The 52369-nt window shown below is 68.7% G+C and carries 46 protein-coding genes and 2 pseudogenes; 23 read left to right on the forward strand and 25 right to left on the reverse strand.

All coding sequences use genetic code 11. The features are described 5' to 3' along the window. The coding region (locus SPR02S_RS56785; protein WP_019061306.1) for an FMN reductase at positions 1 to 606 on the reverse strand (606 nt) is incomplete at its 3' end. After that, positions 603 to 1715 (reverse strand): LLM class flavin-dependent oxidoreductase, encoded by a 1113-nt coding sequence (locus tag SPR02S_RS33010; protein ID WP_019061307.1) that lies wholly within the window; start codon positions 1713 to 1715, stop codon positions 603 to 605. The genes SPR02S_RS56785 and SPR02S_RS33010, both read right to left, overlap by 4 nt. A gap of 104 nt (positions 1716 to 1819) precedes the next feature. On the opposite strand from SPR02S_RS33010, the gene SPR02S_RS56790 reads away from it, so the two are divergent. From SPR02S_RS56790 to SPR02S_RS33025, 3 genes are all read left to right on the forward strand, one after another. Next, on the forward strand, positions 1820 to 2680 hold the full coding sequence (locus tag SPR02S_RS56790; RefSeq protein WP_019061308.1) for a helix-turn-helix domain-containing protein: 861 nt from the start codon (positions 1820 to 1822) through the stop codon (positions 2678 to 2680). A 116-nt stretch (positions 2681 to 2796) separates the two neighbouring features. Then, positions 2797 to 3957: a sensor histidine kinase gene (locus tag SPR02S_RS33020; protein ID WP_019061309.1), complete on the forward strand. Its 1161-nt coding sequence runs from the start codon at positions 2797 to 2799 to the stop codon at positions 3955 to 3957. Then, complete coding sequence (locus tag SPR02S_RS33025; protein ID WP_019061310.1) at positions 3954 to 4676, forward strand: response regulator transcription factor; 723 nt, start codon at positions 3954 to 3956, stop codon at positions 4674 to 4676. The genes SPR02S_RS33020 and SPR02S_RS33025 overlap by 4 nt, the downstream gene beginning before the upstream one ends. Here the strand turns inward: SPR02S_RS33025 and SPR02S_RS33030 are convergent. From SPR02S_RS33030 to SPR02S_RS33040, 3 genes are all read right to left on the reverse strand, one after another. After that, entirely contained in the window at positions 4645 to 5199 is a 555-nt protein-coding gene (locus tag SPR02S_RS33030) for a hypothetical protein (protein ID WP_019061311.1), read from the reverse strand. The genes SPR02S_RS33025 and SPR02S_RS33030 overlap by 32 nt on opposite strands. Positions 5200 to 5363: 164 nt before the next feature. Next, positions 5364 to 5837: a MarR family winged helix-turn-helix transcriptional regulator gene (locus tag SPR02S_RS33035; RefSeq protein WP_019061312.1), complete on the reverse strand. Its 474-nt coding sequence runs from the start codon at positions 5835 to 5837 to the stop codon at positions 5364 to 5366. 110 nt (positions 5838 to 5947) lie between these two features. Next, positions 5948 to 6433: a hypothetical protein gene (locus SPR02S_RS33040; RefSeq protein WP_026151076.1), complete on the reverse strand. Its 486-nt coding sequence runs from the start codon at positions 6431 to 6433 to the stop codon at positions 5948 to 5950. Between the two features lie 128 nt (positions 6434 to 6561). Between SPR02S_RS33040 and SPR02S_RS33045 the strand changes: the two genes are divergently transcribed. From SPR02S_RS33045 to SPR02S_RS33055, 3 genes are all read left to right on the forward strand, one after another. Beyond that, entirely contained in the window at positions 6562 to 6897 is a 336-nt protein-coding gene (locus tag SPR02S_RS33045; protein ID WP_026151077.1) for a YnfA family protein, read from the forward strand. Between the two features lie 115 nt (positions 6898 to 7012). Continuing rightward, positions 7013 to 7789 carry an SDR family NAD(P)-dependent oxidoreductase gene (locus SPR02S_RS33050; protein WP_019061315.1) on the forward strand — a complete coding sequence of 259 codons (777 nt, stop codon included), beginning with the start codon at positions 7013 to 7015 and terminating at the stop codon, positions 7787 to 7789. Beyond that, positions 7789 to 7983, forward strand: coding sequence for a hypothetical protein (locus tag SPR02S_RS33055; RefSeq protein WP_019061316.1), 195 nt, complete (start codon positions 7789 to 7791; stop codon positions 7981 to 7983). The genes SPR02S_RS33050 and SPR02S_RS33055 overlap by 1 nt, the downstream gene beginning before the upstream one ends. A 28-nt stretch (positions 7984 to 8011) precedes the next feature. Here the strand turns inward: SPR02S_RS33055 and SPR02S_RS33060 are convergent, their stop codons facing one another. From SPR02S_RS33060 to SPR02S_RS33070, 3 genes are all read right to left on the reverse strand, one after another. After that, positions 8012 to 9385: an alpha/beta hydrolase-fold protein gene (locus SPR02S_RS33060; RefSeq protein ID WP_020684236.1), complete on the reverse strand. Its 1374-nt coding sequence runs from the start codon at positions 9383 to 9385 to the stop codon at positions 8012 to 8014. Positions 9386 to 9449: 64 nt separating this feature from the next. Further along, positions 9450 to 10817, reverse strand: coding sequence for a hypothetical protein (locus SPR02S_RS33065; RefSeq protein WP_019061318.1), 1368 nt, complete (start codon positions 10815 to 10817; stop codon positions 9450 to 9452). Positions 10818 to 11034: 217 nt separating this feature from the next. After that, positions 11035 to 12228, reverse strand: a complete 1194-nt coding sequence (locus tag SPR02S_RS33070) for an RtcB family protein (RefSeq protein WP_019061319.1) — start codon at positions 12226 to 12228, stop codon at positions 11035 to 11037. 282 nt (positions 12229 to 12510) lie between these two features. Here SPR02S_RS33070 and SPR02S_RS64460 point away from each other — a divergent pair, with 282 nt between their 5' ends. The 3 genes from SPR02S_RS64460 (at position 12511) to SPR02S_RS33085 (ending at position 15941) form a co-directional block, all read left to right on the forward strand. Then, entirely contained in the window at positions 12511 to 13413 is a 903-nt protein-coding gene (locus tag SPR02S_RS64460; protein WP_019061320.1) for a hypothetical protein, read from the forward strand. A gap of 118 nt (positions 13414 to 13531) precedes the next feature. Continuing rightward, positions 13532 to 14401, forward strand: coding sequence for a DUF3558 family protein (locus SPR02S_RS33080; protein ID WP_019061321.1), 870 nt, complete (start codon positions 13532 to 13534; stop codon positions 14399 to 14401). A 193-nt stretch (positions 14402 to 14594) separates the two neighbouring features. Continuing rightward, positions 14595 to 15941 carry a DUF2637 domain-containing protein gene (locus SPR02S_RS33085; RefSeq protein ID WP_019061322.1) on the forward strand — a complete coding sequence of 449 codons (1347 nt, stop codon included), beginning with the start codon at positions 14595 to 14597 and terminating at the stop codon, positions 15939 to 15941. Between the two features lie 48 nt (positions 15942 to 15989). Here SPR02S_RS33085 and lysS read toward each other — a convergent pair whose 3' ends face one another. Next, positions 15990 to 17732: a lysine--tRNA ligase gene (gene lysS, locus SPR02S_RS33090; protein WP_026151079.1), complete on the reverse strand. Its 1743-nt coding sequence runs from the start codon at positions 17730 to 17732 to the stop codon at positions 15990 to 15992. A 255-nt stretch (positions 17733 to 17987) separates the two neighbouring features. On the opposite strand from lysS, the gene argS reads away from it, so the two are divergent. Next, positions 17988 to 19757, forward strand: a complete 1770-nt coding sequence (gene argS, locus SPR02S_RS33095; RefSeq protein ID WP_019061324.1) for an arginine--tRNA ligase — start codon at positions 17988 to 17990, stop codon at positions 19755 to 19757. 39 nt (positions 19758 to 19796) lie between these two features. Here the strand turns inward: argS and SPR02S_RS33100 are convergent, their stop codons facing one another. Both SPR02S_RS33100 and SPR02S_RS33105 read right to left on the reverse strand, forming a co-directional pair. After that, a complete protein-coding gene (locus SPR02S_RS33100; RefSeq protein ID WP_019061325.1) occupies positions 19797 to 20252 on the reverse strand; it encodes a hypothetical protein in 456 nt (151 codons plus the stop codon). Between the two features lie 82 nt (positions 20253 to 20334). Further along, positions 20335 to 20805 carry a peptidoglycan-binding domain-containing protein gene (locus SPR02S_RS33105; protein ID WP_019061326.1) on the reverse strand — a complete coding sequence of 157 codons (471 nt, stop codon included), beginning with the start codon at positions 20803 to 20805 and terminating at the stop codon, positions 20335 to 20337. A 313-nt stretch (positions 20806 to 21118) separates the two neighbouring features. Here SPR02S_RS33105 and SPR02S_RS33110 point away from each other — a divergent pair, with 313 nt between their 5' ends. Both SPR02S_RS33110 and SPR02S_RS33115 read left to right on the forward strand, forming a co-directional pair. Continuing rightward, positions 21119 to 21943, forward strand: a complete 825-nt coding sequence (locus tag SPR02S_RS33110) for a helix-turn-helix domain-containing protein (RefSeq protein WP_026151080.1) — start codon at positions 21119 to 21121, stop codon at positions 21941 to 21943. Beyond that, positions 21940 to 22767 (forward strand): helix-turn-helix domain-containing protein, encoded by an 828-nt coding sequence (locus tag SPR02S_RS33115; protein ID WP_019061328.1) that lies wholly within the window; start codon positions 21940 to 21942, stop codon positions 22765 to 22767. The genes SPR02S_RS33110 and SPR02S_RS33115 overlap by 4 nt, the downstream gene beginning before the upstream one ends. Here SPR02S_RS33115 and SPR02S_RS63355 read toward each other — a convergent pair. Continuing rightward, the gene (locus tag SPR02S_RS63355; protein WP_158697905.1) at positions 22764 to 22955 is read right to left on the reverse strand and encodes a hypothetical protein; all 192 of its coding nucleotides are present in this window, start codon (positions 22953 to 22955) and stop codon (positions 22764 to 22766) included. The genes SPR02S_RS33115 and SPR02S_RS63355 overlap by 4 nt on opposite strands. Positions 22956 to 23341: 386 nt before the next feature. On the opposite strand from SPR02S_RS63355, the pseudogene SPR02S_RS66240 reads away from it, so the two are divergent. Next, positions 23342 to 23431 (forward strand): annotated as a pseudogene (locus SPR02S_RS66240) (IS5 family transposase); the annotation flags it as partial. Between the two features lie 752 nt (positions 23432 to 24183). Here SPR02S_RS66240 and SPR02S_RS63365 read toward each other — a convergent pair. The 4 genes from SPR02S_RS63365 to SPR02S_RS33135 all read right to left on the reverse strand — a co-directional run bounded on the left by SPR02S_RS63365 (position 24184) and on the right by SPR02S_RS33135 (position 36756). Then, a complete protein-coding gene (locus tag SPR02S_RS63365; RefSeq protein ID WP_158697907.1) occupies positions 24184 to 24597 on the reverse strand; it encodes a hypothetical protein in 414 nt (137 codons plus the stop codon). Beyond that, a complete protein-coding gene (locus tag SPR02S_RS33125; RefSeq protein ID WP_019061330.1) occupies positions 24594 to 31472 on the reverse strand; it encodes an RHS repeat-associated core domain-containing protein in 6879 nt (2292 codons plus the stop codon). The genes SPR02S_RS63365 and SPR02S_RS33125 overlap by 4 nt, the downstream gene beginning before the upstream one ends. 77 nt (positions 31473 to 31549) lie before the next feature. Beyond that, positions 31550 to 35167 carry a LamG-like jellyroll fold domain-containing protein gene (locus SPR02S_RS33130; RefSeq protein ID WP_019061331.1) on the reverse strand — a complete coding sequence of 1206 codons (3618 nt, stop codon included), beginning with the start codon at positions 35165 to 35167 and terminating at the stop codon, positions 31550 to 31552. A 32-nt stretch (positions 35168 to 35199) separates the two neighbouring features. Continuing rightward, a complete protein-coding gene (locus SPR02S_RS33135) occupies positions 35200 to 36756 on the reverse strand; it encodes an integrin alpha (RefSeq protein WP_019061332.1) in 1557 nt (518 codons plus the stop codon). Between the two features lie 245 nt (positions 36757 to 37001). Between SPR02S_RS33135 and SPR02S_RS33140 the strand changes: the two genes are divergently transcribed. The 3 genes from SPR02S_RS33140 (at position 37002) to SPR02S_RS33150 (ending at position 40289) form a co-directional block, all read left to right on the forward strand. Further along, positions 37002 to 38936, forward strand: a complete 1935-nt coding sequence (locus SPR02S_RS33140) for a glycosyltransferase family 2 protein (RefSeq protein ID WP_019061333.1) — start codon at positions 37002 to 37004, stop codon at positions 38934 to 38936. A gap of 106 nt (positions 38937 to 39042) precedes the next feature. Beyond that, positions 39043 to 39591 carry a SigE family RNA polymerase sigma factor gene (locus tag SPR02S_RS33145; protein ID WP_019061334.1) on the forward strand — a complete coding sequence of 183 codons (549 nt, stop codon included), beginning with the start codon at positions 39043 to 39045 and terminating at the stop codon, positions 39589 to 39591. After that, positions 39588 to 40289: a SecDF P1 head subdomain-containing protein gene (locus SPR02S_RS33150; RefSeq protein ID WP_026151082.1), complete on the forward strand. Its 702-nt coding sequence runs from the start codon at positions 39588 to 39590 to the stop codon at positions 40287 to 40289. The genes SPR02S_RS33145 and SPR02S_RS33150 overlap by 4 nt, the downstream gene beginning before the upstream one ends. A 60-nt stretch (positions 40290 to 40349) precedes the next feature. Here the strand turns inward: SPR02S_RS33150 and SPR02S_RS60690 are convergent. Next, positions 40350 to 40726: pseudogene (locus SPR02S_RS60690) on the reverse strand (ATP-binding protein); the annotation flags it as partial. A gap of 122 nt (positions 40727 to 40848) precedes the next feature. Here SPR02S_RS60690 and SPR02S_RS33155 point away from each other — a divergent pair. Genes SPR02S_RS33155 through SPR02S_RS33165 form a run of 3 tightly spaced genes read left to right on the forward strand, consistent with a single transcriptional unit; the run spans position 40849 to position 42153 of the window. After that, positions 40849 to 41661 carry a helix-turn-helix domain-containing protein gene (locus tag SPR02S_RS33155; protein ID WP_026151083.1) on the forward strand — a complete coding sequence of 271 codons (813 nt, stop codon included), beginning with the start codon at positions 40849 to 40851 and terminating at the stop codon, positions 41659 to 41661. Next, positions 41658 to 41906, forward strand: a complete 249-nt coding sequence (locus SPR02S_RS33160) for a DUF397 domain-containing protein (RefSeq protein WP_019061336.1) — start codon at positions 41658 to 41660, stop codon at positions 41904 to 41906. The genes SPR02S_RS33155 and SPR02S_RS33160 overlap by 4 nt, the downstream gene beginning before the upstream one ends. 7 nt (positions 41907 to 41913) lie before the next feature. Next, entirely contained in the window at positions 41914 to 42153 is a 240-nt protein-coding gene (locus tag SPR02S_RS33165) for a DUF397 domain-containing protein (protein ID WP_019061337.1), read from the forward strand. A 79-nt stretch (positions 42154 to 42232) separates the two neighbouring features. On the opposite strand, the gene SPR02S_RS63370 is transcribed toward SPR02S_RS33165, so the two are convergent. Further along, positions 42233 to 42406: a hypothetical protein gene (locus SPR02S_RS63370; RefSeq protein ID WP_019061338.1), complete on the reverse strand. Its 174-nt coding sequence runs from the start codon at positions 42404 to 42406 to the stop codon at positions 42233 to 42235. A 75-nt stretch (positions 42407 to 42481) separates the two neighbouring features. Between SPR02S_RS63370 and SPR02S_RS33175 the strand changes: the two genes are divergently transcribed. The 3 genes from SPR02S_RS33175 to SPR02S_RS33185 all read left to right on the forward strand — a co-directional run bounded on the left by SPR02S_RS33175 (position 42482) and on the right by SPR02S_RS33185 (position 45143). After that, the gene (locus tag SPR02S_RS33175; protein WP_019061339.1) at positions 42482 to 43384 is read left to right on the forward strand and encodes a DUF4253 domain-containing protein; all 903 of its coding nucleotides are present in this window, start codon (positions 42482 to 42484) and stop codon (positions 43382 to 43384) included. A gap of 184 nt (positions 43385 to 43568) precedes the next feature. Continuing rightward, entirely contained in the window at positions 43569 to 44288 is a 720-nt protein-coding gene (locus SPR02S_RS33180; RefSeq protein WP_019061340.1) for an SDR family oxidoreductase, read from the forward strand. 75 nt (positions 44289 to 44363) lie between these two features. Further along, complete coding sequence (locus SPR02S_RS33185) at positions 44364 to 45143, forward strand: SDR family oxidoreductase (RefSeq protein ID WP_019061341.1); 780 nt, start codon at positions 44364 to 44366, stop codon at positions 45141 to 45143. Here SPR02S_RS33185 and SPR02S_RS63375 read toward each other — a convergent pair whose 3' ends face one another. From SPR02S_RS63375 to SPR02S_RS33205, 4 genes are all read right to left on the reverse strand, one after another. After that, a complete protein-coding gene (locus SPR02S_RS63375) occupies positions 45144 to 46289 on the reverse strand; it encodes an FAD-dependent monooxygenase family protein (protein ID WP_019061342.1) in 1146 nt (381 codons plus the stop codon). Beyond that, positions 46273 to 46752 (reverse strand): FAD/NAD(P)-binding protein, encoded by a 480-nt coding sequence (locus SPR02S_RS65100; protein ID WP_019061343.1) that lies wholly within the window; start codon positions 46750 to 46752, stop codon positions 46273 to 46275. Before SPR02S_RS65100 ends, SPR02S_RS63375 begins: the two co-directional genes overlap by 17 nt. Positions 46753 to 46909: 157 nt before the next feature. Next, positions 46910 to 48142, reverse strand: coding sequence for an aminotransferase-like domain-containing protein (locus tag SPR02S_RS33200; protein WP_019061344.1), 1233 nt, complete (start codon positions 48140 to 48142; stop codon positions 46910 to 46912). Positions 48143 to 48219: 77 nt separating this feature from the next. Continuing rightward, entirely contained in the window at positions 48220 to 49122 is a 903-nt protein-coding gene (locus tag SPR02S_RS33205) for an SAM-dependent methyltransferase (RefSeq protein WP_026151084.1), read from the reverse strand. 291 nt (positions 49123 to 49413) lie between these two features. Between SPR02S_RS33205 and SPR02S_RS64085 the strand changes: the two genes are divergently transcribed. Then, entirely contained in the window at positions 49414 to 49584 is a 171-nt protein-coding gene (locus SPR02S_RS64085) for a hypothetical protein (protein WP_019061346.1), read from the forward strand. A gap of 26 nt (positions 49585 to 49610) precedes the next feature. Here SPR02S_RS64085 and SPR02S_RS33215 read toward each other — a convergent pair whose 3' ends face one another. The 3 genes from SPR02S_RS33215 to SPR02S_RS56805 form a co-directional block, all read right to left on the reverse strand. After that, positions 49611 to 49976 carry a DUF805 domain-containing protein gene (locus tag SPR02S_RS33215; protein ID WP_019061347.1) on the reverse strand — a complete coding sequence of 122 codons (366 nt, stop codon included), beginning with the start codon at positions 49974 to 49976 and terminating at the stop codon, positions 49611 to 49613. 255 nt (positions 49977 to 50231) lie between these two features. Next, a complete protein-coding gene (gene hemB, locus SPR02S_RS33220) occupies positions 50232 to 51224 on the reverse strand; it encodes a porphobilinogen synthase (RefSeq protein WP_019061348.1) in 993 nt (330 codons plus the stop codon). Between the two features lie 78 nt (positions 51225 to 51302). After that, positions 51303 to 52157, reverse strand: coding sequence for an SEL1-like repeat protein (locus SPR02S_RS56805; RefSeq protein WP_019061349.1), 855 nt, complete (start codon positions 52155 to 52157; stop codon positions 51303 to 51305). Between the last annotated feature and the right edge of the window lie 212 nt (positions 52158 to 52369).

Consider the following 52369-nt stretch of genomic DNA (forward strand, 5'->3'; position numbering starts at 1 on the left):
TTGTGCCGGCCTGCGCTGAGAAGCCGAAGGAGAAAGCGCCGCCAGTTGTTCCGCGAACGGTACGACTGTCGGCTGCTTCGCCGGGCTCGCTGTCGACAGACCCTTCATCAGCGCCCCCAGCTCCCCCGCCGCCCGTTCGATCCGCTCCGGCAGGCCCTCCGCGCCCCAGTCCTCCGAGGCCGCGTAGACCCCGGTCGGGACGACCACTGCGCGCAGGTAGGCGAACAGCGGGCGCAGGGCGTGGTCCAGTACCAGGGAGTGCCTCGCGCTGCCGCCCGTCGCCGCGATCAGCACCGGCTTTCCGGCCAGCGCGTCCTTCTCCAGTACGTCGAAGAAGGACTTGAACAGTCCGCTGTACGACGCCGAGAACACCGGTGTCACCACGATCAGCCCGTCCGCCTCCGTCACCGCGTCCAGCGCGGCGGCGAGCGAACGGCCGGCGAAGCCGTTGGTGAAGTTGTGCGCTATCTCGACCGCGAGGTCACGCAGCTCCACGACCTGTATGTCGACGGGGGTCCGCCCGTCCACCGCCGCCGCCAGCCGGTCGGCCAGCAGACGGGTGGACGAGGGAACACTCAGCCCCGCCGAGACGACTACGAGCTTCATGCGACGGTCACCCCTTCCGAAGCCTTTTCCGATGCGGCTGTCTTGGCGGACTTCAGCGACTCGTGCGTCGGGGCCTCCGGTGCGTCCGCCGGGCGGTTCGCCGCGAACTCCTTGCGCAGGACCGGTACGACCTCCTCGCCCAGCAGGTCGAGCTGCTCCAGGACCGTCTTGAGCGGCAGCCCGGCGTGGTCCAGCAGGAACAGCTGGCGCTGGTAGTCACCGGCGTAGTCCCGGAACGCGAGGGTCTTCTCGATGACCTCCTGCGGGGAACCGACGGTCAGCGGGGTCTGGTCGGTGAAGTCCTCCAGGGAGGGCCCGTGGCCGTAGACCGGCGCGTTGTCGAAGTACGGGCGGAACTCCCGGATCGCGTCCTGCGAGTTCTTGCGCATGAAGACCTGGCCGCCGAGCCCGACGATCGCCTGCTCCGGCGTGCCGTGGCCGTAGTGCGCGTACCGCTCCCGGTACAGCTCGACCATGCGCTTGGTGTGGTCGGCCGGCCAGAAGATGTTGTTGTGGAAGAAGCCGTCGCCGTAGAAGGCGGCCTGCTCGGCGATCTCGGGGCTGCGGATCGAGCCGTGCCAGACGAACGGCGGTACGTCGTCCAGCGGGCGCGGCGTCGAGGTGAAGCCCTGGAGCGGGGAGCGGAACTTGCCCTCCCAGTTCACGACGTCCTCGCGCCACAGGCGGCGCAGGAGAGCGTAGTTCTCGATCGCCAGGTTGATGCCCTGGCGGATGTCCTGGCCGAACCACGGATACACCGGGCCGGTGTTGCCGCGGCCCATCATCAGGTCCACCCGGCCGTCGGCCAGGTGCTGGAGCATCGCGAAGTCCTCCGCGATCTTCACCGGGTCGTTGGTGGTGATGAGGGTGGTGGAGGTGGAGAGGATCAGCTTCTCGGTCTGGGCCGCGATGAAGCCGAGCATCGTGGTGGGCGACGAGGGCACGAACGGCGGGTTGTGGTGCTCACCGGTCGCGAAGACGTCGAGCCCGACCTCCTCGGCCTTCAGCGCGATGGCGACCATGGCCTTGATGCGCTCACGCTCGGTCGGCGTCCGTCCGGTGGTCGGGTCCGGTGTGACATCGCCGACGCTGAAGATCCCGAACTGCATGGTCGTTCACCCTCCAGGTTGTTGATTATTCAACTATACCCTGCAACGGCCGCCCCCTCACACATATTCCGCGCGCTGTCAGTGGGCGGACCTACGATCCGTACATGGCCGCCCCGCACCGCGACACCCGGAGGACAGCCGACGACACCCGCGGAATCGTCGACCCCACCGAGCTCCTCACCCGCGTGCACTTCCGCCGCCCCGAACCCGCCGAGCCCCTCCGCCCGTACATCGAGCACTACTGGCTCATCGACTGGGACCTGACCGAGCCCTACGTCTCGCACGTCGTCCCGCACCCGGCCGTGCACATCGTCTTCCAGCGGCTCGCCGGCGAGGACGCCTTCGTCGAGATCGCGGGCATCCCGCACGGTCTCTTCGCGCAGAAGCTGGAGGGGAAGGGGCGGGTCTGCGGGATCAAGTTCCGGCCCGGCGCCTTCCGTGCCGTCGCCCCCGACCGGCCCGTGTCGGAGTGGACCGGGCTACGGGTCCGGCAACCCGACGTGCTCCCGGACATCGACCCCGGCACGATCCTCGACCCCGCCGACGACACCGCCCGCGTCACCGCCCTGGACTCCTTCCTCCTCGCCCTCGATCTCCGCCCCGATCCGCAGGCCGAGCTCGCGACCACCCTGGTCGACCGCATCCGCGCCGACCGCACCATCCGCCGCGTGACCGACTTCGCCCACGCCGAAGGCCTCTCCGTACGACTGCTGCAACGCCTCTTCGCCGCGTACGTCGGTGTCGGCCCCAAGTGGGTCATCCTGCGGTACCGCATCCACGAGGCCCTGGAGCGGGCGGGCGCCGAGGAGCCCGTGGACTGGGCGGGACTGGCCGCCGACCTCGGCTATGCCGACCAGGCCCACCTGGTCCGGGACTTCACGGCGACGGTCGGGGTGACACCGACGGCGTACGCGCAGGGCGTGCAGGGTGTGCAGGGCGTGCAAGGAGCGCCGGGCGCGCGCTGACCACCGCCGACGGGCCCACACCCGCACGCTGGTAGCTTTCGCAGCGCCCGGACGACAGTGGACAGCGCCCGGAGGACAGTGGGCAGCGGCCGGACGACAGTGGAGACTGGGACCTGATGAACCGAGCTCAGGCCGCGATCCGGTGGTTCACGGCGGACAACAACCCCATCCAGGTCCTCGGCACCGTCGTCGGTATCACCGTGGCCGCGCTCGTGGTGCGGCCGATCGGCCTGTCCGGGACCGGGCTCGCGGTGCTGTGTCTGCTCGTCCTGGTCTCACTGATGATGTGCACGCGGCTGATCCCCGAGGGACGGCTGGGGCCCGGCCCGCAGCTCGCGGTGCTGTGCGTCTGGTCGGCCGGGGCGGCGGCGCTGATGGGTCTTGACCGCTCCGGTGCGGCGGCCCTGTTCGCGTACTTCGTCACCGGGCACGCCGGATACCGGCTCGACAGCCGCCGCTCGCTGCCCTTCGCGGCGGCCACCAGCGCCGTGTGCGCCGGGGTGCTGCTCCTGCCGTGGGGCGGCCACGGCACCTCGTGGATGGTGGGCGCCTTCAGCGGGATCACGGTGCTGGTCGGCCTCTCCAACCGCGCCCACACCGAGGCGTTGCGCTCCGCGCGGGCCGCCGCCGAGCAGGCCGAGCTGGCCTCGCGGGCCGAGGCACGGGCCGAGGCGCTCGCCGAACGGGCCCGGATCGCCCGGGACGTGCACGACGTACTGGCCCACTCGCTGGCCGGGGTGAACATGCAACTGGAGGTCACCGACGCCCTGTTGGAGTCCGGTGACATCGAACGGGCCCGGCAGGCCGCCCAGCGGGCACAGAGCCTGGTGCGCTCGGGGCTCACCGAGGTGCAGCGCACGGTCGGGGACCTGCGGGAGGACGCGCTGCCGCTGGTGGAGACGCTGCGGTCCATGCTCGGCTCCGTCTCCGACGCCGGTACCCTGACCGTCGACGGGCCGCCGCGTGAACTGCCCGTCCGCCTCGCCCAGGTGATCGTGCGCTGCGCCCAGGAGGCGCTGACCAACGCGCACAAGTACGCACCCGGCGCCCAGGTCCGCATGCGCCTGGAGCACCGCCCGGACGAGACCGTCTTCGAGGTGGTCAACTCCGCGCCGCCGACGGAGGGTTCGCGGCCACTGGCCGGTGCGGGGAGCGGAATGGGGTTGGTCGGGATGCGCGAGCGCCTCGACCTGGTGGGCGGCACGGTCACGGCCGGGCCGATCGTGGACGGCGACGACGCAGGAGGATGGCAGGTGCGCGTGGTGATCCCCGGATGAGCGACGAGCGACAGGAACCGGGACAGGGCCAAGGACAGGGACCGGGCGAGCAACAGCCCACGGTGCGGGTGGTGGTGGCCGACGACCAGACCGCCGTCCGCGAGGCGCTGGCGACCGTACTGGATCTGCAGCCCGGCGTGGAGGTCGTGGCGACGGCGAAGGACGGCCGGGAGGCCGTGCTGGCCGCCGAGGCGTACTCGCCCGATGTGATCCTGATGGATCTCAACATGCCGCGGATGGACGGGGTCGAGGCCACCCGGCTGGTCACCGAGCGGTTCCCGCAGGTCGCCGTCGTCGTGCTCACCACCTTCGCCGACGAGGAGTACATCCTCGCCGCGCTCGGTGCCGGTGCCCGCGGCTACCTCACCAAGGAATCCGGCCGGCAGGACATCACCCGCGCGGTGCGGGTCGCGGCGGCCGGGCAGTCCGTGCTCGACCCCGCCGTACGGGACCGGCTCGTCGCCGCCGCCGCGCGGGGCGGTGCCCCCGTCGAACGCACGGGCACGGGACTCGCCCCGGATCTCACCCCCCGGGAGATCGAGGTGCTCACGCTGATCGGTGAGGGCCTCACCAACCGGGGGATCGCCGGGCGGCTGGTGGTGAGCGAGGCCACGGTGAAGACGCATATCAACAACCTCTTCTCCAAAGCGCATCTGCGGGACCGGGCGCATGCCGTGAAGTACGCGTTCATCCACGGACTGGTGAAGACCCCTGGGTGAGAGCCGCCCCCTGGACCCCGGCCGGCAGCAGCCGCACACGGGCCAGCAGCAGGAACACCCGGGTGAGGACCATGGCCAGCGCCATGATGACGAAGAACGGTGCGATGGCGTCCTGCACTATCTGGTGCTCCACCATGAACGTGCCGAGGTGGTCGCGGAACCAGGTGTTGTGCTCGGCCAGGTAGATGAACGCGACGCGCAGGGCGACCACCGCCGTCCAGATCGCCACGAACCCCGCACCGCACCGGGTGTGCACATGCCCCGAGGCCGGGTCGCGCTCCACGCCGGTGGTGAAGGTGGCGACAACCCCGCAGGCCAGCCCGATCGCGGCACCCACCAGATAGACGACCAAGTCGACGTGCTGGGTGGGCATCCCCCGCAGATAGAAGTACCCGACCGCCGACACCGTGCCGATCGGCATCAGCACTTTGTGCAGGTCGTACTTCCGGCGCCCGTACTGCGTCAGCATCATCACCGCGAAGATGCCCCCGCTGATCGTCAGCGCCTGCTCCATGTCCGTCATGACGTCCCACTCCTCGGTCTCCGGCGGTGAGCCCGCCGCGCGTTTTCCTGAGACCGACTCTCCCGCCGAAGCCGAAAAAGCTCCCGGACCCACGGGTGGAAATCCGGGTGGAGACGAAGGGTGGAGCCTCCCCCTAGGGGCACGTCAGGGCGCTGGACCTCCCGCTAGACCTCGCCCGCCCGCAACCGCGCGATCTGCCGCCCGCTGAACTCCACCGTCCGCCTCATGTGCCCGACGATCACGGCGAGTTCGGTGTCGTCCAGTTCGTCGAAGAGGGTGAACCAGCCGCCGCCCAACCGGTTCCACATGCGTCCGAACTCGGTGATCTTCTCCGGCACCGTCGCCACCAGGACCCGTCGCCGGTCCTCCCCGTCCCGCTCCCGGACGACGTACCCGGCCCGCTCCAGCCGGTCCACGAGCCGGGTCGCCGACCCCGTCGTCAGGCCGGTCAGCTCGGCGACCCGGCCCGTGGTCACGGGCCCGGCCTCCAGCGCGAGCAGGTTCAGGCACTGCAGATCGGTGGGGTGCAGCCCCAGCCGGTCGGCGACGGCCTGGTTGAACAGGGCGTACGACGCCATGTACCGGCGCGATACGGAGGACAACTCGTCCAGCAGCCGCGCCCGCGCGTTCCCGGACATGTCGTACCCCTCGTCGCCTGTGCCGTTCCGTACGTGCCGTGGGTGCCGTGCGGAGATCGAGATCGTACGACGCGCTCGCGGGCCTGGCTCCGCCGTACTAGGGGTGGGGCTCAGAAGTAGTACGTGTCACCGGTGTCCAGGACCAGCACCCGCTGCTGGTCGTTGGCCCGGTTCCCGTCCACCGCGCCCCCGCCCCACACCGTGTCCAGCTCCAGCAGCACCTCGGAGGACGCGTCCCGCAGCCGTACCCGCAGCTCGATCCGCTCGCCCACCGCGTCCGCGGCCAGCGCGCCCGTCCGGCACACCACCACCCGCTCCCCCGACCGCGCGCACCCCGCCGGCAGCGTCTGCGCGTCCGCGAGCGGCTTCGACCAGCGCAGCCGTACGGTCGCGTCGGGCACCGCGGACGGGCCGTGGTTGCGCGGGGTGAACCGCACGTCGACCCGGCCGCCGGTCATGGACGCGGAGCCGTGATAGGCGAGATCCGCCTCCGGGCCCGGGACATCCGGGTGACCCGCCGGCCCGGGGGCCGCGCCCGTCACCGCCAGCGCGGCAGCCCCTACCGCAAGAATCCGTAGTACCCGTAGTACCCGCATGCCATCCGCTCCTCAGTAGTACGCCGCGCCCTTGCACCACGCCACCGTGGTCGTACGGATGTATCCCACGCGGAGCGTGCGACAGGCGCCGTCCATCAGGTGACAGGCCGCGTGATTCGATGGCGACCATGCTCGTCCTCCGCTCCGCAGCCCTCTTCGTCGTCGCCGCCGTCTTCGAGATCGGCGGCGCCTGGCTGGTCTGGCAGGGGGTGCGCGAGCACCGCGGCTGGCTCTGGATCGGCGGCGGGATCATGGCCCTCGGCGTCTACGGCTTCGTCGCCACCTTCCAGCCCGACGCCCACTTCGGCCGCATCCTCGCGGCCTACGGCGGGATCTTCGTCGCCGGCTCGCTGGCCTGGGGCGCGGTCGCGGACGGCTACCGGCCCGACCGCTGGGACATCACCGGCGCCCTGATCTGCCTGGCCGGGATGGCCGTGATCATGTGGGCGCCCAGGGGGAACTGACCCGGCCCCCGGAACCGGCCCCCCTATCCTGGACGGAGTCGTACACACGAACTCGTTCACACGATCTCGTTGATCCATACGATCGATCTCGTTGATCCGTCCCGAGGAGCAGCTCATGGCCACCGCCGCACCGTCCGCCGCCTCCCGTATCGCGGTCGTCACCGGGGCGAGCGGTGGAATCGGCGCCGCCACCGCCCGGCAGCTCGCCTCGGCCGGTTACCGCGTCGTCGTCACCGCCCGCCGCAAGGACCGCATCGAAGCGCTCGCCGAGGAGATCAACGCGACCGGCGGCCAGGCCACGGCGTACGCCCTGGACATCACCGACCGCGCTGCCGTCGACGAGTTCGCGACCGCCTTCAAGACCATCGGCGTCCTGATCAACAACGCGGGCGGTGCACTCGGCGCCGACCCCGTCGCGACCGGCGACCCCGCCGACTGGCGCACGATGTACGAGACGAACGTCCTCGGCACCCTGAACATCACCCAGGCCCTCCTCCCCGCCCTCACCGCGAGCGGCGACGGCACGGTCGTGGTCGTCTCCTCCACGGCGGGACACGGCACGTACGAGGGCGGCGCGGGCTATGTCGCCGCCAAGCACGGCGCGCACGTCCTCGCCGAGACCCTGCGCCTGGAGATCGTCGGCACCCCGGTGCGGGTCATCGAGGTCGCGCCCGGCATGGTCAAGACGGACGAGTTCGCGCTGACCCGCTTCGGCGGCGACGCGGAGAAGGCGGCGAAGGTCTACGCGGGCGTCGCCGAGCCCCTCACCGCCGACGACGTGGCCGACACCATCACCTGGGCGGTCACCCGCCCCAGCCACGTCAACATCGACCTCCTCGTGGTCCGCCCCCGCGCCCAGGCCTCGAACACCAAGGTCCACAGGGAGCTGTGATGCCCGACGAAGCGGGCGGCCCGGCCAGTCCAGTTGGCCCGGACAACTCCCAAGAGGCCCTGGACAAGCGCCGGTTGGCCGAGGAGACCAGGAACGAGCGCAAGGTCTGGTACTTCCTCGGCTACTTCCTCTTCGGCATCCACCTCATCGCCTTCGTGATGATCTACGCGGTGACGCACGCCCCGAACAAGTAGGCGCGGCCCGCCAGTTGTCGCTCCACTACTACTTGGCCCTCCGCTGCTGGAAGATCCACGCCCTGATGTCCTCGATGGTGTAGGCGATCGGCCACGTCGAGTTGTGCTCGACGCCGTGGGCATTGGCCTTCCCTCCGGCCAGGGTCGAACCCTTCTTGAACGTGGCGTAGTTGACCGTCGTGCCCTTGGCCGCCATGGCCCTGACGTCCGCGGCGAACTCCGCCGCCGTCGACCGGCCGTCCCAAACCGCGCGGCCGACCTTCGTCCCGGCCTTCTCGACGACAGCCATGATGGCGTTCTCTCCGGGACAGGCCTTGGTGTCGCCCTGCGAGACGGTGACCCAGAGGTTCTTCTTCGCCGGCGGCGCGGCCTGGGCGGCGGGCCACTGGCCGGCGACGACCCATGAGGCCGCGAAGAGGTCGGGGTACTTGATGTTCAGGCCGAGGGTCATCATCGCGCCCATGGACTGACCTGTGGAGTACAGGCGATCGGTGTCGATGCTGTACTTCGCGGTCAGTGACCTGACCAGGTCGACCGTGGTGTCGAAGAGCGTCGTCGGCTTGTAGTCGTCGCCGACGACCACCTCCGGGTACTGGGGCGCCAGCACGAACGCCGGGCGCTCGGCCTGGTCCTCGGGGGCTGCCCAGCACACCGCGCCCAGGCCCTGCACCAGCGTCGCCCGCACCGTGGTGGTGATCAGGCTCGCGTCGTGCATGAAGAGGACGAGCGGATAGGACTTGGTCCGGTCGTAGTCCTTGGGGATGTAGAGGTTGCAGGGCAGCGACCTGCCGGTCCTCGAGTCCTTGTACGTGAACTGCTCGAAGTCGTCGACGATCAGGTTCACCGTCCTGCTGGTGGTGACCTTGGTGTCACCCGCGGCGTAGCCGGTGCCGCCGGTGGTCGTGACGGTGCCGGCCTGGGTGACAGTGCCCTTAGCCGCCTTGATGGTGGCCGGTCCGCCCGTCGAGCCCACCTGCGGACCGGGGATGACGTAGGGGCTGCTCGAAGAGGACGCCGAGGGCTCGCTCGACTCCGAGACCGAGACCGAGACCGACGGCTGAGCGGTCCCCGGCGCGCCCCCGCCGCCCGACCCCACGCCTCCCCACAGCAGGGCGCTGTCGTCGTCGGGAGACAGTTCGACGATGACGTACGTGCCGTCGGTGCCCCGATCGGCCGTCGCCGCGCGGGAGTTGGCGTAGACCTTGGTGACCGTACGACCCTCGACCTCGAAGGAGGACACCGAGAGCTTGGACGTGTCGATCTCGGTGTCGTACTCGACGGCCACCGCGATGAACTTCTGGCCGTCGCCGTAGACCTTGGTGATCGCGGTGGCACCTTTGACATGGCCGCTGCCGCTCCCGGAGTCGTCCGAACCCGAGTCACAGGCCGCCAGCCCCGACACAACCACTGCCGACGAACCCAGAACCCGCGCTAAGAAAGCGCGCCTTGTCGTCATTTTCCACACCTCAGTTCAGGGACTTGATAATGCGCCCGATTCGGGAGGCCGCCTTCTCCGCGGTGCCCTCGATATAGAAGCCGTCGACCGCCGCATAGGTGACGTGGTCGAAATTCCATTTGTCGGGCATGTTCTTGGCGCCGCCCTCGAACATCGACATGACGAACGTGCTGGAAAAGGACGAGTTCTCACGGATCGAGGTCGCGGTCGTGGTGGACAACTCCGGCTCCACACCCGCGAAGACACCCTTGCCGACCTGGAAGACCCAGAGCGGCACCTGGGCGGTGCCGGTGGGCGTGAAGGTGACGGCCTTGGTGGGCGCGCCGGCCTGCGGGCCGGTGACCTGGGTGGTGGTGATGTCGTCGGTGACCAGCCGCACCACGACCTGCTTGCCGCTCTCGTACTTGCCGATCCCCTGCGCCACCCGCACGATCTCGTTCCCGAGCCGCTCGCCCTGCGCGGTCAGCAGCGCGAACCCGGCGTCGTGCAGATCGACGCCGTAGGTCCAGCCCTTGTCCTTGTCGATCGTGTACCGCTTCGAGCGGTACGCCGGGAACTGGTCACCGCACGCGCCCACCAGCCAGAACCCGACGGCACCGGGGTACTGCGCCTCGACGTGCGTCATGGCCGCACCGGCGAGGTCGGCGGAGATCGGCAGGGTGCCGTCGGCCATGACGGAGTCCTGCATCACGCACGACTGCACGTTGTAGTTGGCCAGGATGGCGATCGGGTTGCCGTCGAGGTCGTTGAACCGGGCGACGTACACGCCCTTGTCCGAGGGCAGTTGCTCGTTCACACCGAGCCAATAGCCGTCGGCGGTGAGGACGTTGCGGTTCACGTTGACGTCAACTCGACCGGAGCCGTAGCCGACCTCGGCGTCCTGGAGGTTCTTCACGGCGTCGGCGACGGCGGACTTGGTGGCGCCGACGATGTTCTGCACATACGCGGCGGCCCCGGCCGAGGACGAACTCGCCTGCACATGCGGCGCGGAGAAGCAGTGCGTGACGGTGACCATGATGTTCGCGGCGGCGATACCGGTCGCCGCGGTGATGGCGTCCCGCATCAGCGCGATCGCCTCCGCGCTGATCGAGGTCAGGTCCAGCACGGCCAGCGCGATACTCCGGGACCCGGACTCCACCAGCAGGACACGGACGTTCAGGTCGTCGTGCACGGCGGTGAAGTTGTCCAGCGGCAACAGCGAGGCGGCGGGCGTGAACGCGGCCTTGCCGACACCGACCTTCAGCCCGCCGGAAGCCTTCGTGGCGGCCTGGGCCGAGGTGACACTGCCGAGGGCGGTCGCCGCAAGGACGCCGACCGCCCCGGCGGCCACCACGGTCCGCCGGCTCAACTCACTCTGATTCTGCTGCCGCTCAAGCATGTGCTGTCCTCCGAGACGCTGCGGGTGGGGGTTGGATGAACTCCCGGGCAGCATCACAGCGAATTTCGAGGCCAGCAATGAGGGGCGCGTGCAACCAATGCTTTCGCTGATCGAGCGCGTGAATGGAGAACGCATTTGACGTGCGACGGCGACGGAAATCCACAGCAATAGGCCGCGAATTCACAGCGATCTCAGAGGAGTTGCGGAGCTGCGGAGCTCAGCCCTTCACGCACACGACCTGCTTCAGCTTCGCCACGACCTCGACAAGGTCCCGCTGCTGATCGATGACCTGCTCGATCGGCTTGTACGCGCCCGGGATCTCGTCCACGACGCCGGAGTCCTTACGGCACTCCACACCCCGTGTCTGCTCCTCCAGGTCCTTCACCGAGAAGCGACGCTTGGCCGCGTTACGGCTCATGCGCCGACCGGCGCCGTGCGAGGCCGAGTTGAAGGACTTCTCGTTGCCGAGGCCCTTCACGATGTACGAGCCGGTGCCCATCGAGCCCGGGATGATCCCGTACTCGCCGGAGCCGGCGCGGATCGCTCCCTTACGGGTGACCAGCAGGTCGACGCCCTCGTACCGCTCCTCGCTCACGTAGTTGTGGTGGCACGAGATCTCGGCGTCGAAGGTCGGCTTCGCCTTCTTGAACTCCTTGCGGATCACGTCCTTCAGGAGCGCCATCATGATCGTGCGGTTGTACTTCGCGTACTCCTGCGCCCAGAACAGGTCGTTGCGGTACGCCGCCATCTGCGGGGTGTCCGCGATGAAGACGGCGAGATCACGGTCGACCAGGCCCTGGTTGTGCGGGAGCTTCTGGGCCGTACCGATGTGATGCTCGGCCAGTTCCTTGCCGATGTTCCGGGATCCGGAGTGGAGCATGAGCCAGACCGAACCGTCGCCATCTATGCACACTTCTGTGAAGTGGTTTCCGGATCCGAGCGTTCCCATCTGCTTTTGTGCACGTTCCTGACGGAATTTGACCGCTTCGGCAACCCCGTCGAACCGCCCCCAGAAGTCGTCCCACCCCCCAGTAGCCAGCCCGTAGAACCGCCCCGGCTCCACCGGGCTGTCATGCATCCCCCGCCCCACCGGAATCGCCTGCTCGATCTTCGACCGCAGCCGCGACAGATCGCCGGGAAGATCGTTCGCCGTGAGTGACGTCTTCACCGCGGACATTCCGCAGCCGATGTCGACCCCCACCGCCGCCGGGCACACCGCGCCCTGCATCGCGATGACCGAACCGACCGTCGCACCCTTGCCGTAGTGCACGTCCGGCATGACTGCCAGGCCCTTGATCCACGGCAGGGTCGCGACGTTGCGCAGCTGCTGGAGCGCGCCCTCCTCGACCGACGCCGGGTCGGCCCACATGCGGATCGGGACCTTCGCGCCCGGCATTTCCACGTACGACATATCGTCCTCATTCCCCCGTGGGTAATCAAAAAAGCTCAAAAGCCATACATCGCAAAACCGGCGCCAAGGTCAACGAAAGGGACAGCGGACCGGCGTCAACAGCTGTACGTGCGATAGACATTGTCTCCAGGGGGTCCCCCGGTGCGGCAAGCGATTAACCAGCGGGGACACTGGCAGACCCTGGATCGTTGAAGGGGTCGAGGGGCGCGGAACACAGCCGACACCCCCCACCCCGCAACCGTCCGAACACTCACCCGACACCCCGTCGAGAGGAGCCCGACCGTGCAGCGGAAGGCCTACGTACCCGGCACCGCCGCGCTCCTCGTGGCGCTGCTGGCCGGCTGCACGAGCGGCTCGGCCGACAGCGGTACGACGGACGACGCGAACCCGGGCGAGGCCGGTACGGCGACGGCGGTGGCCCAGCCCGGCAAGTACCGCACGCTTCCGGAGCCCTGCGGCGTGGTCGGCCACGGCACGCTGGACTCCCTGCTCCCCGGTATCAAGCAGATCACGGACGCGGAGCAGCGCGAGACGGCGTACGCGGGCGAGGCGACGCTGACGTACGACACGGACCGCAAGGTGGGCTGCCGGTGGAAGGTGGAGTCCACGGACGCGACCGACCATCTGCTGGTCGACTTCGAGCGGGTGGTGTCCTACGAGAACGCCGTGAGCGACGACAACCAGGCGCAGACGATCTTCGCGACGAAGCAGACGGCGGCGGATCTCCCGGAGCCGACGGCGAGCGCCACGGCGTCGGACTCCGCGTCGGGGTCGGACTCGGCATCGGCGTCCGGGGCCGGGGCCGGATCGGCGTCGGATTCCGCGACGCCCTCCAGTTCCGCCTCCGCCACCCCATCGTCCTCCGCCACCTCCTCGACCTCGTCCTCCACGTCCGCCTCCGGCTCGACCTCCGCCTCCTCTTCCGTCTCCGCCTCCCCCACCGGACTCCAGCCCCGCACCCTCTCCGATCTCGGCGACGAGGCGTTCCTCGACGACGCGTTGAGCAGTTCGGGTTCGACGGCGCGGCAGCGCACGGTGACTGTGGTGTTTCGCACGTCCAACGTGATTGTGACCATCGAGTACGAGGAGCAGCCGGCGACCGTCGGTGTCGTGCCGGACAGCCAGAAGATGCAGGACAGGGCGCGGAAACTGGCCGCGCAGCTGGCCGACTCGCTCAACGGTTAGGGCGTTCGGGAGGGCCGTTCGCGGGGTCCCGCAAAGCCCGTGAACGGAGACCGCACAGCTGACTCACCGCGTACCGTGGCCCCTCGGACCCGATCCGACGGCAGGAACCACGAGCGTCATGAGTGAAGGAACCATGCATCAACCAGCACAGCGAGAGCACAGTGACCAGCAGCGGGCGAAGCGTCTGAGCCGCCTCCTTGTCTGCGCGGCCGCCGTCCCGGTGATGCTGATCGCGGCCGGCTGCTCCTCGGACTCCGGCTCCGGCGACGGCGCGGGCAAGGAGACGGCGGGCCTCGGTGCGACGACTTCCGCCGACGCCACCGCCGCTCCGACGGTGCAGGCGGCGGCGTACAAGAAGCTGCCCGAGCCGTGTGCGGTGCTGTCGAAGAAGACGTTGACCGAACTGGTGCCGAAGGGCGCCAAGTCCGGCAAGGAGGGCACGTCCAGCGACGTTGCGTCGCGCGGCAGTTGCTCCTGGACGAGCCTGGACAACAACGGGGTCAAGGGTTCGCAGTTCCGCTGGCTGAACGTGTCGTTGCTGCGCTTCGACTCCTCGCAGACGCAGGGCGAGGGCGACAAGCTGGCCGCCGCGTACTACGCGAAGCAGGTGCAGGAGGCGCAGGCCGTCACCGGCGCGAAGAACGCCAAGTCGGCGCCGGTCGCGGGTGCGGGCGACGAGGCCACGGCGGTGCGCTACGACCTGAAGAAGAAGGAAGGCGCCTTCAAGCAGCAGACGGTGGTGGCGCGGGTCGAGAACGTGGTCGTCACGATCGACTACAACGGCGCGGGCCTCGCGGGCGAGAAGACGCCGAGCGCGGACACGCTGACGAAGGCGGCGGAGAAGGCCGTGAAGGAGGCGGTGGCGGCGGTCACGTCGGCCAACGGCACCGGAAGCGACACCGGCGCCTCCCCCTCTTCCCCGTCCTCCTCCTCGCCCTCCAAGACCGCGAGCGCCTCTCCTTCCCCGTCGGCCACGAAGAAGAGCTGACCGTCACATCCACATCACGTTCGGGCCTCAACTCGCAGGTCAATGAAGCGTTTTGACGGAGCCCGGCCCCTTCGCGGGCCGGGCTCCTGACAGACCGGCACCCAGGACGCCGCACACATGTGCCACCCTGTTGCGCGCAACAACATGTAAGGGGAGGGGAGTCCGGGTGTCCGCGCCCATTCAGCTCACACGTATGCACCGGGTGCTCATCGGCGTGGTGGTCTCCGGTGCGGTCGTCATCGCCGGTATCGGCTTCGCCGGTTCGTACGCCGCCGTGCGCGAACTCGCCCTGAAAAAGGGCTTCGGGAACTTCGCGTACGTCTTCCCGATCGGCATCGACGCGGGTATCTGCGTCCTGCTCGCCCTCGATCTGCTTCTGACCTGGATCAGGATCCCCTTCCCGCTGTTGCGTCAGACGGCGTGGCTGCTGACGGTCGCGACGATCGCGTTCAACGGCGCGGCGGCCTGGCCGGACCCGCTGGGTGTCGGCATGCACGCGGTGATCCCGATCCTGTTCGTGGTCTCCGTCGAGGCGGCCCGGCACGCGATCGGCCGGATCGCCGACATCACGGCCGACAAGCACATGGAGGGCGTCCGCCTCACCCGCTGGCTGCTCTCGCCCATCCCGACGTTCCTGCTCTGGCGCCGCATGAAGCTGTGGGAGCTGCGCTCCTACGAGCAGGTCATCAAGCTGGAGCAGGACCGCCTCGTCTACCAGGCCCGCCTGCACTCCCGCTTCGGCCGCGCCTGGCGCCGCAAGGCCCCGGTGGAGTCGATGATGCCGCTGCGCCTGGCCCGCTACGGCGTCCCCCTCGCGGAGACGGCCCCCTCGGGCCTGGCCGCGGCGGGCATCGAACCCGTACTGCTGCCCCCCGCCCCGCAGTTGGAGCCGGCTCGCGAGCCGGAGCAGCCGGCGGCACCGGCCGTCCAGAACGCCCCGGCACCGGTCCGCGAGCAGCTCCCCGCCGTCGAGGCGCACCAGCAGCCCGAGCAGCCGGCGGACCGCCCCGAGCCGCAGAGCCAGTGGCTCCAGGCGCGGGACCCGCAGACGGTGGCGTACCAGGGCGGCTACGACCCGACGTACGACCCGGACTCGGCCTACCGCCAGTGGTACGCGGAGCAGCAGCAGGCCGAGCAGTTCCAGCAGTACGAGGAGGAGCAGCAGCGGTTCGAACGGCAACAGCAGCCGTTCCCGCAGCAGCAGGCATTCCGGCAGGAGGAGGCGTTCCAGCAGCAGGAGGAGGAGCCCGCTCCGGCCCCTGAGCCCTCCATGGAGGACACCGGTACCTTCCAGATCCCGGCAGGTCCCGGTCGTATGCGGGAGATGGGAGCGGGGGGTGGCACGGAGCCGACCGACGAAGACTTCTTTCTCGTCTTCAAGAAGTCGATAAACGGCAGCGGCTACCCCACCTCGGGCCAGTTCAGGGACGACGTGGAAGCGACCTACGGCATCACGATCCCGTCACGCGACGCCGACCGGATGGTCAGCCGCTTCACCACCCGTCACGCAGCACAACTCGAAGAAGAACACATCGCCTGAAACGACCGAAGGGCCCTCGCAAGAGGGCCCTTCGTCGTTGCGGTGTTCCTACTCCCCCAGCAGCCTCCGCACCCGCTCCTGGCCCACCGCGAGCAGCAGCGTGGGCAGACGCGGCCCGGTGTCGCGACCGACCAGCAGGTGGTAGAGGAGGGCGAAGAACGTCCGCTGGGCGGTCTTGATCTCCGGCGGGAGTTCCTTGGCGGTCGCGTCGGCGGAGAAGCCGGCCTGGACCTTGGGGACGCCGTAGACGAGGTGGCTCAGGCCGTCCAGGGACCAGTGGTCGGCGAGGCCGTCGCGCAGCAGTCGTAGGGACTGCTGGGAGGGCTCGTCGAGGGACTTGAGGAGTTCCGTGTCGGGTTCCTCGCGTACGACGGTCCGCTGGTCGGCGGGGACGTGCGTGTTGATCCAGGCCTCGGCCTTGTCGAGCCGGGGGCGGACCTCGTCGAGGTTGGACAGCGGGTCGGCGGGGTCGAGTTCGCTGAGGATGCGCAGTGTCTGGTCCTCGGCTCCGGCGGTGATGTCGGCGACGGACGCGAGGGTCCGGTACGGCATCGGCCGGGGCGTGCGCGGGAGTTCACCGGCGGCGGTACGCACGGCACGGGAGTGCGCGGCGAGGTCGGCGGGCAGGGCTGCGCCCTCCGCGACCTTCCCGTCCAGCTTGTCCCACTCGTCGTAGAGGCGCTGGATCTCCTGGTCGAAGGCGATCTTGAAGGACTGGTTGGGGCGGCGGCGGGCGTAGAGCCAGCGCAGCAGCTGCGGTTCCATGATCTGGAGCGCGTCGGCCGGGGTGGGGACCCCGCCCTTGCTGCTGGACATCTTGGCCATGCCGCTGATCCCGACGAAGGCGTACATGGGCCCGATGGGCCGCTCGCCGCCGAAGATCCCGACGATCTGCCCGCCGACCTGGAACGAGGACCCCGGAGACGAGTGGTCGACACCGCTCGGCTCGAAGATGACGCCCTCGTAGGCCCAGCGCATCGGCCAGTCGACCTTCCAGACCAGCTTGCCGCGGTTGAACTCGCTGAGCAGGACGGTCTCGGTGAAGCCGTCCTCGGTGCAGACGTACGTCAGCTCGGTGGTGTCGTCGTCGTACGCCGTGACGGTGGTGAGGTCCTTGCCGCAGCTGCCGCAGAAGGGCTTGTACGGGAAGTACCCGGCGGAACCGGAGCTGCCGTCGTCCTCCTCGGCCGCGCCGGACCCCTCCTCGGCCTCCAACTCGGCGGCATCGACGGCCTTCTGCTGCTGCTTCTTCGGCGGGGCCTTCTTGGTGCGGTACTGCTCGAGGATCGCGTCGATGTCGCCGCGGTGCTTCATGGCGTGCAGGATCTGCTCGCGGTACACGCCGGAGGTGTACTGCGCGGTCTGGCTGATCCCGTCGAACTCCACGCCCAGCTCGGCGAGGGAGGCGACCATCGCGGCCTTGAAGTGCTCGGCCCAGTTCGGGTACGGCGATCCGGCCGGGGCGGGTACGGAGGTCAGCGGCTTCCCGATGTGCTCGGCCCAGCTGGCGTCCGTCCCCTCGACCCCGTTGGGCACCTTGCGGTAGCGGTCGTAGTCGTCCCAGGAGATGAGGTGCCGGACCTCGTGACCCCGGCGGCGGATCTCGTCGGCGACGAGGTGCGGGGTCATGACCTCGCGCAGATTGCCGAGGTGGATGGGGCCGGACGGGGACAGCCCGGACGCGACGACGACAGGTTTGCCGGGGGCCCGACGCTCCGACTCCTCGATGACCTCATCCGCGAAACGGGAGACCCAGTCGGTGGTCTCGGTGCTCTGAGCCACGATCGGCACGTCCTTCTTTCTGGCACGGGGCAGCCGGTACGGTCGCACGACTGACCGTTTCATTGTCCCAGCCAAGCCCACATCCACGAAAACGCCTTTTCCAAGCCCGTGACTGTGAGGCACCCCGGGGGCGGAGGCGTCTTTTAGGGGCGCGGGGAACTGCGCGACCAGCCCCCACCGGGCCCGCACCCGAAAAACTCGCTTTACCCCCCGTGGGATACTGACCGTGTCTACCAAACCCACGAGGAGAACGGCTCCCACCCCATGACCTCGGTCACGTCACTCACCGACCAAGTCCACCAGCACCTCGCGACCGCCCTCACGGCAACCCTGCCGGAGGCCGACGCGGACCCCCTGCTGCGACGGAGTGACCGTGCCGACTTCCAGGCGAACGGCATCCTCGCCCTCGCCAAGAAGGCCAAGGCCAACCCCCGGGACCTGGCGACCCAGGTCGTGGCGAACGTGGTCACCGGCGACGTGATCAAGGACATCGAGGTCTCCGGCCCCGGCTTCCTGAACGTGACGATCACCGACCGGGCGATCACCCGGAACCTCGCGGAGCGCTACGCCGACGACACGGATCGCCTCGGTGTCCCCCTCGCCGAACACCCCGGCACGACGGTCATCGACTACGCCCAGCCGAACGTGGCGAAGGAGATGCACGTCGGCCACCTCCGTTCCGCGGTGATCGGCGACGCCCTCGTCCAACTCCTGGAGTTCACCGGCGAGTCGGTGGTCCGGCGGCATCACATCGGCGACTGGGGAACGCAGTTCGGCATGCTGATCCAGTATCTGGACGAGCACCCGGGCGAGTTGGACCACGCCGACGCGGAGATCTCCGGCGAGGAGGCGATGTCGAACCTCGACCGCCTCTACAAGGCCGCGCGCAAACTCTTCGACTCCGACGAGGAGTTCAAGACGCGGGCCCGGCGCAGGGTCGTAGACCTCCAGGCCGGCGAACCCCAAACCCTCGCCGCCTGGCAGAAGTTCGTGGACGAGTCGAAGATCTACTTCTTCTCCGTCTTCGAGAAGCTGGACATGGAGATCCGGGACGCGGACATCGTCGGCGAGTCGGGTTACAACGACATGCTGGACGAGACGTGCCGCCTCCTGGAGGAGTCCGGGGTGGCGGAGATCTCGGAGGGCGCGCTGTGCGTGTTCTTCGACGAGATCAAGGGCCCGGACGGCAAGCGGACCCCGCTGATCGTCCGCAAGTCCGACGGCGGCTACGGCTACGCGGCGACGGACCTGTCGGCGATCAGGGACCGGGTCTTCAACCTGAAGGCGACGAGCCTCCTCTACGTCGTCGACGTGCGCCAGTCCCTGCACTTCAAGATGGTCTTCGAGACCGCGAAGCGGGCCGGCTGGCTCAACGACGACGTGACGGCGTACCAGTTGGCGTTCGGCACGATCCTCGGCAAGGACGGCAAGCCGTTCAAGACGCGTGAGGGTGTGTCGGTGAAGCTGGAGGACCTCCTCGACGAGGCGGTCCAGCGCGCCACCGCGGTCGTCCGGGACAAGGCCGAGAAGGTGGGCCTGACCGAGCAGGAGATCGTCGACAACGGCCGTGACGTCGGCATCGGCGCGGTGAAGTACGCCGACCTGTCGACGTCCGCCGTGCGGGACTACAAGTTCGACCTGGACCAGATGGTGTCGCTGAGCGGTGACACGTCGGTGTACCTCCAGTACGCGTACGCCCGGATCCAGTCGATCCTCCGAAAGGCGGGCGAGGCTCGGCCCTCAGCCCACCCGGAGCTCGAACTGGCCCCGGCGGAGCGGGCGTTGGGCCTGCACCTGGACCAGTTCAGCGAGGTGGTGGCGGAGGCGGCCAAGGAGTACGCCCCGCACAAGCTGACGGCGTACCTGTACCAACTGGCGTCCACGCTCACGACGTTCTACGACCAGTGCCACGTGCTGTCGCCCGACAACGCCCCGGAGGTCGTCGAGAACCGCCTGTTCCTGGTGGACTTGACGGCGCGGACGTTGCAGCGGGGGATGGCCCTGCTGGGCATCAGGACGCCCGAGCGCCTCTGAGACCGGTAACCGGCCCGTACCGTCCCGTGTCGAGCCGGATCAGCAGCCGGTGGAGTTGAGGTCCGAGAACGCTGCCTGGAACCGCAGTCCGGCGTCCCCGTCGACAGTGAGGCCGTAGCCGAAGAGGTTCAGGTAGCGCTGCAGCGGAACGAGCGTGTTGGTTGCGGGGTCTCCGTAGACGGGGCCGGCGCGGAGGCCCAGGTCGTTGAACATGGTCTGCGCCGCCCGCCAGCTCTCGGAGCCGAGAATCCCGTTGATCGGGCCGGGGTCGTAGCCGTTGTCGCGCAGTCGGCACTGCCAGTCCTTCGCCCGTTCCGTGCTCAGGCCAAAGTTGTTCGGCGGGATCGGGATGCCGATGGTCGGTGCGTTCACCGCCGGCTTGGCAGCGGGCGGGGATGCCGCGAAGCTCGTGCCCGCGGTCGCCAGGCTTCCCACGGAGAGCCCCACGACGGCGGTGACGCCCACCAGGGTCCGGGCCAGAACATTCGATCGCATGCGGGTGCCCTTTCGAGTCGCTGTTTCGACTGACGCGGCCGTGGCCCGTCCTCCCCGGGGAGGACGGGCCACGGTCTGTCGGTCAGCTTCCGTAGACGCTCACGCACCAGTTGGCGAAGGTCGCGAACGCCGCCTGGGTGCCGGAGCCCGCGATGCCATCGATCTTGCCCGTGTAGCCCCAGCCGTTGTCGCGCAGGAAGCGCTGGAGCGCGGATACCGTGCCGCCACCGACGATGCCGTCGATGTTGCCGGTGTAGCCGTGGTGCGCCTTCAGGAAACGCTGCATGGCCTGCCAGCTGTGGGTGCCGAGCTGCCCGTCGATCGTGTCGGTGTATTGGTAGTACTGCGCCAGCCAGTGCTGAACGCCCTTGGCCTGAGCGGTGCTCAGGCCAAGGTTGACCGTGTCCAGGATCTGGACAGGCTGCGTGACCGCGGCCGGCTTCGCGGTGTGCGTGGCCGCGAAGGCCCCGCTCGCGCCGGCCAGGCTGCCGGCGGCGAGGCCGACGACGGCGGTGACGCTGACGAGCGCCTTCGCCACAGTGTTGGATCGCATTGCTCCCCCTCGGGTCGCGATTCGGCGCCTGATGGTGTCGGCGCCGGGTGACGACACGACAATGCGGGCCAGACAACGAGGGCGGCCACAGTTGCCGCGAAAGTGACGGCCTCGCGGGACGTCACCTCCCAGGGCCTGCGGGGACGCGGTCCGCCGGGACGGCACGGCGGGACGGCTGTGGCGCGCGGTGGCCGGTTCCCGACCCGCGCGGGAACCTTTTGCCGCTGCACTCCGTGGACCCTCATGCACAATGCCACCGGGGACAGGGGCCGTTGACCGCGGATCCCCTGAAGTGAACGCGAGTGGGGGACACATGTCGCGTTGGAAGAAGCTGCCTGCACAACTCGACCCGTGTGCAAGACAGTTGGTGATCCGACTACGTCGGCTGAAGGACCACAGCGGGCTGAGCATCCGTCAGCTCGCGGCGAGAACGGGGTACAGCCCGAAGTCCTGGGAGCGCTACCTGGGCGGCCGGACTCTGCCGCCCCGAGAGGCCGTCGAGGCCCTGGCCCGGATCGCGGGCGACGACGATCCGACCCGGCTGCTCGCACTCCACGAGGTCGCGGCGGAGGGCTGGGGGTCCCCACAACACCGGGAGCCGGAGCCGGAGCCGGAGTCGGAGCCGGGCATGGAAGTCCTCTCGGCCGGAGCCGAGAACCCGGCCGCCCCGCACGGGCGTTCCCTGCTCATCGCCCTCGTGGCAGGCGCGGTGACCCTGGTGCTGGCCGTCTCCTCGGCGGTGCTCATCACCGTACGGATCATGAACGACAACAACGACGGCGACCACGACAACAACAGCGGCAGCGCTACGGCGGCCATGGCCCCGCTCGCCGCCCCGCCGGCGAGCCCCTCGCCGGCGCCGACGCAGCCGCCGTACACCTGCCGTCTGAAGCGTGTCGACGGTCTCTGGTACGCGGGCAACAGCCGCACCCGGGAGGACACCGTGGTGTACGGCAACGTCGGGGTGGAGGTGGCCGAGGCGCAGTGTCTGCTGCGTCGGGCGGGTTTCTCGCCGGGGGGCATCGACGGGGAGTTCGGTCCGCTGACCTTGGGCGCGGTCAAGACGCTCCAGAAGCACGCGGGGCTGCACGTGGACGGGATGGTCGGGCCGCACACCTGGAAAGTCCTCCGAGGATGAACCAACTGGACTCCTCTTTGCGGGAGTTGAAGACGCGCACCGGCCTGAGCCTGGCGGGCCTCGCCGCGAAGACGCCGTACAGCAAGTCGTCCTGGGAGCGCTACCTCAACGGCAAGACCCTGCCCCCGAGGGAGGCGGTGGAGGAGCTGTGCCGGCTCGCGGGGGAGCCGGAGGGCCGGTGCGTCGCGCTGTGGGAGATCGCGGAGGCGGAGACGAGCGGACGCGGCGTGTGGGAGGAGACACCACCGCCGCCACCGCCCGCTCCGGTACGGGTGCCGGTACCGGTGCCAGTACCGACGCCGAAGGTCACGGAATCCGGTCACCGGGGCGTGGCCGCGCTGGCCGCGCTCGGGTCCGTGTGTGCGGTGGCAGTGGCCGGTGTGGTGGTCGCCCTGCTGTTGCTCCCCCACCACCGCGAACCGCGCGCGTCCTCGACCACCGCCGTCGGGCAGTGGTGCCCCGGGTCGACCTGCTCGGGCAGAGACCCGCAGGCCATGCACTGCGCCGCCCAGGCGGACTCCCTGGGCATGTACGGGACGGCCACCGGGGCCTGGCTGCAACTGCGGCACAGCAGGGAGTGCAGGACGAGCTGGGTGCGGATGTGGGGCGCCCGGATCGGCGACCGCATCGAACTGACCGTGACCGGCCGGGCGGGCTCCGTCCGCCGCGCGGAGGTCACGACCTCCGAGGAGGCGAACACGTACATCTACACCCTCATGGCCGTGACCCGCCCCGGAACCGTCGTCCGGGCCTGCTTCCAGCCAGCGGCGAAAACGGGGGCGGCGGCGGGGAAGAGGGAGTGCTTTGACGGACGGGTGAACTAGCCTGGCAGGCCGAACCAAGAAGGGGCGAGGAGTTCCGCCGCCATCCTCGCCCAGTCGTCCTCGTCGTCCCACCAGCGACGATCCTCATACGAGGCACCGTCCCAGTCGAGAGCCGCGCTGAAGGTTGCGGCCAACCTGTTCAAGGTCACCGCTTCCAGTTCACGACTCGCGGCGAGATCCAGCCTCATGACCTGGTCCGTCTCGTCGGCATGCCGAGCAGTTGCGAATCCAGGGAGGAGGTCCGGGCGACTCCCGTAGGGATTTTCGACCATCATGTGTTCCGCCTCAACCACGGAGTGACGCTCGTACCGGGCCACCTGATAGCCCACTTGCGAACCGAAGCGCCCTTTCCTGTCATGACATTGATGTGCGTCCCCTTGGCGTCATCGACATCCAGCCGGAATTCCCTGTACTCTCCGCCGCTCTTTCCCGTGAACCCGGTCTTTCTTCCATAGATTTCCGTCGCAGCCTCAAAGCGGCCGATCATCGGCGACCTCGTCCCGGCGTCAAGACTACCCATTCCAAGGCGCCGGTTACGCACCGTGTGCTTCGAGCGCCGGCACGAGCGCCGTGGCCCGGCGGGCCTGAAGCCATGATCCACCTCCCAATGATCAACCTCATGATCCGCCGCCTCACCGCGGAATCCACCCCAAGCCGGCGCGGCGCACAAAACGCCCTCAACCCTGCAATCCGGGATGAAACAACGGGAGAAAACGACCTCGCAGAAGAGCTTCCGCTGCCCGCTGCGCCAAGCGCGAAATGGATCCAGCGTGGAAATCTCCGAAGAAGCCGCCTCCAAGCCGGACAAGAATTTCGAAATCAATTCTGTCAGCATGATTTCCATCCTGGAAGAATCGACGTATTCAACCTCAGGAGAGGGTTTCTAGGCAGTCGATGCCAGCCCGTCCAGCAGCTCCGGCAACTGCTCCATCAAGGTCGACATGTCATATGACACATCAAATCCCCCAGTCCTCACTGCCAAACCCTGCAATGTGGAACCTGCAGCCAATTTCCGACAAGATTCCACAGGCTCGCATCACAAGGTACTCGTACCCATCACTCTCCTCCAGAGGTTCGGAGGCCAGACTTGAAGCAGTGACTTCAGACGGACACGACAAGCTGAATTCGAAGGTCATTCCACATCGCTTTCAAACTTCACGAGATTTCACTTGCTTCCGGTTACGACGCCCGCCCGAACACTAGGTAGGCCGTCTTATATAGGCCACCGAGGCGGCACGCTCCGACGGCTATGAACCGCCACCCCGCGCCGCCTCCGTCCGCTGACGTTGCCGTCAACTACTGCCGTCACCCCACGCAGAAGCCCCGCCAGGGCGCACCCGGCAGGGCTTCCAATTTGCTGCACTACATAGCGCGGCATCTGCGTATCAGCCGGAAGGGCAGCGCGAAATCGGAATTCTATTCGATCTCGATCAAGTCGATGTGATATTCACGCCGCACGTCCTCTACAAAACGCCTCGCTCCACCCTTCACCATGCCCCGAGCCCACCAGAGTTCTTCTGGGATCCCAGGGAAAACGTCTGGAATCAGAAGTGCGCGAAACCTTGAATCGATCCCCTCTACGCTTGCACGCAGTTGGGACATCTCAGGGAATACCTGTAGCTCTACAGAAGTCAGAGCCCGCTCCAACGAATCCCTTGAGGTGAGGTCGTTGAAGTAATCTTCAGCATCATGCGGGTAACCCTGCTCGCAATCAACAACGAACCTCGACCACCGCCCCAGGAGCGCTTCAGGGGTGGTGTCCCGCCAGCGGCCCGACGCCTTGATGAAGCTGGAGAATGCCTCTCCGAAGTCGGCGATGTTTCGAGTCACCTGGCTGCTTCCCTTGCAAAATAGGCAGCTGGGTCATCTGGTCGGAAATAGGTCGTAATAATGTTCCCGTTCCTCATTCCAACTTTCCCGCTCGAGTCCATTCGGATAATTACTCCGTCAGTTCGAATAGCCTCACGGGCACCGGCCGGGCAAGTCTCCGAACACATCAGAGATTTCGCGTCGCCCACATAGTTGTCAAAACCCTTGTCGAGATCCTTGATGTCGTACTCGGGCATGTCTGGCGTACGCGTCGCCTGGCCGGCATCGTCAAGCCCCAGCACGTGCTTGTCGAAATGCTCGTCCGCCTTACCGGGCGCGAAGTTGCAGTTATGAACAAGTACCGGCGTGGCCCCCGCCACCACATAGTACGTGTGGAGTTCACCGACGGTGAGGTTGTGCACGGTGGCCGTCAGTACCGTCCACCGCTTGACCTCGGTGATCTCGACCCGCGTTCCCGCACTGGTGCTCAGCCAGGCACCGGACTCAAGGCCGGTTGCCTTAACCCACTTATGCAGTTCGGGAACCCAGAAGGGATGTCCATCGGTCGCGGTGACCGATGCCGTCTTGGCACCCTTCTTGCCGTCAGTGTCGATGGTGACCTTGACGAGGCGCTTGAGTCCCGTGCCCTTGATCTCAGCCGTGACAGTCTCGGCTTTGGTCTTGCCGGTATCCGGATCGGCGGCAAGGACCTTGTCGCCGATGTCGACGTCCTCGATCTTCTTCGTCGAGCCGTCGCCCATCAACACCTGCGTGTCAGGCGTGAAGCTGTTGCACTCCTTGACTGCGGCCTCGGCCGCTTCCGCCGCCTTCTTGCTCTTCTTCCAGTCCTTGAAGTCGTCCCAGAGCTTGTTGCCCAGCCCGACGATCCGCTTACCCAGCGCAAGCGCCTTGTCGGCGCGCCAGAAGTACTTCGCGAACAGCTTGCCCATCGGGCCGCCGCCGATCAGGGAACCCACCACGTTCGCCGCGGTCGCCCCGCAAGACCCCAGGCTCCCCGTGGTGAAGCAGTCCAGCGCGTCCGTGATCCCCAGCTCGTCGGCGATGATCTTGCCGAGTTCCTTGGCGATGGCGATCGCCTTCGCCTTGGCCGCGTCCTCCTTCTCGCGGGCCTCGTCCGCCTTCGCCTTGGCCGGCGTGTAGGTGGTTGTCGAGCCGGTGGTGCCCTGGTTCTTGGTGGACCCCTTGCTGGACGACCCCGCACTCCCGTACGCCGTGTCCCCGGTGTTCTGGCCGTAGCCGTCGCAGATGTCCTTCGGGCACAAGCCGCTCGGGTCGCTCAGGGTGACCGGGCTGTTGCTGGCGTACGCGTACCCGTTGATCTGCTGCGGGTCCGTGTAGTCGACCACCGGGTCCGCCGAGATGAACCGGCCGGTGTCCGCGTCGTACTCCCGCGCACCCAGTGTCGTCAGGCCCGTGGATGCCTGGATCGTGCCGCCCACGAAGCCCTTGTCGTTCACCCAACCCGTCGAGGAGGACGAAGAAGAGGACGACGACTCGTCCCTCGCGTTGCCGAACGGGTCCGTACGCCGCCGCGTCGTCGTGCCCGTCTTCGCGTCGACCGCCAGCTCCGCCGTGCCCTGGTGGTCCGAGGCGAGGAAGTGGACGCCGTCCGCCTCCCGCATCGCGACCGTCGCGCCGCCGAAGCTGTAGTACCGGGTGGCCGTGACCTTCGCGGTGGACTTGTCGTAGTGGAGTTCCATGCCGGGCAGGTAGAACGTCTTCTCCGTCGGCGCGTCCTGGAGAAGCCGCGCACCGGACGCGTCGTACTTGTACGACGTCACCGTCCCGTCGGCGTTCGTGACCGTGGTCAGCTCGCCCTGCTTGTCCCAGGCCAGCGACTGGGTGTCGCCGGACAGGACCCGCGTCGCCGTGTTGCCCGACGCGTCGTAGGTGTAGGTGTCCTGGGAGGTGACCTGCGGCGTCGTGGCCGTCGCGTCGGTCTTCGTCGTCACCGACGACACCGTGTGCGGGCCCGAGTCCGTGCCGTTGGGGCCGGAGCCGTCGCCGTAGATGTACGAACGGGTCGACGTCGCCGCGCCGTTGAGGCCGTGGCGGGTCTCGCTCTTGCGGTTGCCGAGCGGGTCGTAGCCGTACTCCGTCCAGAACGGCGAGACACCGCCGACCGTCGAGGAGGACGCGCCCGAGGAGCAGGCCGCTTCCGAACTGCCCGTGCCGCTCGCGCCGTTGGGCGTCACCGACGACGTCCAGGTGTCGGACAGCCGCTGGAGGCCGTCGTACGTGAAGCACTGCACGTCGCTCGTGCCGCCGGTCGGGGTGTCCGCGATCGAGAGGACGTTGCCGGAGGCGTCGTACGTGTAGTCGGCGTCGTAGGCGACGCTCGACGCGCCCTCCACGTCCACCCGCGAGTTGGTCAGGCGGTCCGTGCCCTGCTCGAAGGTGTTGGTGATCCACGTCTTCTTCGCCGTGGACTCACCGGTGTACAGCTCCAGTTGCTCCAGGTTCGACGTCGGCGAGTACGACGCGTCCGTTACGTAACTCAGGCCTCCCAGCGATGAGTTGAGACCCACCGGGCGCTGCAGGTCGTCGTAGACGTATCCCAGCGCCTCACCGGACAGGTCGGCCGCCGCGGGCAGGCCCTCGCCCTGGACCGAACCGTCGCGGTTGTACTGCGTCGTGTACTCGTAGGTGCCGCCGAGCTGCGGCTCGGCCGTCTTCGACAGGAAGTACTTCGTCGAGGTCGGCTTGAAGTCGTTCGTCTCGTCGAGGACCGGATAGGTCACCGACGAGTAGACCGCGCCGTCCTTGTACGTGTAGACGCCGTACAACTCGCCCTTGGCGACGGTGTCGTACTTGGTCACCGAGAGCTTGGTGCCGGTCGTCGCCTCGCCCTGCCAGGTCGAGACCGCGCGGCCCAGCTCGTCGTAGACCGTCGACGTCTTGTCGCCGTTGACCGTGACCGACGTCTGGCGGTCCAGATCGTCGTACGTGTACGACGACGCGCCCGTGTCGGGGTCGACCGCACTCTTCTTGCGGCCCAACTGGTCGTATTCGTAGGACCAGTTGTTGCCCTGGTCGTCCGTGACCTTCTTCAACTGGCCGGCCGCGTTGTAGCCGTACGACGTGGTGACCGCGTCGCCGTCCGTAGGGTACGCGATCTGAGTCGTCGTCAGATCCCGGCCGTTCGTGACCACCGTCGTCTTCGTGCCGCCCGCCGGCGGGGTCGTCGTGACCCGGTCGCCGCCGTACGCGTACGTCGTGCGGTACTTCTCCGTGCCCTGGACCTTGAAGATGGAGGCCGTGGCGCGGCCCGCGCCGTCGTACTGCGTGACCGTCGTCGCGTCCAGGTCGGCGAGGATCGGATCGAAGAGGGTGGAGGACGGAGCGCCCGACGTGTAGTAGGTGTCGTTCACCTGCACCACGCGGCCGGAGCCGTCGTAGAGCGTGTCGGCGACCATACGTCCGCCGCCCGCACCCTGCGTCTGCACCTGACGGGGCCTCAAGTAGCCGTCGTACAGCGACCATTCACTGCCGTACGTCGTTCCGTCGGCCTGGATCTTCTGCGTCTGAACCGCGGTCGGGCCGTCGTCACCGCGGACCAGGTACGCGTACTTGAGGGAGGCGGTGAAGCTCGACGCCTTGGGGCGGTCCGGGAGCCAGACCGACACCAGGCGGCCGAGACCGTCGTAGGCGAGGTCCGTGCGCTTGCCGTTCATGTCGACCTTGGCGGTCGCCAGGCCCCACTGCGGCGCGTACTCGGTCGAGGTGGTCCAGCCGTCGATGTTGGTGACCGCCGACTTGGTGGCCAGGCCGTAGGTGTCCGTGTAGGCGGTGGAGGACGTGTACTGCGTCGACGAGGACGCGGTGGTCGCGTCCTTCGCCACCAGCGGACGGCCGTAGTCGTCGTACGTCGTCACGGCGGTCGTCTGGTACGTCGCCGTCGTGCCGCTGTACGCCGAGAGCCGCTTCGTCGTGGTCACGTCGCCCTTGGTGGGGGCCGCGCCCAGCGTCGTCGAACCGTCGTAGTACGTCAGGTCGTCGGAGATGACGTCCTTGGTGCGGTCGGGGGTCGAGGAGCAGTCGACGCCGACCTTCTCCACCCGCGACACGTACGCGTACAGGTGCAGGCTCGCGCTGTCGGCGTACTCGGTGCGGGTGCACTGGTTGTCGGCGACACCGACCTCACCGTCGTCGTCGACCTGGGTCGCCCGGCCGGTCACGGTGTCGTACGACGTCGTCGACTTGGTGTGGCGCCAGCCGCCCACCGCGAGGGCCGTGTACGTGTCCGTCGAACTCGTCGCGACATAGCGGGACTTGCGGGCGCCCCAGCTCTCCGTCTGGGTGCCGGTCACGCTCGTCCACGGCACCGTCACCGACTTCTCGGTGACCGCGGAGCCGTTGTAGGTGATCGTCTCCAGTTCCTGGCCGGACTTCCAGTCGGAGTCGTCGTAGGAGACGCCGTTGGAGTCGGTGACCGTCGCCGAGCGGGCGTCGCCGTCCTTGTCGACGTCACCGTCGAGGCCGCGGAAGAAGACGTGCTCGGTCTTGGTGTTGGCGGCGGAGTTGGTGCCGTCGGAGGTGACGACGGTGACCTTGCCGTAGCCGCGCCAGTCGCTCCAGGTGCGGTCCTCGTCCTTGGTGATGCCGTCGGCCGGGTTCTTGCGCCAGCCCGCGTCACCGCCGTAGGTGTACGAGGTGACCTGGTCGGCGGTGTCGCCGGTGAGGTCGGTCTGGACGACCGAGGCGACCACGTACTTGTGGAACCAGTCGACGATCGTGTCCGTCGCGCCCGGCGGAACCCACTTCACCGGGAAACAGCGCTTGGTGGAGGAGTCCTCGGCCGGGACATTGCTCGTCGTGCACTGGCTGTCGGCGTAGTTGACGCTGAGCGCGCCGCCCGTCTCGTTGACCACGCCGGAGAGGCGGAAGCGGTAGAAGGGCTGGAGGTTGTCGCCGGTCGTGTCCACCCGGTTGGCGAGCTGGCTGCCGTACAACTCCACGGAGGGCACGGACACAGCGGTGCCGACCTTGCCCGTGTGGTCGATCTTGCTCAGCCACAGGGACTTGGAGCCGTCGCCGTTGTCGGTGAAGACGTGGGTGAGGCTCCACTCGTCGACCGGGGTGTAGGTCGCGTCACCGGTACGGATCTGCGTCGTGACCTTCGTCAGTTCCTTGCGGGTCCAGAACGTCGGGGAGTTCTGGCCGGGGCACTTCGTGTCGACCTTGCAGTTCTGGTCCCAGGGGACGTCCGGCCAGTCGGCGGCCGTGGAGTCCGTGAGCGCAGCTGCGGAGCAGTCCGTCAGGGAGCCGATGCAGCGCTCGGCCGTGGTGAAAACGACCTGCGCGGCCGGCTTGGTGGAGTACACCTTGCCCGCGCGCTGGCCGTAGTCGATGCGCTTGAGGTAGCCGCCGCGGATGTAGGCCTTGCCGTTCTCGGTGGTCTTCAGGCCCTGCGTGTAGTAGTTCGTCTCGGTGCCGTAGTAGTACGACATGACGTCACCGTGCGGGTCCACGACGTAGTCGAGGTTCCAACGCCAGGCCTGGGTGCAGTAGGCGTCGGCGAACGTCGCGTTGTAGCAGGGCTCGCCCGAGTCGTCGCCGTAGACGGGGGTCGTCCAGGTGGAGGCCGTCTTCTCGTTGCCGCTCGCGTAGCCGGGCAGTTGGTCGAGGCCGAAGAAGTACTGGGTGCCGTCGCCGGTGGTGATCTTCCAGTACTCGCCGTTGTTGTCGCCGTTGGTGGCGCCGGTCAGGTGCTCGACCTTGGAGTTGTCGTCGGAGCTGATCCGCCACGCGCCGGTCGTGTCGTCCTTGATCAGCTGGCCCGAGGTGCCGCCGGCGAGGGCGATCGTGGCGTTGTCGTACGCCCAGCACTGGTCGCCGTTGGTGTCGTCGTGGCCGTCGTCGGCGCAGGCCTTGTAGCTGCGCTCGATGTAGCCGGGGTCGTAGGTGAAGCCCTGGCCGATCCACGAGCCCTGGTTGTTCGTGGTCGCCGTCTGGCCGTCTATGGACTGGGAGTTGTAGCTCAGTCCGACGGTCGGCTGGAGGCCGCCGGGCACCGGAGGCGTCGTCAGCGGATAGCTCCACGTGAACGCGCCCGACGAGGTGTCCACACCCCACTGCGAGGACGCGGCCAGGCTCGTCGCCTTGTAGTCGCCGCCCCCGCCGCCGCTGCTCGCGGTGGCCGCGAGGACGGTGGCGGAGGAGTCGGCGGACGCCTCCAGCAGTTGGCTGGAGGGACCCGAGGTGTCGCCCGCCGCTTGGACCGTCGCCGAAAGCGTCTGCCGCGCCGCGTTGTTGCTGCTCTGCAGATACGTCGGGGTCGAGCACGCCTTCTTCTCGGGCGTGGTCAGGACGCACTCGGGATACTGGACGAGCTGGAGGCGTGAGCCGTAGCCGCCGCCGTAGGCGTCCGCGAAGTCCGAGTAGTCCAGGGCGACTTGGGCCGCACCCTGCGCCGCGTCCCCGTCGCTGCGGGCCACGGTGAACAGGACGCCGTCGACGCCCGCCGCCTCGGTCGCCTTACGGCCGAGGACCTGGACGCGGACGGAGTCGGCCGCCTTCGTGCCGCCGGCCGCCTTCGCGGTGAGCGGCAGCCCCTTGGCCTTGGCCGCCTTGCCGGACAGGGTGAGGTCCGCGCTGCCCGCTGCCGGCCAGTGCGTGGTGTCGGCCTTCTTGACGGCCGCCTTCTTCGCCTGGTCGGTCTTCTTGAAGGTCTTGGCCGTGGCGTTCTCGCCCCGGACCGGGTCGTCGAGGTTCGTCTGGGTCTTCGGCTTGGTCAGGCCCGTGTCGGCCGTGGCCTCGGGCACGTACTGCGGGAGCAGACCGATGGACAGCGCCAGTCCGAGGACCAGCGCCGCCCGTCTGCGACCGCTCCGCCAGACCGGTCGCGTGGACCGGTACCAGGGAGACTGGGACATCAACTCTCCTAGTTGATAAAGGGGAACGGCCGGTCAGGCCAAAGGCTTTGTCGGTTCAGGCCGAGGTCAAGGTCGGTTCAGGACGAGGACTCGTCGATGCTGTCGCCGCCCGGCAGCACCGCCACGAGCGCAACCAGCGAGGCGTCCAACGGCCCCTGGTACATGCGGACTTCGTCGACCGCGCCGGAGAAGTACTCGCTCGCCGTCGTCCCGGTCAGCGTCCGGCCGACCTGGAGGCTCGTCGTGCTGAAGTCCCAGGTGTTGTCCCAGGAGGCGTCGGCCACGGCGGTGCCGTTGACGTACAGGAGCGCGTCCCCGAAGACCGCGTTGTAGACCAGCGAGAGGTGGTCGCCGTCGCCCTCCGAACTCGGCGGGTCGACGTTGTCGAGCAGCGACGTGGTCACCGGGGTCGCCGAGTCGGCGGAGGTCACCACGAGCTGCCAACGGGCGCTGGCGGCAACATACTTGACCTTGATCGCACTGCCGTTGACACCGGTCAGTGACAGCACCGTCTCGTCCGCCGTCGGGCTGGCCGAGGCGAGCCGGGCGCGGGCGGTCACGGTGAAGCTGTCCTGCGCGGCGAACGGTCCGGTCGCCGCGCGGGTGGCGTAGGCGGAGGTGCCGTTGAGGGCCAAGTGCCCGTCGCCCCACAGGGGTTCGGCCGGCGGCAGGCAGTCGGGGTCGGCCTCCGGGTCGCAGGAGTCGTCGGGCTGGTAGACGGAGGCGCCGCCGCCCAGTGTCAGTCCGGTACCGCCGGCCGTCTCCGGCGAGACTCCTGCGGTGGCCGAGTCGAGCTGCCAGTAGGCGAGTTGGTGCGGCTGGATGCCGCCGAGCGCCTGGCCCTCGGTGGGCGGGATGACCCGGTCGTGCAGCTTGACGTCGGCGACGCTGCCCTTGAGCTGGTTGGTGTAGCCGTCGAGGGCGAGCTTGCGGCCGATCTGCACACCGCCGGTCGCGCTCCACGTGGTGTGGCGGGCCTGCACGTCGTCGGCGACGAGGACGCCGTTGACGTACAGCATCATCTTGCCGAGTTCGGCGTCGTACACCCCGATGAGATGGGTCCAACTCCCGGCGACGGCCGCGGCCCCCGAGACCTTCCAGGTGCCGAGCGACTCCATGTCGCTGACGGGGATGCGGAAGGTCCAGGACGCGGTATCGACGTCGTAGCCGAGGTCGAAGCCGGGCTCGGCGGTGCCGTCCTGGCTGACCACGGTGGCGTTCGAGGTGGGCAGCGTGGGCAGCATGACCCAGGCGCTCACGGAGAAGGTCTTGCCGGTGTCGACGCCGGCCGTGCCGGAGTCCAGGTAGGCGTTCTCGGTGCCGTCGAAGGAGGCGGCGGTGTCGGTGGAGCCGAGCGGGCCCGCCGCGCCGAAGGTCACTCCGGAGCCGGCACTCGCGTCCGGGGTGTCGCTGCTGCCCGCCGCCTTCGTCGACCCCTTGGCGTCGCCGAGGGTCCAGCCGGCCACGGGCGCGCGGCCGTCACTGACCAGGAAGATATGGACAGTTGGCGTCTTCTGCGCGTTGCCCGCGCCGTCGACCGCGGTCACGTGCAGGGCGTACGTGCCCTCGCTCGGCGGCATCCAGCGGACGGTCGCCGGACCGCCGGTGGACTCGGCGGCCACCGTCTTCTTCGTGTTGTCGGCCTTCGGTCCGGTGAAGTAGTACGAGTACGCCGTCACGTCGGTCGACGGCGAGTCCATGGTGAAGTTCCCGTAGTCGCCGACGCCCGCGTGCCAGGCCTCGTCGTCCGGGTACGCGGCCGAGGTGATCGCGGCCGAGGCGGGCTTGCTGGTGTCGTAGATGAACTCGCAGCGGGTCTGGTCCCCGTCGGTGGACCAGGCGCCGTACGACTGCTGGTCGTAACCGCGCACCGCCCAGGCGATGGTGGTGTTCGCCGGAATGGTGAAGCCCGCCTCGCCGTCGCCCGAGACATCGCTGCCGATGGTGTAGAAGAACGTGGCCACGCCGGTCTGTTCACTCCAACTGGAGTCCACCGTGGTCTTCTTGGCCGTCATCGCGTAGTGCGTGACCGTGGTGGAGCCCACTGTCCAGGTGACCTTGAACTGGGCTTGCAGGGTCTCCGAGTTGGAGCCGGTGTCGCCGTGGTCGTAGTCCCGGATCACCGCGGTGACCCGCGGGGCCTGGGTCACGTAGTGCTCGGTGGCACTGCCGTACTCGCACGAACCGCCCGGCTTCATCTGCAGGTCGTCCTGGGCAGGCTCCAACGGCGGCCGGTTGTACGTGACTTCGAGGTGCGCGTTGCCGCAGAAGCGGCGCCAGTACGAGGTGTCGGACTCGACTCCGGCCTTGAGACGGAACGTGGTGGTGTCCCAGCCCTTGTCGGCCGCGGTCTGTACGGTGCTCGTCGCGTCGAAGCGGACGTTCTGGTTGGTCGAGGTGCAGGAGCCGGCCGTCTGCGTGGTCGACTGGGTGTCGACCACCGCCTTCGACGAGGGCTGGTTCGCCCAGTCCGTCGACGAGTTGATCGCGCTGGCGCCCGTGCTGTTGACGCGGGCCAGCTGCACATCGCGGGCCGAGGAGCTGTAGGTGAACACCTGCGTCACCGCGAACTCCGCGCTGATGATGTCCTTGTCCGCGAAGCTGCCGGTCGGGATCGCGAAGAACTGCCGCTTCACGTCGGAGGAACTGGAGCAGCGCGCCGAGACGTTGGACGGGCAGAGGCCGACGCCTTCGTCGTCGTCGAACTTCCAGAACGAGTCGCTCGGGGAGTCCGAGGACACCATGGTCCAGCTGGAGCGGTTGGCGGTCTTGATCACCGGGTCGATGTAGACCGGGTAGACCGTGTCGTCGTCGGCGAGCAGACCGGCGTCGGGGGTGAGCGTCATCGTGTCGGACGTGACATCCACGGCGACGTCGGCGACCTGGGCGCCCTCGGGCGGCGTCTGCGTGACCTCCTCGGCGGCGGGCTGCTGCGCCGTGCCGTGACTGGAGTCCCACATCAACGGCCGGGGTGCCTCGAACACGGCGCCCCCGGCCCCGGTGTCGGTGGCTTCCAGCCCGCCACCCTCGGTCTCCGCCAGGTCCAACGACGTTGCATCGAACGGGAGTTGGAGCTTCCGAAGCTCAGAACCGGCCGCCGCCTCGGCGTTCTTGACCACGAGCACGTGCGAGAAACCCTCGGCGCTCGCGGTGACCTTGAGGTCGACTCCGTCCAGGACGTTCTTGTACGTCGCGGTCGAACCGTCGATCGTCGGCTCGGGCAGTTTCCCGGGCCAGTCGAGGGAGAGCGAACGCCCGTCCTTCTCGATCTCGGCGAACGTCGTGTCACCGCCCCCGGAGAACGCCATCGCGGACAGCGCGGCCTTCGGGGCGTAGGTCCCGTTCTTCCGCTTGACCAGCGTGGTGTCGATGTCCGTCCACTTGCCGTCGACGCGGGTGCGGACCGGCTGGACGTACTCGGTGGTCGTGAAGGTGCCGTCGGGGTTGGCGACGGTGGTGCTGCGCTCGTCGCGCAGGCTCTGGATCTCGACAGCCTTGCCGGACTTCCTGGCCTTGGTCTGGGCGGCGGTCGCGGAAAGGGACGTGGTGGTGCTCGCGTCGGTGCCGCTCGCGTCGGCCGCTGCCGTGTGCTCGGCGGCGGGGGCGGGGAGGGCGTTCAGGCCCGGGGTCAGCAGGGCCGCGATGGCGGCGGTGACGATCAGGGGGCGGCGGCCGGGTCTTCTACGCGTGCTCATTGCGCTCTGCTCTCTTCTCTTCCGTCCTCCGCTCATCGGATCGCTCCGAGTGCCGCGCCCGCGTCGGGCAGTCCGCCCGCGCCGGGCTGGTAGGTGGTGGTGCCGACGCTCGTGGTGCCGTCGACGTCCGTCCAGCGCGTGACGTAGAGGACGCCCTTCGACGTGCCCGAGGCCTTGCTGAACGGCACGCCCACATAGAGGTTGGTGTTGCCCGCCCCGAGTGCGATGCCCGTGTAGTCCCGGGCCGTCGCGGTGCCGGGCAGCCCCGAGCCGCGGGTCAGTTCCTTGTCGGCAGCGCCGATGGCCGTGTCGAGCGGCCGGAAGATGTGCACGGCGCCCGCGTCCTTGACCGTGGCCGTGTCCTTGCCGGGCTCGCCGACGGCGAGGCGAACGTTGGCCGAGACGGTCACGACGGTGCTGTCGGTGTTGGCGATCGCCACCCGCTGGCCCATGAAGTCGCCGGCGGCCGCGTCGCCCTCGGCGTCCGTCGCGTTGCCGTCCGCCGCCGCGACCTGGGTGTAGGCGCCGGACGGCTGGACGCGTACGACCAGCATCCCGCCCGCGTCCGCCAGCGTCCCGACGTCCTCGCCCGGCATCCCGATGGCGAGCAGCACATCGGAGTTGTACGTCTGGTCGCTCGGCCGGTAGCCGGTCATGGAGACCGAGCTGCCGAAGCCGTCGCCCGCCTCCGCCGCGCCGGAGATCCCGGTGCTGTTCTGGTCCAGGCCCAGAAGTGGCGTGGGCATGCCACTTGAGAGAGTGTGACTGAAGACCGCCACCCCGCCGGCGAACTCCGCGGTGCCGATGGCCTCCCCGGGGCTGCCGACCGCGAAGTAGCGGTTGGTACCGGCCAGCGAGTAGCCGAACTTGTCGTTCGTCTCGACCTCGCCGGGCACCCCCGGATCCTTCTCGGTCACGCCGATCGTGGTGGTGCCCTGGCGGTACTCGATGGAGCCCGCGTCCGCATAGGTGGTGCTGCCCACCGGGACGTTCTCACCGGGGACCCCGATGACCAGGTACGGCGTGCCGCTCGCGTTCGCGCCCGCCTTGATGGCGAAGCCGAACCAGTCGTACGCCTCTGTGGTGCTGTTCGCGTTGAAGACGGCCTGGCTGTATCCGTCGATCACGGAGCCCGCGCCGATACCGGTGGCGGAGCCGTGGACGACGTAGACCGCCCCGGCGTCGACGAGATTGACGCCGCCCTTCACGACGTCCTCGAACGGCGTGCCCACCACCAGGTCGGTGCAGCCGTCGCCGTCGGCGTCGTACGTGTCGTAGGCGGATCCGAAGCCGTCACCCGCCTCCGGTGTCGCGGGCATTCCGGTGGTGGCCTGGGATATCTCGGACACCCCCTTGCCGCCCCCGAGGACCACGCGCACGAGCCCGGCCTTCTGGGCTCCGTTCACCGTGGCGTCCGGGTCCGCGAGCACCGTGTCGGTCACGCCGTCGCCGTTGAAGTCGTTCGATGTCCCCGCCGTGCACGTGGCAGCCACCGCCGGTGGCGATGCCAGTGTCACGACCCCCATAGCGGCCAGGCACAGACCGGCCAGACCGGCCAGCCCCCCGGCCAGATGCGTGCGAGTACGCACACCCCACCCCTCGTTAGCCTTCCGGGTAAGGCCAGGTAAGGCCACCCTGTGAATGACGTAAGAGGAGACTAAATACGAGTTAAATAAAGCCCGTCAAGGACATTCCGGAAACCGGCTGTACATAGCAATAACACAGAGTGTGACCATCTTCACCTCCGGGGTGAAAAGCCACACCCCTCACATCTCACGGCAAGCCAGTAAGCCGACAGTTCACCGGGCCTTCACCGGAAGGTAGGCTCCGTGGAATGCCGAGAGTCAAGGTCAGCGTGATCGTTCCCGTGTACAACACCGGGAAGTACGTCGACGAGTGCGCGCCGTCGCTGCTGGGGCAGAGCCTGCCGGCCGACGAGTACGAGGTCATCTACGTCGACGACGGTTCGACCGACGACACCCTCAGCCGCCTGGAGAAGATCGCCGCCGGCGCTCCGAACGTCCAGGTGCACACCCAGCCCAACTCCGGCTGGCCCGGCGCTCCCCGCAACCTCGGCATGAAGCACGCCAAGGGCGAGTACATCCAGTTCGTCGACCACGACGACACGCTCGGGCCCGAGGCCCTGGAGCGGCTGTACGAGCACGCGAAGCGCAACGACGCGGACGTGGTCCTCGGCAAGATGTCCAGCACGATGGTGCGGCCCCGGCGGCTGTTCCGGCACACGGTGGACGCCTGCACGATCGAGAACGACGAGCTGACGCAGAGCATGTCGCCGCACAAGATGTTCCGGCGCGCGTTCGTCGAGGAACACGGGCTGCGATTCCCCGAAGGGCCCTGGATTCTGGAGGATCTCGCCTTCGTCAGCGCCGCATATCTCAAGGCCGAGCGCATTTCGATTCTCGCCGACTATCCCGTCTATTACTGGATGAAGCGGGACGACGGCGGCAACAACACCCAGCACCGTTTCAATCCGAAGCACGGTTTCTGGCCAAACACCCGCACGATCGTCCGCCAGATCAAGGACGGTACGCCCGCGTCCGACGACATCGACGCACTCCAGAACCGGCTCCTCCACCGCCTCTACCACGTGGAGATCCTCTCCCGGACCCGCGAACCCGAGATCCTCCGCGAGGACCCGGCGGAGCAGCGGCAGCGTTTCGAGGCGGCGCGGGAAGTGGCGCGCGAGGAGTTCCCCGCAGCCGTACGAGAGGGTCTGCCTGCGGTGTCCCGGCTGCGGGCGGAGTTGCTGGAGGCCGGTGACTTCGACGGCGCCGTGACCCTCGCCGAACGCATCCGCGAGGTCAAGCCCCGCAGCCAGGTGAGCGACCTGCGCTGGGCGGACGGCCGCCTGATCGCCGACGTCACGCTGGACCTCCTGCGCGGCGACGGCGAGCCCCTCGTCCTCGTCGAGCGGGACGGAAAGCAGTACCTGGACCCGGAGTTGCTCGACGGCGTGCCGGGCACCGAGGACGGCTGGGAGGTCCCCGATCCCTTCCGGCTCGCGTACGCGGAGCTGGTGGTGAAGGACCGGGACCGCGAGGACTGGTGGTACCCGGAGGGCGACCTGGAGGTACGGCTGAAGCCTCTCGGGGACGGCCGTTCGCAGGTGATCGCCTCCGGGCAACTGGCCCTGGACCCCGAGCGGTTGGCGGGTGGCCAGCCGCTGGAGCGCGGCGTGCACGACGTGTGGGCGTACGTCCAACTGCTGGGCGTGGACCGGATGGTGCGCGTGACCGGCGCCGACAGCACCAACACCCCGGCCGCGACCCCGGCGTCGACCGGCGGCCGCCTCGCGCTGCCGTACTGGACGATCAAGGGCCAGCTCGCCCTCGACCTCGACCAGCGCCAGCGCAAGCTGGGCCCGGACACGGCCACGGCAGCCGCGACCAACTCCGAGCGCCACGAGGGCAGTTCACTCCCCCTGCCGTACGTGGCGGCGGCGCCGGACGCCACCCCGGTCCGCGTGAAGGTCACCGTGGCGACGCTCGGGGTGACCGCCGAGCTGCTCCCCACTCCTGACACCACCACGGCCCAACTCCGCCTCCCCGCCCGCCTGAAGCTCCCCTCCGGCCGCCACCCGGTCACCCTCCCGAAGACGTCCGGCCCGCTCGCGTACGCGGTCGTCCGCGACGGCACGGTGCTACGGCTGGAGGGTCCGGCGTACGAGGCCGGGAGCGGGCGGCGGTTGCTCGACTCAGTGGGGGACAACCGTCAAGTGCTGCGGGTGCGGCGGAAGTTGGGTCTCTGACGGTCCGTGCGAGAAGCCCGGCGGCGTCGTGGTCGAGAAAGTCTGGCCGGCAGGGCAGTAGAACCCCCTTCCATACCCGTCTTTACGGGGGAACGAGGGAGGGCGCTTGAACGCCGACGAGGAACGTGAGTTCCGCGAGTTCGTGGCGGCGCGGTCGAGATCGCTGCTGCACACGGCCTATTTGCTGACCGGGGACTGGGAGCAGGGCCGCGACCTGCTCCAGACCGCACTCGCGTCCACCGCCCGGCGCTGGTCGCGGCTGCGCGACCGGCAGCAGCCGGAGACCTATGTGCGCCGGGCGTTGTACCACGCCCATGTGGACCGCTTCCGGCTGCTCAGTTGGGGAAAGGAGACGGTCACCGACAAGCTGCCGGACTCGTCCGCGCAGGCCGCCGACTGGGCCGACACCGTGGTCCAGCGGCAGGACATCATGGCCGCGCTGCGGCGGCTGCCCAAGCGCCAGCGCGCGGTGATCGTGCTGCGGTACTTCGAGGATCGGCCCGACCAGGAGATCGCCGCGATCCTGGGCATCGCCCAGGGGACGGTCCGCAGCCAGACCCACAAGGCCCTCGCCACCCTGCGCGCCGCCTTCGCCGAGGCGGAGCGGTCGGCCACCACGTCCGCCCCCGCCTCCGGAAGGGGCGTCATCGCATGAACCACTCGACCGAACACCCGCTCCGTGAAACGTCGTTGCACGATGCCTTGCACACCCACGTCCTGGAGAACGACATCGACGCCACCGGTCCCTGGCTGGTCGGCCTGGCCGACGACGCGTTGCGGGTCGCCCGGCGGCGGCAGCGGCTGGCCCGCGCCGCCGCCTTCGTCGCCGTGGTCGCCGCCGGCGCGGTCGCCGTCGGCTCGCCCCAGCACGCGCACGTGGTTCGGCCCGCCGCAGGGGGCACGGGGAACACCGGGAAAGTGGCCCTGCTCTCCATCCTGCCGGTCACCTCGTCCACGGAGGCCGCCTGCACCCGCGGCAGCGGCGGCTACACCGTGCCCGCGAGCGCGACCCACCCGGCGTTCTGCATCCAAGCCGACCGGGCCAGGGGCATGACCGACGTCCGGGTCACCTCCGCGAAGGCCGGCAAAAGCACGACCGGCGGCACCTGGCAGGTCGAGGTGACCCTCGGTTCCACCGACCGGACCCGTTTCGCCGCCCTCACCGGCTCCATCGCCGGGGCCCCGTCCCCGCGCAACGAATTCGCCATCGTCATCGACGGCAAGCTCTGGGGCAACCCCAGCGTGGCCTCCTCGCTCACCGGCGGGCGTCTCGAAATCGTCGGGGCCTTCGTCGGGGACCTCACCAGCGCCACCGCCCACGACCTGGCCCTCCGGCTGGATACCGGTAGCTGACCCGCACCCACTGCGACCTCTGCTGACAGCCGGCTGCTCTTCGCGCCCCACCGGGCACTCGAACTCGGCCCACACCACCTTGCCGAAGTCCCGTTCCCGCACGCCCCACTTGTCGGAGAGGGCCTCTACGAGCAGCAGGCCGCGCCCGCCCTCGTCGGTGCCTCCGGGGTGTGCGTCGACGCGCGGCACACCGCCCCCGCTGTCATGCACCTCGGCATGCAGCACCCGCCCGTCGCACCGCAGCAGCAACCGGAACTGACGCCCGGTGGCACCCCGTGCACCAGCGCGTTGGTCGCCAACTCGCTGACGCACAGCAGCACATCGGCGCCGCGCTCGGTCCCGTCGAGTCCCCAGGCGGCCAGAAACGCGTGAGCGAAATCCCTGGCGGCGGGAACGGACCGGCGTTCGCGCCGGAAGAACTTCTCACTCAGGTTCACGGGACAAGAGTTGCGTAGCGTCACTACCGTTGACAGGGCGTGAGCCCTGGATGCCTTTTTGTACGGGCGGAGTACGGGTTCATGCGGGGTCCGAAACGGGTGGATGTGGGGAGCACCACAGAATGAACTCCAAGAAGAACCGCTCGGCGATGCGGCTACTGGGCTCACAGGTGAAAGCGGCCCGCAGGGCCGCCGGGTTGACACAACGCCAGCTCGCCGAGCGGGCGCTGGTCGACGAGGAGACGATCGCGTCGGTCGAGCAGGGCAGGCGGCGGCTGATGCCCTCGCTCGCGAAGACGCTGGACAGGATCCTCGACACGAAGGGGACGTTGGAAGCGGGGGTAGACAATCTGCCGGAGATCGACCAATTCCCGCTCTACGCCGAGGAGTACATGCGGCAGGAGCGCGAGGCCATCTCCCTGTCCTGGTACGACAACGCGGTCGTTCCGGGGTTGCTCCAGACCGAGGCATACGCCCGCGCGCTGCTGAGCAGTCGCCTTCCGGCGTACGACGAGGACGAGTTGGAGACGAAGGTTGCGGGCCGTATCAGCCGCCAGGAGATCTTGCAGCGCAAGACTCCGCCGACGATGAGCTTCGTCGTCTGGGAGCCCGCGCTGCTGTGGCCCAACGGAGGCCACGAGACGCACCGCACCCAACTGCACGCTCTACGCGAGTACTCCGAACTCCCGGGCCTGTCCTTTCAGATCCTCCCGCTGAATCGGACTTCTCACGCAGGAGACGCGGGCCCCTTCATCCTCCTGGAGACGCCCGATCACCAGCACCTCGCCTACGCAGAGTCCACACGTGGCAGCCAGTGGGTCTCCGACCCGGATGAGGTGTCAAACCTGACGCGTAAATATGCAATGCTGCGGACGCAGGCACTCACCATCGAGGACTCACGAAGCCTGCTGGACCGTCTGCTAGGAGATCAATGAGCACCGGACTTCAGTGGTTCAAGTCGAGCTACAGCAACAGCGAAGGCGGCGCCTGCCTCGAAGTCGCTTACACCTGGCGCAAGTCCAGCTACAGCGGCGACGAGGGCGGCCAGTGCGTCGAGGTCGCCGCCTGCCCCCACACCATCCACATCCGCGACTCCAAAAACCCCGAAGCCAGCGGCCCCACCCTCACGGTCTCACCCACCGCATGGACCGCGTTCACAACACACTCGGCAGCCTCCTAGGAGACCAATGAGCACCGGACTTCAGTGGTTCAAGTCGAGCTACAGCGGCAGCGAAGGCGGCCAATGCCTCGAAGTCGCCTACACCTGGCGCAAGTCCAGCTACAGCAGCGACGAGGGCGGCGCCTGCGTCGAGGTCGCCACCTGCCCCCACACCATCCACATCCGCGACTCCAAGAACCCGGACGGCAGCGGGCCGACGCTCCAACTCGGCCCCGCAGCCTGGGCGGCGTTCACCGCCCCCCAGTAGGTGGCCCCAGAAGTGTGACACTCCGCGCCAAAGTGTCACACTTTCTCCAGTAGCCCCCTCCGGCAGGCCTCGGCCGACATCAGTCTCCGGTCAGGTGCAGGTAGGAACTCTCCGTGATCGCGACCTTGGAGAGTTCGATCACCTGGTTCACCACGGGTGTTCGCCGGTCATCAGGTACCGCCTCCAACTCCTCGACCAAGCGCATGAGTTGGACACGGTTGAAGGCGTTGTCCCCGTATGTCCCGAGCCCCATGTCCCTCGATGCTCCCCGCGCTCGCCCGACTGCTCGGCGCCCCGATTGTCAGTGCCCGCCTCTACAGTTTCCGGCATGGCGACCCTTCCCAACCCGCTGCCGACACTGGCGGCAGACCCGAGCGGCAGCTCGCTCGGGCTTGAACTCCCTGCCGGGAGACTGATCGACGTGACCGCCGAAGGCCCGGCGGACGAACCGCTGTTGTGGTGTGCGGACGAGCCGACGAAGCCCGGAGGCTGGGCCTCGGTCCAGCCCGCGCGCCGGGCCGCCGGGCTGCTCCCCGTGCTGTTGGAGGGGGACGGCGGCGAGGTAGGCAGGCCCGACGAATGGCAGTTGCTGCCCGACGAGGCGTCGTACCCCGGTGACCACGACGCCGAAGAGGTCCTGGAGGAGTTCTGGGCGGAGTACGCGGCGGACGAACCCGCCCCGGACGCGGACCACCCCGGCGGGGAAGCCGTCGCCGAGGCGGTCGTGGAGAACTTCGACGAGCAGGCGACGTCCGACGAGACGATCGCGCCGTACGGTCCCGAATGGCCGGGGCTCGCGCCCGCCGCCCAGCAGACACCGACCGCCGACCCGGACGCCCACGCCACCGAGATCGCCGACTCCCTTGTGGAAACCGGCACTTGGTTCAAGGAACCGCGCCTCGCGCTGGTACCGGCCCGCCGCAGCGCGGACATACCCGCGGCGATCGGATGGACCGGCGCGATCAACTACGAGGGGGACGTGGCTCGGCTCTGTGCCGTCCTGCGCTCCTGGGAGGACCGCTTCGGCATCCGGGTCGTGGCCCTCGCCCGGGACCACTTGACGGTGTCGGTGGCGGCCCCGCCCACGACACAGGAAGAGGCCGAGGCGATCGCCGCCGAGCACTTCGCCTTCTGCCCCGACAACATCACCGGGGGCGACTACAACACGCTGCGCGGGTACGCCCAGCACCAGGTGCTTGGCCAGCGGACGTGGTCCTTCTGGTGGGACTGACCCGGGACCCGGCCGGGCTGACGGGGCTGGCGGGGCCGACGGGGCCGACCTGAGGCCGTCGACGCACGCCGAGTGGTGGTGGTCAGCCGCGCGGAGTACGTTCGAAAAGGCTGCGCACGGTGCGGTGGAGTACGGCGACCGGGCGGTCCGCAGCCTTTCGAACGCCCTGCGGGAGAGGTGTCCCATGAAGATCGACGGGTCCGTCGCCTTCGTCACAGGTGCCAACCGAGGGCTCGGGGAGCAGTTCGTACGGGCCCTTTTCGAGGCCGGTGCGGCCAAGGTCTACGCGGGCGCCCGCGACCCCGCGAAGGTCACGGTGCCGGACGCCGTCCCGGTGGCCGTCGACATCACGGACCACGAGGCGGTACGGGCGGCCGCCGCGCGGGCCCAGGACGTGACGCTCCTCATCAACAACGCCGGGTCCACCACCCGTGCCGGCATCCTCACGTCCGAACTCGACTCGTTCCGGACGGAGTTCGAGACCCATGTGGTCGGCACGCTGGCCATGAGCAGAGCCTTCGCCCCCGTCCTCGCGCGCAACGGCGGCGGCGCCCTGGTCAACGTCCTCTCCGTGCTGTCCTGGGTGTCGATCCCCGTCAGCGCCGGATACGCCGCGGCCAAGTCCGCCGAGTGGTCGGTGACCAACGCCCTGCGCGTCGCCCTCGCGGAACAGGGCACGCAGGTCACCGCGCTGCATGTCAGCTACCTGGCGACGGACATGGCCGCGAACGTGCCCGGCCCGAAAGCGGATCCCGGCGACGTCGCCCGGGCTGCACTCGACGGCGTGGCGGCCGGACGCCACGAGGTGCTCGCCGACGCGGTCAGCCGGCAGGTCCAGGCCGCACTGCCCGGGGGACCGGACGCGCTGTATCCACAACTGCGCGGTGGGCGATCGCTGGTCTGACGCACCCCGTCGCCGGTCCGAAGCAGCACGGGAGACACAGCACGGGAGACACCGCCCATCGGAGGCGAGGCACTGATGACCGGAAGCGAGCCGAACCAACCCGAACACCGACGTCAACACCAGGACCAGGCACAGGACTTGGCCGGCCAGACCGTCGTCGTGATCGGCGCGAGCTCCGGAATGGGACTCGAAACCGCGCGTCAGGTCCGGGCCGCGGGCGGGCAGGTGATCATGGTCGCCCGTGATCCGGAGCGGCTGGAGCGAGCGGCCGCGGACATCCTGCCGCTGAGCACCGCGACCCTCGACGCCACGGACACGGACCGGCTCCAGCGGTTCTTCGGCGAACTGCCCCACCCGGTCGACCACGTCATATCGACAGCGGGCGGCCCGCTGTACGCACCCCTGGCCGACCTGGACCTCGCGGAGACCGGCCGGCACTTCGGCGAACGCCTCGCCATGACACTGGGCATCGCCAAGTACAGCCGGGGCAGGGTCCGGGACGCGGGAACGCTGCTGTTCATCGGCGGTACGGGCGGTCGCCGCCCCGGCATCGGCAGGTCCGTCACCGCCGCGATGACCGCCGCCCTTCCCGCCCTCACCGCGAACCTGGCCCTCGAACTCGCGCCGATCCGGGTGAACCTCATCGCCGCCGGATTCGTCGACACCCCCTTGTCGGCCTCGCTCCTGGGCGACCGGATCGAGGCACGACGTGAAGAACTCCGCGCCTCGCTCCCCATCCGCCGGGTCGTCGGCCCACAGGACGTCGCCGCCCTGGCCGTACACATCATGCGCAACGAAGCGCTGACGGGCGCGACGTACGACATCGACGGCGGCCAGCAACTGCTGCCTCAGTGATCACTGCCGCGTCGCCGGCTCCAACGCCTCCACCGCCGCTGCCGCAGCCGTCGAGTCCTGGCCGTAGAAGATGTCGATGTCGACCTCCTCGCCGCCCATCGTCAGGGTGTCCCACGCGCCGCTGAGGACGAGCATGCGCAGGGTCCGCGGCTCCAGCGTCCGGAGCCTCTCCAGGATCGCCTCGTCGTCCGGCATGCCCGCCAGCCGGGGCGCGAGCCGGTCGCGGATGGCCGCCATGCGCGCCAGCAGGGTGGCCGTGTCCGCCTCGCGGTCGGGCTCCTCCGCGATGCCGTCGATGCCGTCGATGCCGTCGATGCCGTCGATGCCGTCGATGCCGTGGTCGATGATGTCCTTGATGGCCCAGGTGACGCCCTGGTCGTCGGTGGTGACCATGGCCTTCCAGGCGCGGCTCTTGTGCCGGTACTGGAGCATCGACATGGCCGCTTCGTGCCGTAGGAAGTCCGCGTCCCGGAAGGGGCGGCCGTTCCAGGCGCTGTTGAGGGAGCGGGCCAGCGAAATCGCCGACGCCAGGCCGCTGTTGAGGCCCCGGCCCGGCCAGAAGTGGATCGAGTTGGCCGCGTCGCCGAGCAGGAAGCCGTAGGTACCGGGCGAGTTGACGGTCGGGGGGAGCAACTCGGCGGAGAAGCGCGGGCGTTGCACCATGTCCAGCCGGAAACTGGTGACCGCGCTCAGGTCCTGGTCCGAGACGTCGAAGAGCCGTAGCCCCTCGTGCACACGCTTCCACAAGGGCGATCCCTTGATGAGCGCGGGCAGGAACAGCGTGCCGTGGGTGGAGCACTGGAAGTCGCCGTGCTCGTCGCGGTTCATCAGACACGGGCGGGAGGCGATGCACTCCTCGAAGACCCGGCGGACCGGGTCGATGCCGATGACCTCCCCCAACTCCGCGTCGGTCAGCCGCATGTTGAGGAAGCCCTCGCCGCGCAACGAGTCGAGCAGGAACCGGTTCTGAGCGACCGTCAGCAGGATCGCCATCGGGTCGGGCAGCTCCGACTTCACCCGCAACCCGAGGACCACGTCCCGCAGATGGACCCCGTCGAGGGAGTAGATCGACTCGTCGGCCTTGCCGAACCGCGCCGCGAAGTGCTCCCGCGTCCGCGAACGGCCGCCGTCACAGATGGCGAGCACATGCTGCGAGGCGAGTTCGTCGCGCTGTTCCGCCGGGTCGAACTTGGGCCGGGATGAGCCGTATTCGGTCCCGCTTCTCGTTCGCCGGCTCCAGCAGCTTGTCCTCGATGTAGGCGATCCGCATGTTGCGCGGGTGGTGGTCGCCGATCGAGTCCGGGCCCGACGGCCACATCTCGGTGAAGTGCTCGGGGTCGAAGAGCCGCTCCTGCACGTACTGCGGCCACGCCAGGTACTGCCGGCTCTGCACGGTCACCACCTGCTGGCGCCGCACATTGCCTTCCTCCTGGCTCTTCCACACGACCCTGCGGCCGTCCTTGCGCCACCGGCCCTCGAAGACGGTGATCTTCACCTGGGCCCCGAGGAAGTGCTCAAGCAGCCGAGCCATGGACAGCCCGACCGGACCGCCGCCCACGACGGTGACCCGCAGCAGGGAACCCTCCTCGCTCTCCTCCGGATGGGTCACGGAGCGGGGCAGTTGAGCGCCATGAGGATGCGCTCTCCCGCCGGCAGACCCTCACGTCCGACGAGCACCGGTGCCATCGCATTTCCTCCCCAGGTTCAACTCGGCGCGTTTCCAAGGGGATTCACCGATCCAAGGACCTTCGGCCACCAAAAGCGCCCTACCCGGAGATGGAGTCCCTCAGCCCTTCCCTCAGTCCCTCCCCCAGCCTCCTGAGCCCCTCCCGGATCTCCCCCGGCGTCTGCGTCACGAAGCAGAGCCGCATCGTCGATCGCTCGGGCTCCCCGGCGTAGAAGGGCGCCCCCGGCACGTAGGCCACGTCCTGCCGCACGACCCGCGCCAGCAGTTGTGTCGTGTCGTACGACTCCGGAAGCCGCGCCCACAGGAACATGCCGCCCTCGGGCCGCTCCCAACTGGACTCCTCGGGAAGGGCGTTGGCAAGCCCTTCCAGCATGGCGTCCCGCCGCTCCCGGTACACACCGGCCACCCGCGTCACATGCGCGTCGAGGTCGTTGTCCGCCAAGTACCGCGCGGCGGCGAGCTGGTTGACGGTCGGGGTGTGCAGGTCGGCGGCCTGTTTGGCGACGACACAGGCCCGCAGCAGGTCCGCCGGCGCGCGCAGCCACCCGAGCCGCAATGCGGGGGCCATCACCTTGGAGAAGGAACCGAGCAGCACCGTACGGTCCGCCGCCCCCTCCTGCGCCGCGATCCACGACAACCGCGCGCCCTCGAAGCGGAGTTCGCCGTACGGATCGTCCTCCACGATCCACAGCCCGCGCCGCGCGGCGACCGCGGCGACGGCGGCCCGGCGGTCGGCGGGCAGGGTGCGGCCGGTGGGGTTCTGGAAGGTAGGCACGGTGTAGAGCAGCTTGGGCCGCTCCCGCACGACGAGTTCGTCCAGCGCCTCCGGGTCCAGCCCGTCACAGTCGCCGGGCACACCGACCACCCGCGCACCGGCGAACGCGAACACCTGAAGTGCCGCCAGATAACAGGGACTTTCGACGAGGACGACGTCCCCCGGCTCCAGCAGCGCGGTCGCGAGCAGCGAGAGCGCCTGCTGCGAACCGGTGGTGACGAGGAGGTCGTCGGGTCCGGTGGGCAGCCCGCGCGCCGAGGTCCGCGCGGCGAGCGCCTCCCGCAGCCCCGGCTCGCCCTCGGTCGTCGCGTACTGGAGCGCCCGCGCGGGCGTCTCGGTGAGCACCGCCTGGTACGCGGCGGCGATACCGGCCGTGTCGAAGAGTTCGGGGGCCGGCAGCCCGCCCGCGAAGTTGATCACCTCGGGGCGGGCGGTGACGGCGAGGATGTCCCGCACCGGCGAACCCCCGATCGCACGGGCGCGCGCGGCGAGCGGCGGCACGGCAGCGGGGACAGGGGCGGGCTCGATGACGGTCATGCCGGACAGCCTAGGAATGCAGGTGCCGCCTACAAGCAGGTTTCCGCGATCCGGACACGCGCCCGCCCCGACCGGGCTCAGGCCTTCTTGCCGGTCGCCCCATAGACGTTGATGTCGTCGTCCGTCACATCATTGATGTTCCGATAGGTGATCTTCTCGATGTCGTCGAGACTCTCGAAGTACGCCTGCTCCACCACCGGCGGCGCGGGCGCCGGACCCGGGTGCCACTGGTGGGCCGGGACCACACCGGGCTCGTCCAGGGTGATGCCCGGGGTCTCGGTGAAGAACCGCTCGACCTCGTCCTTGGTACGGAACACGAAGGTGAACCCCCGCTCCGTGTACGTCCGTTGGACCGCACGGGTCGGGATCGGATGCATCTCGTCGGTGAGATGGCTGAGCACCAGATGGCTCCCGGACGGCAGCACATCCACCAGCTCACGCACCAACGGGTACGCCTCCTCGGCCTCGACGAAGTGCAGGATCGCCACCAGCAGCAGGGCGACCGGCTCGTTGAAGTCGAGGGTCTTGGAGGCCTGTTCGAGGATGTCGGCCGGGCGGCGCAGGTCGGCGTCGATGTAGTCGGTACGCCCCTCGGGGCTGCTGGTGAGCAGGGCGCGGGCGTGCGCGAGGACCACCGGGTCGTTGTCGACGTAGACGATCCGCGACTCGGGCTCGATGCCCTGGGCGATCTGGTGCACGTTCTCCGCGGTGGGCAGCCCGGTGCCGATGTCGAGGAACTGGCGCACCCCGTGCTCCTGCGACAGCCGGGTGACGGCCCGGCGCATGAAGTCCCGGTTGTGCCGTACGTCGAGATAGCCGCGCGGGTTGGCGGCGAGCGCGGCGGCGGCGGCCTCGCGGTCGACGGGGTAGTTGTCCTTGCCGCCGAGGAAGACGTCGTAGACACGGGCCGGGTGGGCCTTGGTGGTGTCGATCCTCCTTCTCAGCTCGGCGGGGTCTTGGCTGAGGGCGTCACCGGGCATGCGCGTCTCCCAGAAGAGGTCGGTCATTCAAAGGACAACCGGAGCAATGCTCATCAAGAGCAGTGGTCAACAACCTAACTCCCGCCGGGACTTGATGGTGCCCAGTCCGCGGGACCGGCGCCCGGTCCCCTTCCCACGTCCCACGACGTGCCCGCGCGGACCGACATCCCCCCAGGTCAGCGCAGTCGGGACGGCCCCGGCGTCCCGAATCCGGCGACAGCCGTAGACCCCGCCCCACCCGACCACTCAAGCTGCACCCGATGACGCGCTCCGCTTCCACGGGAGGAACCCATGCCGCCCCGCACCACCTGCCCCCGCCCCCGCACCCGTGCCCGCGTCCTGGCCGTCGCCACGACCGTGCTCACCGCGGCGCTGCTGCTCTCGGGGTGCAAGGACGGCATGGGCGTACGCGACGAGGGCCCGTCGGGCGTGACCCCCACCTCTACGGGGTCGACGCCCTGACGGGCCCTGGATACGCGCGCGCGTGATCAGACGTGTGCCGGGATCCCGCCGACTTCCTTCGGGTTCGGGCCGTACGCGTTGGCGCCGGGGGCGCTGTCCAGGCAGGTGAAGACCAGCAGCGTGATGCCGCCGACGAACGGCACGAGGCCGATGAGCAGCCACCAGCCGGAACGGCCCGTGTCGTGCAGGCGGCGGATGCTGACACCCAGGCCGGGCAGCAGGATCGCGAGGTAGAAGAGGCCCACGAGGAGCGGGAACTTGATCGCGAAGCCGATGCCCCCCACGACAATCGCGATGATGGCCGCGAACAGGCCGAACATCCAGTACTCCTTGCGGCGCGCGCGCCCGCTGAATACCGCGTACTTCTTCAACGCCTCGATGAAATAGCTCATGGTGTCCCCCAGGGATCGACGTCCAGACCATCCAGAACGGATCAGGCCAGGCGCAGAAGGTAAGGACACTGATGCGCACGCGTCAAATCCACATAAGTGCCGGACACAGAAGGCCAATTGGGGCCACATCCCCCCACACCGACCGTCGTTTTCGGGCCAAACCCCACTACCGCCCCGAACCGAGATCGCCCCGAAGCCGGAACGACTTCGAAGCGTTGCCTATTGACGGGCGTTCAGCGGGGCGGGCTCCGGCGATCAGCGCAGCTTCTGCGCCGCCTCCACCGCCCAGTACGTGAGGATGTTCTGCGCCCCGGCCCGCTTGATACCGGTGAGCGCCTCGAAGATCGCCTTGTCCCGGTCGATCCAGCCCTTCTCGGCGGCGGCCTCGATCATCGAGTACTCGCCGGAGATCTGATAGGCGGCGACGGGCACGTCCGAGACCTCGGCGACCTTGGCCAGGATGTCGAGGTAGGGCCCCGCCGGCTTGACCATCACCATGTCGGCACCCTCCTCCAGGTCGAGCGCCAACTCCCGCATGGACTCCCGCGCGTTGGCCGGGTCCTGCTGGTACGTCTTGCGGTCCCCGGTGAGCGAGGAACCCACGGCCTCACGGAACGGCCCGAAGAACGCGGACGCGTACTTGACGGTGTAGGCGAGGATCGCCACATCCTCCCGCCCGATCTGATCGAGCGCGTCCCGGATGACCCCGATCTGCCCGTCCATCATCCCGCTGGGCCCGACGACATGAGCACCGGCATCGGCCTGCACCTGAGCCATCTCGGCATACCGCTCAAGGGTCGCGTCATTGTCCACACGCCCAAGCTCATCCAGCACGCCACAGTGCCCATGATCAGTGGTCTCATCAAGACAAAGATCAGACATGACGAGCAACTCGTCCCCGACCTCGGCCCGCACATCCCGCAGCGCGACCTGCAGAATCCCATCGGGATCGGTCCCAGGAGTCCCCAGGGCGTCCTTCTTGGACTCCTCCGGCACCCCAAAAAGCATGATCCCGGAAATCCCGGCCGCAACGGCTTCAGCAGCAGCCTTCTTCAAACTGTCCCGAGTGTGCTGCACGACCCCGGGCATGGCAGAGATCGGCACCGGCTCACTGATCCCCTCGCGCACAAAGGCGGGAAGGATGAAGTCGGCAGGATGCAACCGCGTCTCGGCAACCATGCGCCGCATCACGGGGGAGGTCCGCAACCGCCGGGGCCGCGAGCCGGGAAAGGATCCGTACGTCGTCATGGCTTCTACGCTACGCCCGCCTCAGGGACACCTTTGCCGACGGTGAGTCGGCGAACATCTCAGCCACTTTCCGGAGTTTCATCCCTTTTTCTTCCCTCTCTTGGTGAGGACCTGCAACGCGTGCCGCGCAGACGCGTTCCCCAGATCGGCGGCTTGGCGGAACAGCTCAAGGGCCTCGTCCATGCGGTCCAGACCGACAAGAAGGCGGCCCAGGGCGTACATGCCGCCGGCGTTCCCCGCATCGGCCGCTTTACGGAACCACTCCTCGGCCTCCGCCAAGCGCTGCTGCCCCTCGTACATCACCCCCAGGTTCACCGCCGCACCGCTGAATCCCGCAGCATGGGAGCGCGCGTAGAGCTCGGCGGCCCGCTCGGTGTCACCCGCTTGCCCGGCCAGATCGCCCAGGAAACCGAGCGCCCCGGGATGCTCCTGCTCCGCCGCCCGGCGCAGGATCTCCTCGGCTTCCGGCCGGCGGCCACGGCCGAGCCACAGACCGGCCAGGGACACGTCCGCATCGAGGTGCCCCTGCTTCGCCGCCTGCTCGAAGTAGCGCTCGGCGAGCGGGAGTTCACCTGTCTTCTGATACTGGAGCCCGAGGTTGTACTGCGACGGCGCGTGCCCGAGCGTGGCCGCCTTGCGGTACCACTGCACCGCCTCGTCGGCCTCCTTGCGATTCCCGTCGTCGAGCTGCACCGCGAGACCGTGCATGGCACCGGCGTCTCCCGCGGCGGCGGCCTGGCGGAACCACAGGATCGCCTTGTCCCGGACGCCGAGATCGACATAGACGAGCGCAAGGTTGTACTGAGCGTTCACACTGCCCGACTCCGCCGACCGGAGATAGGCGTCACGCGCTTCCTCCAGCCGCCCCCGCTCGGCGAGAACGACCCCCCGCTTGAACCACTTCCGCCCGCTGAACCACCCGCGTCCACCCATGACGTCCCCCACTCTCACCCCACGGATCAAGGGACACAGAATGGCACAAGCGTACGAACCCGCGAAAGAACACACAGCGGGCGATGCGGCGGAAACACCGGTCAACGAAATCCAGCCCGCGCGGCGCCTTACCAACACGGGCCGCAATCCCTCAGCCCGCCCGTGCGGCGCCTTACCAACACAGGCCGCCAAAATCAGCCCGTCCGGCGTTT

The sequence above is a fragment of the Streptomyces prunicolor NBRC 13075 genome, assembly GCF_000367365.1.
GTDB lineage: Bacteria > Actinomycetota > Actinomycetes > Streptomycetales > Streptomycetaceae > Streptomyces > Streptomyces prunicolor.

What these genes read in the sequence shown, in the direction of transcription:
- SPR02S_RS33140 (WP_019061333.1), top strand. Translation starts at nt 37,002, where the DNA reads ATGCCGAGAGTCAAGGTCAGCGTGATCGTTCCCGTGTACAACACCGGG.
- SPR02S_RS33025 (WP_019061310.1), top strand. Translation starts at nt 3,954, where the DNA reads ATGAGCGACGAGCGACAGGAACCGGGACAGGGCCAAGGACAGGGACCG.
- hemB (WP_019061348.1), bottom strand. Translation starts at nt 51,224, where the DNA reads ATGACGACGTACGGATCCTTTCCCGGCTCGCGGCCCCGGCGGTTGCGG.
- SPR02S_RS33200 (WP_019061344.1), bottom strand. Translation starts at nt 48,142, where the DNA reads ATGACCGTCATCGAGCCCGCCCCTGTCCCCGCTGCCGTGCCGCCGCTC.
- SPR02S_RS33165 (WP_019061337.1), top strand. Translation starts at nt 41,914, where the DNA reads ATGAGCACCGGACTTCAGTGGTTCAAGTCGAGCTACAGCGGCAGCGAA.
- SPR02S_RS33020 (WP_019061309.1), top strand. Translation starts at nt 2,797, where the DNA reads ATGAACCGAGCTCAGGCCGCGATCCGGTGGTTCACGGCGGACAACAAC.
- SPR02S_RS33030 (WP_019061311.1), bottom strand. Translation starts at nt 5,199, where the DNA reads ATGACGGACATGGAGCAGGCGCTGACGATCAGCGGGGGCATCTTCGCG.
- SPR02S_RS33105 (WP_019061326.1), bottom strand. Translation starts at nt 20,805, where the DNA reads ATGCGATCCAACACTGTGGCGAAGGCGCTCGTCAGCGTCACCGCCGTC.
- SPR02S_RS33085 (WP_019061322.1), top strand. Translation starts at nt 14,595, where the DNA reads ATGCACCGGGTGCTCATCGGCGTGGTGGTCTCCGGTGCGGTCGTCATC.
- SPR02S_RS33045 (WP_026151077.1), top strand. Translation starts at nt 6,562, where the DNA reads ATGCTCGTCCTCCGCTCCGCAGCCCTCTTCGTCGTCGCCGCCGTCTTC.
- SPR02S_RS33155 (WP_026151083.1), top strand. Translation starts at nt 40,849, where the DNA reads ATGAACTCCAAGAAGAACCGCTCGGCGATGCGGCTACTGGGCTCACAG.
- SPR02S_RS33215 (WP_019061347.1), bottom strand. Translation starts at nt 49,976, where the DNA reads ATGAGCTATTTCATCGAGGCGTTGAAGAAGTACGCGGTATTCAGCGGG.
- SPR02S_RS33160 (WP_019061336.1), top strand. Translation starts at nt 41,658, where the DNA reads ATGAGCACCGGACTTCAGTGGTTCAAGTCGAGCTACAGCAACAGCGAA.
- SPR02S_RS33065 (WP_019061318.1), bottom strand. Translation starts at nt 10,817, where the DNA reads ATGCTTGAGCGGCAGCAGAATCAGAGTGAGTTGAGCCGGCGGACCGTG.
- SPR02S_RS33115 (WP_019061328.1), top strand. Translation starts at nt 21,940, where the DNA reads ATGAACCAACTGGACTCCTCTTTGCGGGAGTTGAAGACGCGCACCGGC.
- SPR02S_RS33080 (WP_019061321.1), top strand. Translation starts at nt 13,532, where the DNA reads ATGAGTGAAGGAACCATGCATCAACCAGCACAGCGAGAGCACAGTGAC.
- SPR02S_RS33150 (WP_026151082.1), top strand. Translation starts at nt 39,588, where the DNA reads ATGAACCACTCGACCGAACACCCGCTCCGTGAAACGTCGTTGCACGAT.
- SPR02S_RS56790 (WP_019061308.1), top strand. Translation starts at nt 1,820, where the DNA reads ATGGCCGCCCCGCACCGCGACACCCGGAGGACAGCCGACGACACCCGC.
- SPR02S_RS33050 (WP_019061315.1), top strand. Translation starts at nt 7,013, where the DNA reads ATGGCCACCGCCGCACCGTCCGCCGCCTCCCGTATCGCGGTCGTCACC.
- SPR02S_RS33035 (WP_019061312.1), bottom strand. Translation starts at nt 5,837, where the DNA reads ATGTCCGGGAACGCGCGGGCGCGGCTGCTGGACGAGTTGTCCTCCGTA.
- SPR02S_RS33055 (WP_019061316.1), top strand. Translation starts at nt 7,789, where the DNA reads ATGCCCGACGAAGCGGGCGGCCCGGCCAGTCCAGTTGGCCCGGACAAC.
- SPR02S_RS33010 (WP_019061307.1), bottom strand. Translation starts at nt 1,715, where the DNA reads ATGCAGTTCGGGATCTTCAGCGTCGGCGATGTCACACCGGACCCGACC.
- SPR02S_RS33205 (WP_026151084.1), bottom strand. Translation starts at nt 49,122, where the DNA reads ATGCCCGGTGACGCCCTCAGCCAAGACCCCGCCGAGCTGAGAAGGAGG.
- SPR02S_RS33180 (WP_019061340.1), top strand. Translation starts at nt 43,569, where the DNA reads ATGAAGATCGACGGGTCCGTCGCCTTCGTCACAGGTGCCAACCGAGGG.
- SPR02S_RS33185 (WP_019061341.1), top strand. Translation starts at nt 44,364, where the DNA reads ATGACCGGAAGCGAGCCGAACCAACCCGAACACCGACGTCAACACCAG.
- SPR02S_RS64085 (WP_019061346.1), top strand. Translation starts at nt 49,414, where the DNA reads ATGCCGCCCCGCACCACCTGCCCCCGCCCCCGCACCCGTGCCCGCGTC.
- argS (WP_019061324.1), top strand. Translation starts at nt 17,988, where the DNA reads ATGACCTCGGTCACGTCACTCACCGACCAAGTCCACCAGCACCTCGCG.
- SPR02S_RS33125 (WP_019061330.1), bottom strand. Translation starts at nt 31,472, where the DNA reads ATGTCCCAGTCTCCCTGGTACCGGTCCACGCGACCGGTCTGGCGGAGC.
- SPR02S_RS33070 (WP_019061319.1), bottom strand. Translation starts at nt 12,228, where the DNA reads ATGTCGTACGTGGAAATGCCGGGCGCGAAGGTCCCGATCCGCATGTGG.
- SPR02S_RS63370 (WP_019061338.1), bottom strand. Translation starts at nt 42,406, where the DNA reads ATGGGGCTCGGGACATACGGGGACAACGCCTTCAACCGTGTCCAACTC.
- SPR02S_RS33175 (WP_019061339.1), top strand. Translation starts at nt 42,482, where the DNA reads ATGGCGACCCTTCCCAACCCGCTGCCGACACTGGCGGCAGACCCGAGC.
- SPR02S_RS63355 (WP_158697905.1), bottom strand. Translation starts at nt 22,955, where the DNA reads ATGAGGCTGGATCTCGCCGCGAGTCGTGAACTGGAAGCGGTGACCTTG.
- SPR02S_RS33110 (WP_026151080.1), top strand. Translation starts at nt 21,119, where the DNA reads ATGTCGCGTTGGAAGAAGCTGCCTGCACAACTCGACCCGTGTGCAAGA.
- SPR02S_RS33040 (WP_026151076.1), bottom strand. Translation starts at nt 6,433, where the DNA reads ATGCGGGTACTACGGGTACTACGGATTCTTGCGGTAGGGGCTGCCGCG.
- SPR02S_RS33100 (WP_019061325.1), bottom strand. Translation starts at nt 20,252, where the DNA reads ATGCGATCGAATGTTCTGGCCCGGACCCTGGTGGGCGTCACCGCCGTC.
- SPR02S_RS33130 (WP_019061331.1), bottom strand. Translation starts at nt 35,167, where the DNA reads ATGAGCACGCGTAGAAGACCCGGCCGCCGCCCCCTGATCGTCACCGCC.
- SPR02S_RS56805 (WP_019061349.1), bottom strand. Translation starts at nt 52,157, where the DNA reads ATGGGTGGACGCGGGTGGTTCAGCGGGCGGAAGTGGTTCAAGCGGGGG.